This window comes from Serratia montpellierensis, from assembly GCF_020858655.1.
Taxonomy (GTDB): domain Bacteria; phylum Pseudomonadota; class Gammaproteobacteria; order Enterobacterales; family Enterobacteriaceae; genus Serratia; species Serratia montpellierensis.
This window is the reverse complement of the sequence record NZ_VOSN01000022.1, coordinates 115030-172700: the sequence shown is the minus strand read 5'-3', so window position 1 is coordinate 172700 and position 57671 is coordinate 115030. Positions and strand designations below refer to the sequence as shown.

The window sequence follows — 57671 nt, the reverse complement described above, 5'->3', positions numbered from 1 at the left end:
CTGAAATCCGGCGAGGTATCCAGATGGGCGATAAAACCGACCGCCGGCACCGGCCAGGCGACGTTACCCGGCCAGGTGCCCATCACGCAGCCGTGTTCGCTGAGCGACACCCGCTCGAAACCGAGCGCGATCATTTCCTGCTGCAACGCGCGCGCCAGCTTCAACTGCCCGTCGGTGCTCGGCACATGCTTTACGTTCGCTTTGGACTGGGTGTCGAAAGAGACGTAGTTGAAAAAGCGGTCAAGTAATTTGTCCATGGTAGCGGCCCCTCAGAATATCGCGTTTCATTATGCGGAACCGATCAGGATCAAATATTGCGTCAGGTCATTTTTAACCAGAATTCGCCAATATCATTAATCTTTGTGATGATTTCTGAGGGAAATAACACTGTCATCACAGGGTCATTTGTCGCTATCATGATGAAAAACGCGGCATCTGGGCCGGATCGGCTTTCAATTCCGGCATTCAGCGTCTATCATGCGCGCTCGAAAAATTTCCATTGGCGCAACTGGTTTGAGCTTCATTTGATCAGCGGGCATCCCGCAAGCTCCGGCAGTCTTTTCCAGTTGCGGTTCTATCTGCATTAGCCCACGGGATAGAGTAATACGATAAATGACTGAGACATCCTCTCGAGCACCCCTTGTTGAACTGCATGCCCTGAGCAAAGCGTTCGATGGCAAAACCATCATTGCCGATCTTGAACTGACGATTAACCACGGCGAATTCCTCACCATTCTCGGCCCCTCCGGCTGTGGCAAAACCACGGTGCTGCGCCTGATCGCCGGTCTGGAAGACGCCGATCGGGGCCGTATCGTGCTCGACGGCCAGGACGTCACTGCCATTCCGGCCGAACATCGCCACGTCAACACCGTGTTTCAGAGCTATGCCCTGTTTCCGCACATGTCGGTGTTCGACAACGTCGCCTTCGGCCTGCGCATGCAAAAGGTGCCGGCGGCGGAACTGACGCCGCGCGTCGAAGAGGCGCTGCGCATGGTGCAGCTGGATGCGTTCGCCAAACGGCGGCCGGGGCAGCTCTCCGGCGGCCAACAGCAGCGCGTGGCCATCGCCCGCGCGGTGGTCAACAAGCCGAAGGTGCTGCTGCTGGACGAATCGCTGTCGGCGCTGGACTACAAGCTGCGCAAACAGATGCAGAACGAGCTGAAGGCGCTGCAGCGCAAGCTGGGTATCACCTTCGTGTTCGTTACCCACGATCAGGAAGAAGCGCTGACCATGTCGGACCGCATCGTGGTGATGCGCGAAGGCCGCATCGAACAGGACGGCACGCCGCGTGAGATCTACGAAGAGCCGAAGAATCTGTTCGTCGCCAGCTTCATCGGCGAGATTAACATCTTCGACGCGGTGGTTTTGCAACGTCTCGATCCGCAGCGGGTACGCGCCAACGTCGAAGGCCGCGAGTGCGACATCTACGCCGATCTGCCGGTGGAGACAGGCCAAAGGCTGAAGGTGCTGCTGCGCCCGGAAGATCTGCGGGTGGAAGAAGTGAACGACAGCGCGCAGCACGACGGGCTGATCGGTTACGTGCGCGAGCGCAACTACAAAGGCATGACGCTGGAGTCGGTGGTCGAGCTGGAGAATGGCAAAACGGTGATGGTCAGCGAGTTCTTCAACGAAGACGATCCGGACGTCGATCACTCGCTCAATCAGAAAATGGCGGTGACCTGGGTTGAAAGCTGGGAGGTGGTGCTGGCCGATGAAGAAATCGCGTAAAGTCTTCCAGAATGTGGTGATCGTCGGCGTCGTCGCCTGGCTGCTGCTGTTCGTGTTCATGCCGAATCTGATGATCATCGGCACCAGCTTCCTGACCCGCGACGACGCCAATCTGGTGCAGATGGTGTTCACGCTGGATAACTACCGGCGCTTGTTCGATCCGTTGTACGCCCAGGTGCTGCTGCACTCGCTGAACATGGCGCTGATCGCCACCCTGTGCTGCCTGGTGATTGGCTATCCGTTCGCCTTTATCCTGGCGCGGTTGCCGCAGAAGGTGCGGCCGCTGCTGCTGTTTCTGCTGATCGTCCCCTTCTGGACCAACTCGCTGATCCGCATCTACGGCCTGAAGCTGTTTCTCAGCACCCGCGGCTATCTCAACGACGCGCTGCTGTGGATCGGCGTCATCGACAAGCCGCTGCGCATCATGTACACCTCGGAAGCGGTGATCCTCGGCCTGGTGTATATCCTGCTGCCGTTTATGGTGATGCCGCTCTACTCCAGCATCGAAAAGCTCGATAAGTCTTGCCTGGAGGCGGCGCGCGATCTCGGCGCCAGCAAGCTGCAGACCTTTATCCGCATCATCGTGCCGCTGACCATGCCGGGCATTATCGCCGGCTGCCTGCTGGTGGTGCTGCCGGCGATGGGGCTGTTCTTCGTCGCCGATCTGATGGGCGGCGCCAAGAATCTATTGATCGGCAACGTGATTAAAAGCCAGTTCCTCAATATCCGCGACTGGCCATTCGGCGCGGCCACCAGCATCTGTCTGACGCTGGTGATGGGGCTGTTGCTGCTGGTCTATTACCGGGCCGCCCGTCTGCTGAACAAGAAGGAGGATCTGGCATGATCGGACGTCTGCTGCGCGGCGGCTTTATGACGCTGGTATACGCCTATCTGTATATCCCGATCGTCATCCTGATCGTCAACTCCTTCAACGCTTCGCGCTTTGGCATCAACTGGCAAGGTTTCACCACCAAGTGGTACGGCACGCTGCTGAATAACGACAGCCTGCTGCAGGCCGCGGGGCACTCGCTGACCATGGCAGTGCTCTCCGCTACCTTCGCCACCCTGATCGGCTCGCTGACCGCGGTGGCGCTGTACCGCTACCGCTTCCGCGGCAAGCCGTTCGTCGGCGGCATGCTGTTCGTGGTGATGATGTCGCCGGACATCGTGATGGCCATCTCGCTGCTGGTGCTGTTCATGCTGCTCGGCATTTCGCTCGGCTTCTGGTCGCTGCTGTTCTCGCACATCACCTTCTGCCTGCCGTTCGTGGTAGTGACCGTCTACGCGCGCCTGAAAGGCTTCGACGTGAAGATGCTGGAAGCCGCGCGCGATCTCGGCGCAAGCGAGTTCACCATCCTGCGCAAAATCATCCTGCCGCTGGCGATGCCGGCGGTGGCGGCCGGCTGGCTGCTGAGCTTTACCCTGTCGATGGACGACGTGGTCGTCTCCTCCTTCGTCACCGGGCCGAGCTACGAGATTTTGCCACTGAAGATCTATTCGATGGTGAAAGTCGGCGTCTCGCCGGAGGTCAACGCGCTGGCCACCATTTTGCTGCTGCTGTCGCTGGTGCTGGTGATCGCCAGCCAGTGGGTGATGCGCGATCGCTCCGCCAAGGCCGAGTAATCATTACCACCGGGCGAGGCAGCGCCCGCCTCTTTCATTGGCCGCAGTGATATGACTGCGGCCGTTCTTGAACGCCCAGACTCGGTTAACCCGCTGATTTGCCGCTGGGATAACCGCCTTTACCCACCCCGCCCCGGCCCCTATAATGGCCCCTTTCTGGGGTATGGCGCAGCCGCCAAACGGTTTGCCCATACGGGTTCGGCTCACTACTGCTGAAGGATACGCTGCATGAAAAAGTGGTCACATCTGCTCGCAGCCGGGATGATGGCGCTGAGTTTCTGCTCTGCAAACGCCTCTGACGGCAAAACGCTGTATTTCTATAACTGGACTGAATACGTTCCGCCGGGGCTGCTGGAGCAGTTCACCAAGGAAACCGGCATCAAGGTGATCTATTCCACCTATGAATCCAACGAAAGCATGTACGCCAAGCTGAAGACCTATAAAGACGGCGCGTACGATCTGGTGGTGCCTTCCACCTACTTCATCGCCAAGATGAGCAAGGAAGGCATGCTGCAAAAAATCGACAAGAGCAAACTCAGCCACTTCAAGGATCTCGATCCTGCCCTGTTGAACAAACCGTTCGATCCCAACAACGACTACTCCATCCCCTATATCTGGGGCGCCACCGCCATCGGCGTTAACAGCGACGCGCAGGAGCCGTCCACCGTCACGTCCTGGGCCGATCTGTGGCAGCCACAGTATAAAGGCCGCCTGCTGCTGACCGACGATGCGCGTGAAGTGTTCCAGATGGCGCTGCTCAAGCTGGGCTATTCCGGCAACACCACCGACCCGAAAGAGATCGAAGCCGCCTACCACGAACTGCAGAAATTGATGCCGAACGTGCTGGCCTTCAACTCCGACAACCCGGGCAACCCGTTTATGGAAGGGGAAGTCAACGTCGGTATGGTGTGGAACGGTTCGGCCTTCGTGGCGCGCCAGGCCGGCACGCCGCTGGAGATCGTCTGGCCGAAGGAAGGCGGGATCTTCTGGATGGACAGCCTGGCCATTCCGGCCAACGCGCGCAACGTCGAGGGCGCGCTGAAGCTGATCGACTTCCTGCTGCGGCCGGAAATCGCGGTGCAGGTAGCGGAAACCATCGGTTATCCGACGCCGAACCTGGCGGCGAAGAAGCTGCTGTCGCCGGAGATCGCCAACGACAAGTCACTCTACCCGGATAAGGCGGTGATTGAGCACGGCGAGTGGCAAAACGACGTCGGCGACGCCAGCACGCTGTACGAAAGCTACTTCCAAAAGCTGAAAGCCGGGCGCTAATACGCCCCGCCATCCCATCAGGGCGCGCAGTGCGCCCTGATGGCTTTCTCAGGGCTTATCGGCCCTCGCCACCTTGCCCACCAGGAATTTGTGCACAAAACGCGGCACCACTTCGCTGGCCAGACCGTAGTGTTTCTCGTCGAACTGGCTCTCCACCTGGCTCGGCTCCAGGTTCAGCTCCATCGCGTAGGCGCCGCCCAGCCGCGCCTCATGCACGAAGCCGGCCGCCGGATAGACGTGGCCTGAGGTGCCGATGGCGACGAAGAAATCGGCCTTGCTCAACGCCTGATAGATGTCGTCCATGCCCAGCGGCATCTCACCGAACCACACCACGTGCGGCCGCAGCGGCGCCGGGAACTGGCAGCAGTGGCAACGATCGTCGACGCTGAGATCGCCGGGCCATTCGAACACCTGCCCCGACTGGGTGCAGCGCACCTTCAGCAATTCGCCGTGCATGTGCAGCACCCGCTTGCTGCCGGCGCGTTCATGCAGGTTATCGATGTTTTGCGTGACCAGCAGGAAGTTGTCCCCCAGCCACTCTTCCAGATCCGCCAACGCGCGGTGCGCGGCGTTCGGGACGATCTCCTCGGTCTGCAGCTGGCGGCGACGTTCGTTGTAGAACGCCTGCACCAGCGCCGGATCGCGCTGAAAACCTTCCGGCGTGGCGACGTCCTCCACCCGGTGCTCTTCCCACAGCCCATCCGCGGCGCGGAAGGTGCGAATGCCCGACTCGGCCGAAATGCCGGCACCGGTCAACACCACCACAAACGGCTTTTTCAGCTCGGCCGCCGCCATGGTGTCACGGTGAAAAATACGTGAACGAAAGCGCTGATGCAGCACATGCTTACTCTTGCGAAACTGACACAGCCGATGGCGAGTGTGCATTAACTCTCTCCTTACTTTTCCCTGTTTACCCTTCTTACTGGACGTTGCGGCGTTGTTGGCTGCATACATTCACCCCAGTCACTTACTCGAGTAAGCACCTGACGTGAATGCCATTGCCGCCTAGCCTCAACGCCCATTACTTTGGGCGAGCCAAATTGAGGAACGCTGCGCCGCGCACGCCGCCGGCGTCGCCATAGCGCGCCTTCTCGATGCGCGGCAGCCGGGCCACCCGCAGCAGGTGCGCCGGCAGTCGCTGCGGCAACGCCTGGTAAATGGCGTCGAAGTTCGACAGCCCACCGCCGATCACCACCAGATGCGGATCCAGCACCGTCAGCAGGTTGCCCAGGCAGATCGCCAGCACGTCCATAAAACGGTCGACGTGAGCCACCGCCTGCGGCTCACCCGCCTGATAATGCGCAATGATCTCGGTGGCGGGCAAGTGCCGGCCATAAAAATGGGCGTACATCCATTCGAAACCGCGGCCCGATATGTAGTTTTCAATGCAACCCTGATGGCCGCACCCGCAGGCAACGCGAGGCACATCACGCCCCAAGACCTCAAGCGCATCCACCGGCAGGCGCAAATGGCCGAACTCGCCGGCGATATAGTTGCGCCCAGGCACCGTCTTGCCGTCGACGATCAGCCCACCGCCTACGCCGGTGCCGAGGATGATGCCCAGCACCGTCGGGTAGCGGCGAAACTCGTCGTCCCAGGCCTCCGACAGCGCAAAGCAGTTGGCGTCGTTATCGACCCGCACCTCGCGCCCGATCAGCGCCGCCAGATCGCGCGGCAGCGGTCGCCCCATCGCCGCCGGCACGTTGGCGGTAAACAGCGTGCCGTCATCGTCGTTGGGCAGGCCCGGGATGCCGATGCCGACGCTGCCGCGCCGGCCGCAAAACGCATCCGCCTCAAGGGTCAGATCGCACAGCGTGGCCAGCAGCTGCCGGTAATCTTCACGCGGCGTCGGCACCCGCTTTTGCCAAATGCGCTGCAGGTGGTCGTCGAACACCCCCAGCTCAATCTTGGTGCCGCCCATATCGAAACCGTAGTACATAACCCATCCCCAGGCTAAAAAAACGGGGCGGCATCGCTGCCTCCCCGTGGGTTTTATTGTCCGCTCAGCACCCGCGCTGGGTCGATGCGGCTGGCGCGCCTGGCCGGATACCAACTGGCCAACAGGCTCAGCACGATGGCGGTTGCCAGCACGATCAGCACGTCCAGCCAGTGCAGCTCGGAAGGCAGGAAGTCGATGAAGTAGATATCGCCCGACAGGAAGGAGTGGCCGACCAGTTTCTCGATGCCCCGGATGATGTTGGTCAGCTGCAGCGAGGCGATCACCCCGATCACCACGCCGCTCAGGCTGCCCAGCAGCCCGGCCAGCAGCCCATACCAGATGAAGATGGCGCGAATAAAGCCGTCTTTGGCACCCAGGGTGCGCAGCACCGCGATGTCGGCGCTTTTGTCTTTCACCGCCATCACCAGCGTGGAGACGATGTTGAAGCAGGCCACGCCGATCACCAGCACCATCGCCAGGTACATAATGGCGCGGATCATCTGGATATCGCGGTACATGTAGCCGTATTTGCCGATCCAGCTTTTGATTTTGATATAAGAATTGGTCACTTCGCCGGCGTCGCGCACCAGTTTATTGGCGGCGAACACGTCGTTCATCTTGAGGGCGATGCCCGTGACGCTGTCACCCATATCGAGATACTGCTGCGCATCGGCCAGCGGCACCAGCGCCAGGCTGTGATCGAGCTGGCCGCTGAGCTGCAAAATGCCGGTCACGTGCAGACGGATGCGCTTCGGCTGGAGCAGCTTCATTTCCGGGTCGCTGTTGGGGATCATCACCGTCACATAGGCGCCCTGCTTGACGCCCAGCGCGTCGGCCACGCCCTTGCCGAGGATCACCTGCTGCTCGCCGGGCTTGAAGTTAGCCCAGGCGTCGCCCTGCACATACTGCGGCAGCGCGCTCAGCCGGCTCTCCTGCTGCGGATCAACGCCTTTGACTTCCACCGCGCGCAGCTGCGCGCCGTTCTCCATCAGGCCGGTAAAGTTGATGTACGGCGCGGCGGCCACAATGCCCGGCACCTTTTCCACCCGCTGGAGAATCGACGGCCAGCCGCTGAACGGCTGATTGACCGGCTCGAGTTCGCCGTGCGGCACCACCGCCAGAATGCGGTTCTTCAGCTCGCGCTCAAAGCCGTTCATCGCGCTCAGGCCGACGATCAGCACCGCCACCCCCAGCGCAATGCCGATGGTGGAGATGACCGAGATCAGCGACACCATGCCGCCGCGTTTACGGCCGCGGCTGAAACGCAGGGCCGTCAGGAAGGACAGTGAGGCTCCCGCCATTACTCGGCCCCCATCAGGGTCAGCTGCGCCTGCAGGTGGCCGTCGGCCATTTCCAGCTGGCGGCTCAGACGCTTGGCCAGCTGCAGATCGTGCGTCACCACCAGGAACGCGGTGCCCTGACGCACGTTCAGCTCGCCCAGCAGATCGAAGATGCTGTCCGCGGTGCGTTTATCCAGGTTACCCGTCGGTTCGTCCGCCAGCACCAGCGCCGGGTTGTTGACCAGCGCGCGCGCGATCGCCACGCGCTGACGCTCGCCGCCGGAAAGCTCGGACGGGCGGTGTTTGCTGCGTTTTTCCAACCCGACCGCCGCCAGCATCTCCCGCGCTTTCTCCTGCGCCTGCGCCGGTTTGGTGCCGCCGATCAACAGCGGCATGGCGGCGTTTTCCAGCGCGGTGAAATCCGGCAGCAGATGGTGGAACTGATAGATGAAGCCCAGCTGACGGTTGCGCAGCTCGGCCTTGGCCGCTGAAGACATGGCGTTCAGCGATTCGCCCTTGAAAATCACCTCGCCGGAGGTCGGTGAGTCCAACCCGCCCAGCAGGTGCAACAGGGTGCTCTTGCCGGAACCCGAGCTGCCGACGATCGCCATCATCTCGCCCTGCTGCATGGCAAAGCTGACGTTGCGCAGCACGTCGGTGTGCAGATTGCCTTCCTGATAGGTCTTGCACAGGTTGTCACACTGCAGCAAAAGATGGTTACTCATAACGTAAAGCCTCAGCGGGTTGTACGGCGGCAGCGCGCCATGAAGGATAAAGCGTGGACAACAGGGAAACCGCCATCGCCACCACGGCGATGATCGTCACCTGCAGCGGATCGACCGCCACCGGCAGCGAAGCGCCGTCGATCAAGGCGCCGAGGATCGGCATCAGGTTATTCAGGTTGGTGGCCAGCAGCACGCCGAGCAGCGTGCCGAGCAGCGAACCGATGATGCCGGCACTGGCGCCCTGCACCATGAACACCGACATGATCTGGCGGCGAGTCAGCCCCTGGGTCTGCAGAATGGCGACCTCGCCCTGCTTTTCCATCACCAGCAGGCCGAGCGACGTAATGATATTAAACGCTGCCACCGCCACGATCAGGCTGAGCAGCAGCCCCATCATGTTTTTCTCCATACGCACCGCCTGGAACAGCTCGCCCTTGCGGTCGCGCCAGTCTTTCCATACCGTGCCCGCCGGCAGCGCCTGTTGGCTGAGGGTATCGACCGTCAGCGGCTGTTGCAGGAACAGGCGCCAGCCGGTGATGTTACCGGCCGGGTAGCGCATCAGGCGCGAGGCGTCCTGTTGGTTGACCAGCAGCTGATAGCCGTCCACCTCACTGTTGGCGTGGAAGGTGCCGATGATAGTGAACAATCGCTGGCTGGGAATGCGGCCCATCGGCGTGAACTGGCTGGCGCTCGGCACCATCACGCGCAGCGAATCGCCGCGCTTGACGCCCAGTTGCCCCGCCAGCTGTTCGCCGATGATGATGTTGTATTGGCCCGGTTGCAGCTGTTGCTGCTTGACGTTGACCAGATACGGGGTCAGCGGATCGGCCTCGTCGGGATTGACGCCGAGCATCACCCCGACCGCCACGCTGCGGGCGCTTTGCAGCACCACGTCACCGGTGGTCAGCGGCGCAACGCGCGTGACGCCCTGCAGCTTCTGCACCTCAGAGGCCGGCAGCTGCTGCGGGTTGACCGATCCTTGCGGACTGGTGACCAACGCCTGCGGCATCAGGCCGAGGATGTTGTTCTCCAGATCCTTTTCGAAACCGTTCATCACCGACAGCACGGTGACCAACGCCATCACCCCCAGCGTAATGCCGATGGTGGAAAGCCAGGAAACAAACCGCCCGAAGCGGTCTGAGGCTCGCCCGCGCATGTAGCGCAGGCCAATGAATAACGCGACAGGTTGATACATGAAATCCGTTTGATAGCCGTGGCTTAAGCAAAGTGATCATGGATAATAAAGGCTCTCCCTCGTTTAGGGAACACCCGGCGGCCTTTTATTGCGCCGGGCTGCCCCTCATCCCGCGTCTCGCTTGAGCAGGTTATAGACCGACACCCGCGAGATGCCGAGCGCTTCGGCCACCATGGTGGCCGCGCCGCGCAGCTGCAGATACCCTTGCTGTTTCAGCTGTTGCACCACCTGAAAGCGCTGTTCCGATGACAGCGCGCGTGGCTGGGTGGCGTGCGACGCGGCGAATGCATTGATCGCCGCAGCGATGTCCGACAGCGAACGCGCGCTCTCTGCCGCCTGGGGCGCGGCGCTTTGCACCACCGCCGTCAACTGCTGCAGGATAGCGGTGACGCTGTTAAAGATAGACACATCCAGATTGAGACAAATCGCCGCCACAAAGCGGCCCTGGCTATTGCGCAGGCCGATCGAGGTGCTTTTGGCCGGCCGCCCGTCCGGAAACATGCTGGCATAGTTCTGCACCACGTCTGGAAACTCCGGCGACGCGATGCGCTCCAGCCCCATTTCCGTCGCGGCGTCGCCGATACGGCGGTTGGACAGGTTGTTGGCGATAGCAACGATAGCGCGATCGGGCTGGGTCAGATCGTGCAGCACCACTTCGCAACCGGGCGCGAACATCACGCCCAATGCCTGAACAATTTTTTCAGCTTCGCGCAGCAACAGCGCATTTTCCTGCCTGATATCGCTCATTGAGTTAACCATTTGACAATAACTTTACAAAGAGTAAATTAAAAATCCCTATCAAGCAATTTATCGTCCATCCCTTAGCCGCGCGAGGTCGTCATGAGTTCAGTCCCACACTGCATCACCGCCGCCGATATTGCCACCGCCGCCGACGTTATCGCCGGGCATGCCCTGCGCACGCCGGTCATGACTTCGCGTCAGGCCGATCAGATCGCCGGCGCGCAGCTGTTCTTCAAGTGCGAAAATTTTCAGCGCATCGGCGCCTTCAAATTTCGCGGCGCCTATAACGCCATCGCGCAACTCAGTGCAGAGCAACGCCGGGCCGGAGTGATCGCCTTTTCATCCGGCAACCACGCGCAGGCGATAGCGCTGGCGGCACACGAGCTGGGCGTCAACGCCACCATCGTGATGCCCCATGACGCCCCTGCGGCCAAGCAGGCGGCCACGCGCGGCTATGGCGCCAACGTGGTCATCTATCAGCGCCACAGCGAAGATCGTGAAAAAATCACCCGACGCCTGGCCGCAGAGCGGGGCCTGACGCTGGTGCCACCGTACGATTACCCGCAGGTGATCGCCGGCCAGGGCACCGCCGCCAAGGAGCTGTTTGAAGAGACCGGGCCATTGGATCTGCTGTTGGTGTGCACCGGCGGCGGCGGCCTGCTGGCCGGCAGCGCGGTAGCGGCGCATCACTGGTCACCGGGCTGCCGCGTGTTCGGCGTCGAGCCCGAAGCCGGCAACGACGTTCAGCAAGCCTTTCTGCGTGGCGAACCGGTGCACATCCCGGTGCCGAAAACTATTGCCGACGGCGCGCAGACCCAACAGGTCGGGCGGCTGACCTTCCCGATCATTCAAGAATATGTCGAAGGCATTCTGACGGTCAGCGACGCTCAGCTGTGTCGGCAAATGCGCTTCTTTATGGAACGGATGAAAATGGTGGTCGAACCGACCGGCTGCCTGGCGGCCGCGGCGGCGATGAACAGCCTGCTCGATCTGCGCGGTAAAAAGGTCGGCGTTATCGTCAGCGGCGGCAATCTCGACGTCGACAAGATTGCGCACTATCTCGCCCTGGCCGGCGAAAATTAACGCGGCGCATCGGTTAAATAGCAGACGGAACATCAGGGTATAGCGCTTTTTGCTGTGTCAGTTTGGCGGCCGCTGGGCTACTATAAACAGCATAAAGGCGCTGGGTTATCCGTGCCGGGACGCCATCCAACACATTGATTAAAGATACCTGAATGAGCACTTCCGATAGCCGTAACCGTTCTTCATCCCCTCGTTATTCTCTGCCCGATCGCGCGGGCGATCTGCGCCAGCTGGGGCAACTGACCGGCGCAGCCTGCGCCGTGGAGTGCGCCGAGATCGTCGAACGCCACCCTGGCCCGGTGATGCTGATCGCGCCGGACATGCAAAACGCCCTGCGGCTGCGCGACGAGCTCCAGCAGTTCACCGACCAGATGGTGACCACGCTGTCCGACTGGGAAACCCTGCCGTACGACAGCTTCTCGCCGCATCAGGAAATCATCTCAGATCGTTTGTCGAGCCTGTATCACCTGCCGACCATGGCGCGCGGCGTGATCATTCTGCCGGTCAACACCCTGATGCAGCGCGTCTGCCCGCACGAGTTCCTGCACGGCCACGCCCTGGTAATGAAAAAAGGCCAGCGCCTGTCGCGCGACAAGCTGCGCGCGCAGTTGGAACAGGCGGGCTACCGCAGCGTCGATCAGGTGATGGAGCACGGCGAATTCGCCACCCGCGGCGCGCTGCTCGATCTCTACCCGATGGGCAGCGATGAGCCTTACCGCATCGACTTTTTCGATGACGAAATCGACAGTCTGCGCATCTTCGACGTCGATACCCAGCGCACGCTGAGCGAAGTTGAGGCCATCAATCTGTTGCCGGCCCACGAGTTCCCCACCGACAAGAACGCCATCGAGCTGTTCCGCAGCCAGTGGCGCGAGCAGTTTGAGGTGCGCCGCGACGCCGAGCATATCTATCAGCAGGTCAGCAAAAGCGCCTGGCCGGCCGGCATCGAATACTGGCAGCCGCTGTTCTTCAGCCAACCGCTGCCGTCGCTGTTCAGCTACCTGCCGGCCAACACGCTGATCGTCAACACCGGCGATCTGGAGGGCGCCGCCGAGCGCTTCTGGCAGGACGTCAATCAGCGTTACGAAAGCCGCCGCGTCGATCCGATGCGGCCGCTGTTGGCGCCGGATACGCTGTGGCTGCGCGTTGACGCGCTGTTCGGCGAGCTGAAGGCCTGGCCGCGCATCGCGCTGAAAACCGATGAGCTGCCGGCCAAGGCCGGCAATACCAATCTGGACTACCATGCCCTGCCCGATCTGGCGGTGCAGGCGCAGCATAAATCCCCGCTGGATAATCTGCGGCGCTTTATCGAAGGCTTCGACGGCAGCGTGATTTTCTCCGTCGAGAGCGAGGGGCGGCGTGAAACGCTGCAGGATCTGCTCGGCCGCATCAAGCTGGCGCCGGCGCTGATTCAGCGCCTCGATCAGGCGGAAACGGCGGGCCGTTACATGATGGTCGGCGCCGCCGAACACGGCTTCCTCGACGGCCTGCGCCAGCGGGCGCTGATCTGCGAAAGCGATCTGCTCGGCGAGCGCGTCAGCCGCCGCCGGCAGGATAACCGACGCACCATCAATACCGATACTCTGATCCGCAACCTGGCGGAGCTGCATCCCGGCCAGCCGGTGGTGCATCTGGAGCACGGCGTCGGCCGCTACGTCGGCCTGACCACGCTGGAGGCCGGCGGCATCAAGGCCGAGTACCTGATCCTCTCCTACGCCGGTGAGGACAAGCTGTACGTGCCGGTTTCTTCGCTGCATCTGATCAGCCGTTATGCCGGCGGCGCGGACGAAAACGCCCCGCTGCACAAACTGGGCGGCGACGCCTGGACGCGCGCGCGGCAGAAAGCGGCCGAACGGGTGCGCGACGTGGCGGCGGAGCTGCTGGATATCTACGCCCAGCGTGCCGCCAAGGCCGGTTTCGCCTTCAAACACAACCGCGAACAGTACCAGCTGTTCTGCCAGAGCTTCCCGTTCGAAACCACGCCGGATCAGGAACAGGCGATCAATGCGGTGCTGAGCGATATGTGCCAACCGCTGGCGATGGACCGCCTGGTATGCGGCGACGTCGGCTTCGGCAAAACCGAAGTGGCGATGCGCGCCGCCTTCCTGGCGGTGGAAAACGGCAAGCAGGTGGCGGTGCTGGTGCCGACCACCCTGCTGGCGCAGCAGCACTTCGACAACTTCCGCGATCGCTTCGCCACCTGGCCGATCCGCATCGAGATGATGTCGCGCTTCCGCAGCGCCAAAGAGCAGCAGCAGGTGCTGGACGACGCGGCCGAAGGCAAGGTGGACATCATCATCGGCACCCACAAGCTGTTGCAGAGCGATCTGCGCTGGAAAGACCTGGGGCTGCTGATCGTCGATGAAGAGCACCGCTTTGGCGTGCGCCACAAGGAGCGCATCAAAGCGATGCGCGCCGACGTCGATATCCTGACGCTGACCGCCACGCCGATCCCGCGTACGCTGAACATGGCGATGAGCGGCATGCGCGATCTGTCGATCATCGCCACCCCACCGGCGCGCCGGCTGGCGGTGAAGACCTTCGTGCGCGAATACGACAGCCTGGTGGTGCGCGAGGCGATCCTGCGCGAAGTGCTGCGCGGCGGCCAGGTTTACTACCTCTACAACGACGTGGAAAACATCGAGAAAGCGGCGCAGCGCCTGGCGGAACTGGTGCCGGAAGCGCGCATCGCCATCGGCCACGGCCAGATGCGCGAACGCGATCTGGAACGGGTGATGAACGATTTCCATCACCAGCGCTTCAACGTGCTGGTGTGCACTACCATCATCGAAACCGGCATCGATATCCCCAGCGCCAACACCATCATCATTGAGCGCGCCGATCGCTTCGGCCTGGCGCAGCTGCACCAGCTGCGCGGCCGCGTCGGGCGGTCGCACCATCAGGCTTACGCCTATCTGTTGACGCCAAACCCGAAAGCCATGGGCACCGACGCCCATAAACGGCTCGAAGCCATCGCGTCGCTGGAAGATCTCGGCGCCGGTTTCGCCCTGGCGACCCACGATCTGGAGATCCGCGGCGCCGGTGAGCTGCTGGGCGAAGACCAGAGCGGCCAGATGACCACCGTCGGTTTCTCGCTCTACATGGAGCTGCTGGAAAGCGCCGTCGACGCGTTGAAAAACGGCCGCGAGCCGTCGCTGGAAGATCTCACCAGCAGCCAGACCGAAGTGGAGCTGCGCATGCCGGCGCTGTTGCCGGAAGACTTCATTCCCGACGTCAATACCCGCCTGTCACTGTATAAGCGCATCGCCAGCGCGAAGAACGACGGCGAGCTGGATGAGCTGAAGGTCGAGCTGATCGACCGCTTCGGCCAGCTGCCGGATGCGGCGCGCAACCTGTTGCAGTGCGCGGCGCTGCGCCTGCATGCGCAGAAGCTGGGGATCAAACGCATCGAGAGCAACGAGCGCGGCGGCTTTATCGAGTTCGGCGACAACAACCGCGTCGACCCGGGTTATCTGATCGGCCTGTTGCAGGGCAATCCGCAGGTTTACCGCCTGGACGGCCCGAGCAAGCTGAAGTTCACGCTCGATCTGGCCGATCGCCAGAAACGCCTGACGTTCACCGAAGAGCTGCTGGACGCCTTCCGCGAACACACGCTGGCGGCCTGAACCAACGCCTCCCACCTGCACGGCGGGAGGCGGCTTATTCGCGCGGAAAACCGGCCCCCAGCGGCGCCAGCTGCATCACGCGGCTGGTTACCACCCGGTTTTTGCCGCTGCGCTTCGCCTCATATAACGCTTCGTCGGTCATGGCGATCGCCTTGTCCAGCGTCATGCCGGGCAGATACAGCGACACGCCGATGGACAGCGTGATATGTGCTTCGTCGTGCGCATTCAGCAAGAACGTCGAACTTTCCACCGCGCTGCGAATGCGCTCCGCCACTCCGCCGATGACCTGCGGATCGTAGCTGGCGGTGATCACCATAAACTCCTCGCCGCCGTAGCGTCCGACAAAGTCCTCGTTACGCACGCTGTTTTGCAGCAGCCGGCCGACGCTCGCCAGCAGCACGTCACCGGCCGGGTGACCGTAGGTATCGTTGATGCTTTTGAAGTTATCCAAATCGAGGATCATCAGCCCGCACGGACGACGTTCGGCACGCTGCAGCATCAGCTGGTAATCGACGCTGGCGCGGTTGTTGATGTGGGTCAGGCTGTCGGTCGTGGCGCGCGCGCGCATCGCGAAATAGGCGTAGATATGACGCTCTTTGAAATTCAGCGCATGATAGCAAATCGCCAGGCAGAGCGCGGACACGGCCTGGTACAGCAACACATCCGTCCATAGCCCGCTCAGGTCCACCAGCAGCCACACCACCGCGATGCGATACAGCGCGATGACGCCGATCGTCAGGTAAAACGTCCGATGGGATTTCTTCAACCACACCCGCGACAGCAACAGCGGCGCAATGATTGAAGCGATGAACAGGTTATCGACGGTGACGCCGCCGGTGAGCGCCATGGCGAACAGAAAACTCACCAGCCCGCTGACGCCGCCGCCGAAGAAGGTCACCAGTATCATTGGGATCATCGCAAAGCTGTAATGCACCTTATCGGTCAACGCCAGCCGATCCTGACTCAAATACAGCACCGCCACCCCGGCCAGCAGGCCGAAAACGACGCGTTTCCACAGCGCGGAACGGTAAGAAAATGGGGCACTCTTGCTGAGAATGAAATAGCTTACCGACAGCGTGGCATAGGTAATGCAAGCGTCGCTGTAAAGGGTGGAAATGGACGCAATGTAAGTCATAGATAGTCAGCGCGCTCCTCGGGGTCGCCAGGGGTAATGTACAGACGTTGAATAACGCATCCCTGTCGTCTCCGCTTCAGCGGCGGCCATTTTACACGGTCTATTAATAGAGTAGCAGTTCTATCTTATCGCCAAGCCGTCTATCTCACGACGCTCGCTTCAGGCTACTCTGTCCTTTGTATATCGGGGGAGAAACGCATGAATATCGACGATGAACTGCAGGCGCTCAGCGAACAGGAAGCGACGCTGGCCTTTACCCATTTTGACGCCACCACCGCCTGGGAGCTGGGCGCGGCGCTGAAAACCGCCGCCGAGCGACGCGGCCTGAGCATCGCCATCGAAATCCAACTGGCCGGGCAAACGCTGTTTTATTACGCCCTGCCGGGCGCCACGCCGGACATTGCCGACTGGGTGCGGCGCAAGCGCAATCTGGTGAACCATTTTCACAAAAGTTCGTACGCCATCGGCCTGCGTCTGCAGCAGCGGCAAACGTCGCTGGAGGAGCGCTACGGGCTGAGCGTGCGCGACTATTCGGTGCACGGCGGCGCCTTCCCGCTCACCCTGACCGGCCTCGGCTGCGTCGGCAGCATCAGCATTTCCGGCGCGCCGCAGAAGGAAGATCACCAGCTGTTGGTAAGCACTTTAGCCCACTTTCTCGGCTTATCCCTACCCGCTCTGCACTAACCGTCAAAACCTTGATTATTCCTTTCTTTTTCAGCCGCAGAATCTGCGGCTGACTTACCTGTTAACGGCATTTAGCGCCGGATAAAACGACGACTCTCTGATTTCCTGTGCCAAATTGACACAGGTCTGGTAATCCGCTGAACAAAAGGCGTATGGTATCTGTCACGTGACAAGACGGACCTCATCGGGCCCGCCATTCCTTTCACTTTTGAAGATTTGGTACGCACCGTAGATGAAAACGCATGAAATAAACAAAATTCGCCCCTTCAGCGCGCTGATAGATGCCTGCTGGCGGGAACCTTATAGCCTGGCGCGGTTGCTGAAAGACGCTATCGCCGGGGTGACGGTCGGTATTATCGCCATTCCGCTGGCGATGGCGCTGGCGATCGCCAGCGGCGTGCCGCCGCAGTACGGCCTGTATACCGCCGCCGTCGCCGGCATTGTCATCGCCGTCAGCGGCGGTTCGCGCTACAGCGTCTCCGGCCCCACCGCCGCCTTCGTGGTGATCCTCTATCCGGTCTCGCAGCAGTTCGGCCTGGCCGGCCTGCTGGTCGCCACGCTGATCTCCGGGGTATTTCTGCTGCTGATGGGGCTGGCGCGCCTTGGCCGGCTGATCGAGTACATTCCGCTGCCGGTGACGCTGGGCTTTACCTCCGGCATCGCCATCACCATCGCCACCATGCAGATCAAGGACTTCTTCGGGCTGCAGCTGGCGCACACACCGGAAAATTACGTCGGCAAGCTGTACGCCCTGCTGCAGGCGCTGCCGACGCTGGATTTCGGCGATACCCTGATCGGCGCGGTGACGCTGCTGATCCTGATCTTCTGGCCCAAGCTCGGCCTGCGGGTGCCGGGCCACCTGCCGGCGCTGCTGGCGGGCACCGCGCTGATGGGGCTGCTGGCGCTGTTTGACCACCCGGTGGCAACCATCGGCTCGCGCTTCAGCTACCTGCTGGCCGACGGCAGCAGCGGCCAAGGCATTCCGCCGATCCTGCCGCAGCTGTTGCTGCCCTGGGATCTGCCGGGCGGCGGCGGGCAGCCGTTCACTCTGAGTTGGCAAACCGTCTCCGCCCTGCTGCCGGCGGCGTTTTCGATGGCAATGCTCGGCGCGATCGAGTCACTGCTGTGCGCCGTGGTGCTCGACGGCATGACCGGCAAGAAGCATAACTCGAACAGCGAACTGATCGGCCAGGGCGCGGGCAACATCATCGCGCCGTTCTTCGGCGGCATCACCGCTACCGCCGCGATTGCCCGTTCGGCGGCCAACGTGCGCGCCGGTGCCACCTCACCGGTATCCGCCATCATCCACGCGCTGCTGGTGCTGTTGGCGCTGCTGGTGCTGGCGCCGTGGCTCTCTTATCTGCCGCTGGCGGCCATGGCGGCGCTGCTGTTGATGGTCGCCTGGAACATGAGTGAGGCCCACAAGGTGGTTTACCTGCTGCGCCGGGCGCCGAAGGACGACATTCTGGTGCTGCTGCTGTGCATGTCGCTGACGGTGCTGTTCGACATGGTGATCGCCATTACCGTGGGCATCGTGCTGGCTTCGCTGCTGTTTATGCGCCGCATCGCCCGCATGACGCGGTTGAGCGAGCTGAGTGCCGGCGACGGCCGCCTGGTGCTGCGGGTGAACGGCCCGCTGTTCTTCGCCGCCGCCGAGCGCATCTTTACCGAACTGCTGGCGCGCAGCGAAGGTTACCGCACGATCGTGCTGCAATGGGATGCGGTGCCGGTGCTCGATGCCGGCGGTCTGAGCGCCCTGCGTCGCTTTATCGACGTGCTGCCGGCGGACAAGAAACTGGTGATCACCGACGTGCCGTTCCAGCCGCTGAAAACCCTGGCGCGTGCGCGGGTGCAGCCGATCGAGGGCCGCTTGCAGTTCTACCCGACGCTGCCGGAAGCGCTGGCGGCCACCGGCGCCTAAACGTAAAAAAGCCCGACGAGTCGGGCTTTTTTTATGGCGACGAGCGCTTAGTTGCTGGTATCCAGCTCCGGGAAGCTCTTCACCAGGTCGTCGATGGCTTTCATCTGCGCCAGGAACGGCTCCAGCTTGTCCAACGGCAGCGCGGACGGGCCGTCGCACTTGGCGTTTTTCGGATCCGGGTGCGCTTCGAGGAACAGGCCGGCTAGGCCAACCGCCATACCGGCGCGCGCCAGCTCGGCCACCTGAGCACGACGGCCGCCGGACGCGGCGCCGAACGGATCGCGGGTCTGCAGTGCGTGGGTTACGTCGAAGATCACTGGATGACCACCGGTCACGTTTTTCATCACGTTGATGCCCAGCATGTCGACCACTAGGTTGTCATAGCCAAAGTTGCTGCCGCGATCGCACAGGATCACCTGGTCGTTGCCGCCTTCTTTGAACTTGTCGACGATATTGCCCATCTGCCCCGGGCTGACGAACTGTGGCTTCTTGACGTTGATCACCGCGCCGGTTTTCGCCATCGCTTCCACCAGATCGGTCTGACGCGCCAGGAAGGCCGGCAGCTGGATCACGTCCACCACTTCGGAAACCGGCTGCGCCTGTGCCGCTTCATGCACGTCGGTGATGATTTTCACGCCGAAGGTTTTTTTCAGCTCTTCGAAGATCTTCATCCCTTCTTCCAGGCCCGGACCGCGGTACGAGTGGATGGAAGAACGGTTGGCTTTGTCGAAAGAGGCTTTGAATACGTAAGGAATGCCCAGTTTTTGCGTCACGGTAACGTAGTGCTCGCAGATGCTCATCGCCAGATCGCGCGATTCCAGCACGTTCATACCGCCAAACAGCACAAACGGCAGATCGTTTGCTACGTCGATATCGCCAATGCTAACCACTTTCTGTTTCATGCTTTCGCCTTTGTTAAGGTTGTAACCGTCGCCTTGCAAACTGCACGGAGTCATTGAATTAATGCAGCGTCACCTGTTTCGGCTCAATCGAGTGGATCTGTACTTTGATCACTTCGCTGACCGGGTCTTCAGGACACTGCTCGACAAAATAGTTGAGATCGGAAATCGCGATATGGTTGCACTCCAGCTGGGCGTAAATCAGCCCACGGTCGCGGATCTCGTACGGATCTTCCGGATCGAAGCACAGCACCGTTTCGCTGGTGCGCAGCGCCATTTCCAGCTGTTTTTCTTCCATCAGGGCGGCCTTCAGCGTATCCAGCATCTTGCGCACCACCATGATGTTCTCCGACTCGTCGAGGTCGTCGTCTTCCAGTTCGGCGCCCAGCCCCAGGTTGCCCTTGATCCACACTTCCAGCTGGTGCTCACTCAGGGTTTCACCGTTCAGCGGGTTGATCAGCCACAGCTCTTCGTCCAGCCAATCGGCACGCAGGATCAGCTGAGTGGGGAAAATCACCGGCAACAGCGGCAGATCCAGCGCGTTGGCGATGTGCAGGAAAATGGTGCCCAGCGAAACCGGCGTGCCCTGCCGCCCTTCCAGCACCTTGTCCAGCCAGATGGCGTCCGACAGGCGGTAAACGCCGCTGGCGCCGCCGAACCCCCAGGTCTTGTAGAACAGTTCGATGAGCGCATCCAGTTGCTGCTCCTGAGTGATATCGACCGGCACCGCCGCGCGCGCTTCATCCACCAGCTGTTGCAGCTTGCGCTCCACGTCGGCAGCGGGAAAATCGCGCCGCACCGACTGCGACACCAGGATCACCCCTTCGCTCAGCGGCGAGGTGTTAAATTCAAAATCAGCAATGCTACTCATAGGTATCCCATCAGAAACGGTATTTTCGTCGTGGCAAGTTTAATTATCAGATACAGACAGCCCAACGCCAGCACGAACGCCACGGTTCGCAGCCGCTGACTTTTGGTCTTCTTGCCCAATGCGACGTAGCCAAGCAGGATATAGATAATAACGCCAAACAGCTTCTCGGTCAGCCATGAGTCCATACCCAGCAGCGGATAAAACCCGAACGTCACCACCAGCGCGATGCCGCTGACGAACAGCAGCGTATCGTTCAGGTGCGGCGCTATCTTGACCCAGCGGCGGCCCATGATCGGCGAGCGGCGCCACTGCCAAAAGAAACGCAGCACAAACAAGGTAATACTGATGGCGACCGTCAGCAAATGGAAATGTTTCAACGCGGTGTATGCAGTCATGATGCTCCCTTAAATGGCTCGGGCGTCGTTATTATGAGAGGCGCTTACCCCGGCCATTGGCCGAGCGTCACGCGGTCGTTGTCGCCGTAATCACGGTGGGTGGCGACAGCGGAAAATCCGGCGGCCTGCAGCAGCGCGCGCACGCTCTCACCCTGCTGCCAACCATGTTCCAACAGCAGCCAGCCCTGCGGCTGCAAATAGTGCGGCGCCTGGCGCACGATGGCGGCCAGATCCGCCAGCCCATGATCCGCGGCGACCAGCGCACTGCCGGGCTCGAAGCGCACGTCGCCCTGCGACAAATGCGGATCGGCGGCGTCGATATAGGGTGGATTGCTGGCGATCAGTGCGAAGCGTTGCCCCGCCACCGGCGCAAACCAGCTGCCCTGTAGAAATCGGACGTTGTCGATCTTCAGCTTGCGCGCATTGTGCTGCGCCAGCGCAACCGCCTCTGGCTGCACATCGATGCCGATAGCCGAACAATCCGGGCGCTCACTGGCCAGCGCCAGCGCGATGGCGCCGGTGCCGGTGCCGAGATCGAGGAAATGGCAGGGTTGCGGCGGCAGGCGCGCCAACGCCAGTTCCACCAGGCATTCGGTATCCGGGCGTGGGATCAGCGTCGCGGGTGAAACCGACAGCGGCAGCGACCAAAACTCGCGCTCGCCCACCAGATAGGCCACCGGCTCACCGCGTTCGCGGCGCGCCAGCAGCGTCTCCAGCTGCTGTTGCTGCGGCGGCGTCAGCAGGGTTTCGCCGAACGCCATCAGGAAGGTTCTGGCCTTGCCGGTCACGAAACCCAACAGGATTTCCGCGTCGCGCCGGGCGCTGTCGCTATGGATCAAACGCGCGGCGGCGGTTTTCAGCCAGTGTTGATAGTCCATCACTCTTGCTCGGCGGACAGCGCAGCCAGCTGATCGGCCTGATACTCCTGCACGATCGGCTGGATCAGCATGTCCAGTTTGCCTTCCATCACTTCGTCCAGACGGTAGAGCGTCAGGTTGATGCGGTGGTCGGTTACCCGCCCCTGCGGGAAATTGTAAGTGCGGTTGCGGTCGGAACGGTCGCCGCTGCCCAGCAGGTTGCGGCGAGTGGACGCCTCGGCCTGCTGGCGCTTGGCCATCTCGGCGGCGCGAATGCGCGCGCCCAGCACCGACATCGCCTTGGCTTTGTTTTTGTGCTGTGAACGTTCGTCCTGGCATTCCACCACGATGCCGGTCGGCAGGTGGGTGATACGGATCGCCGAGTCGGTGGTGTTAACGTGCTGGCCGCCGGCGCCGGAGGAGCGGAAGGTGTCGATTTTCAGATCGCCCGGGTTGATGTCCGGTAGCTCGGCTTCCGGCACTTCCGGCATCACCGCCACGGTGCAGGCGGAGGTGTGGATGCGCCCCTGGGATTCGGTTTCCGGCACGCGCTGCACGCGGTGGCCGCCGGATTCAAACTTCAGCTGACCGTACACGCCGTCGCCGGAAACTTTGGCAATCACTTCTTTGAAGCCGCCGTGTTCACCTTCGTTGGCGCTCATCATCTCGACGCGCCAGCGGCGGCTTTCCGCATAGCGGCTGTACATGCGGAACAGATCGCCGGCGAAGATCGCCGCCTCATCGCCGCCGGTGCCGGCGCGCACTTCGAGGAAGCAACTGCGCTCATCGTCCGGATCTTTCGGCAGCAGCAACACCTGCAGCTGCTGTTCCAGCTCTTCGCTGGCCGCCCGCGCCTGTTTTAGCTCTTCCTGCGCCATCTCGCGCATTTCCGGATCGTCCAGCATCATTTCCGCCGTCTCCAGATCCTCCTGCACCTGACGCCATTCCAGGAAGCAGCGGCTGACGTCGGTCAGCTGCGCGTATTCTCGCGACAGCGCGCGGAACCGGTCTTGGTCGGCGATGACGCCGGCATCGCCGAGCAGCGCCTGCACTTCTTCATGGCGCTCTTGTAACGCTTCCAGTTTGGCAACAATAGAAGGCTTCATGCGTGGTAATAAACCCTGTTAATAGAGAAAACTAATGCTGATCCAGCCCGAGGCTGTCGCGTAATAACTGCAACCGCTCCACGTCGCCGTCGCCGGCGGCCTGCTGGAGGGATTTGGTGGGGGCATGAATAAGACGGTTGGTCAGTTTATGGGCCAGCTCGTGAATAACCTGCTCCACGTTGGCACCCTGCGCGATGGCGGCCAGCGCTTTGGCCTCCATCTCTGCGCGAATTTGGTCGGCCTGCGAACGGTAGTCGCGGATGGTTTCCACCGCGCCCTGCGAGCGCAGCCAGGCCATGAAGTTGGTGCTTTCCTGCTGCACGATCGACTCCGCCTGCACCGCCGCCGCTTTGCGCTGCGCCAGGTTGCTTTGAATGATGGCGTGCAGATCGTCCACGCTGTACAGATAGGCGTTGGCCAGTTTGCCGACTTCCGGCTCGATATCACGCGGTACGGCGATATCCACCAGCAGCATCGGCTGGTTGCGGCGCGCCTTCAGCGCGCGTTCCACCATCCCCTTGCCGATGATCGGCAGCGGGCTGGCGGTGGAACTGATGATGATGTCGGCGTCCGCCAGGCGTTCGTCGATCTCCGGCAGGGTGATCACTTCCGCGCCCACCTCGTCCGCCAGCAGCTGCGCGCGCTCGCGGGTGCGGTTGGCGATGATCATGTGCCGCACTTTGTGCTCGCGCAGGTGGCGCGCCACCAGCTCGATGGTTTCACCGGCGCCCACCAGCAAGACGTTGAGATCGGCCAGCGATTCGAAGATCTGCCGCGCCAGGGTGCAGGCGGCAAACGCCACGGAGACCGCGCTGGCGCCGATGTCGGTTTCGGTGCGCACGCGCTTGGCGACGGAGAAGGATTTCTGGAACAGGCGCTCCAGCTCGCCGGACAGCGATTGGCCGCGTTGCGACTCGGCGAAGGCCTTTTTCACCTGGCCGAGGATCTGCGGTTCGCCCAGTACCAGTGAGTCCAACCCGCTGGCCACCCGCATCAGATGGCTGACTGCGTCGTTGCCCTGATGCCAGTACAGGCTTTTCTTCACCTCTTCCGGGCGCAGGTTGTGGTACGCGCACAGCCAGGCGACCAGCTGCTCGTGCATGTGTTCCTGCTGCTCCACGCTGAGATACAGCTCGGTGCGGTTGCAGGTGGACAACACGACGCCGCCCTGCACCAACGGTTGTTGGAGCAAGCTGGTCAGCGCCTCATCGATGGACTCTGGCGAGAAGGTCACCCTTTCACGCAGAGAAACCGGAGCGGTTTTGTGATTTATACCTAACGCCAGCAGGGTCATTGCTTCGAGTAATACTTCTGTTGGTACGGGTTCTCGTTGAACGGCATTCTACTTGATGCGCAGGATCAATAAAAGTAACAACCGCATCTTCCGTTCAATCGTTGCCATAGACGGCATCAATCGATGAATAACCAATAAATACAGTGGGATGATTTATAATTTGACGACATAACATACTGAATTTTAGCGCAAGATGTGATATCCCGCGCAGGATTCGGTAAAATCTGCAGGTTATCCGCTTATAATCCGCGCGTTTACCCACCCAGCGTGCCGCAACGGTAGGAGGGATCCAGGATAAAAGAGACCTGCTGGCAAAAAACCTGCTTGGCCTGAAAATAAAAAAATACCGCGCCGGCAAAGCACAGAAGCGAAATGATTATCCGCACCGCTATCTTCATTCGATTATTTCCCGCAACAAAAACCCCCGGCAGCATACCGAGACAAACATCAACCAAACGCTAACGGCGGCCCCCTGCCGTAACGAAAATTGTTGCGCCCGGGCAGCGCTACGAAACGATTGTGTTAATCTTAATGCCGACCCCGACGCGCGCGCCGGTTGGCATTGCGCCGGTAAAAGCGGCAAGATTCAACGCGATGCAGCAAAAAATTGACGCGTCGCCGCCGCCCCGTTAGCGTGAGCGCTGAATCCGGGTTTCGTCGCGCATGCCCGCAAGGACAAAAGGACAAGAGAAAGTTATGCCAATACGCAAAGTTAGTTTGCTCCGTCTGATCCCGCTGGCCAGCCTGGTGCTGGCCGCCTGTACCACTACCAAGCCGACCGGCCCGGCCACCAGCCCGACCTCACCGCAGTGGCGCGCCCATGAGCAGGCGGTGCAGCAGCTCAGCACCTATCAGACCCGCGGCTCCTTCGCCTACTTGTCTGATCAGAAAAAAGTCTACGCCCGCTTCTTCTGGCAGCAGTTCTCGCCGGAGCGCTACCGCCTGCTGTTGACCAACCCACTGGGCAGCACGGAAATGGATCTCAACGTGCAGAAAAACGTGGTGCAGCTGACCGACAACCAGGGCAAACGCTACGTCAGCGACAACCCGGAAGAGATGATCCGCAAGCTGACCGGCATGGCGATCCCGCTGAACAACCTGCGCCAGTGGATGCTCGGCCTGCCGGGCGAAGCCAACGATTTTGCGCTGGACGATCAATATCGCCTGAACAAGCTGACCTATCAGCAAGGCGGCCAGACCTGGAAGGTGGATTACCAGGGCTACAGCAACGACGTGCAGCCGACGCTGCCGAACCGTCTGGAGCTGCAGCAGGGTGACCAGCGCATCAAGCTGAAGATGGATAACTGGACGCTCAAATGATCCGCCAGTGGCCCTCCCCCGCGAAACTCAACCTGTTTTTGTACATCACCGACCGTCGTGAAGACGGCTATCACCTGTTGCAGACGCTGTTCCAGTTTTTGGACTACGGCGACACCCTGACCATCGACCCGCGCCAGGACGACCGCATTCATCTGCTGACGCCGGTCGACGGCGTGCCGGACGAGCAGAACCTGATCGTGCGCGCCGCCCGCCTGCTGCAGCGCTATTGCGATGAGCGCGGCCTGCAGACCGCGCCGCGCGGCGCCGATATCAGCATCGACAAGCGCCTGCCGATGGGCGGCGGTTTGGGCGGCGGCTCCTCCAACGCCGCCACCGTGCTGGTGGCGCTGAACGAACTGTGGCGCTGCGGTCTTGGCGACGACCAACTGGCAGCGCTGGGGCTCAGACTCGGCGCCGACGTGCCGGTGTTCGTGCGCGGCCACGCCGCCTTCGCCGAAGGCATCGGCGAGCGCCTGCAGCCGGCCGAGCCGCAGGAAAAATGGTATCTGGTGGCGCATCCTGGCGTCGGCATCCCGACGCCGGTTATCTTCGGCGACCCCGAATTAAAAAGAAACACCCCGGTTCGCTCCTTAAGTGAGCTGTTGCAGGCGCCGTACGCAAATGATTGCGAACCGATCGCAAGAAAACGTTTTCGCGAGGTTGAACAGCTTCTTTCATGGCTGTTAGAATACGCCCCGTCACGCCTGACTGGCACAGGTGCTTGTGTGTTTGCTGAATTCGACACAGAAATCGCCGCCCGTCAGGTGTTAAATCAAGCCCCGGAGTGGTTGTGTGGTTTTGTAGCGCGCGGCGTTAACGTCTCCCCACTACATCGCATTCGTTCCGGGCGGTTTGAGTCGTAGCTCAACGTTTCGCTGCGCAGGGTCATGCACACCTGGCCCTGTTATCCCTGCGCTGCCTGCGGTCTCAATTTTAGTTTTACATACCCATATGTATATTGCGCCGGCGTCGCCGACTGCCCCTTGGCGATGTCGTATGACAATATCTTCTCTGGACGCAAGCCTGAGGTTCTTCTCGTGCCTGATATGAAGCTTTTTGCTGGTAACGCCACCCCGGAACTAGCACAACGTATTGCCAACCGTTTGTACACCAGCCTTGGTGACGCCGCTGTAGGTCGTTTTAGCGACGGCGAAGTGAGCGTGCAAATCAACGAAAATGTACGCGGCGGTGATATTTTCATCATCCAGTCCACCTGTGCCCCGACCAACGACAACCTGATGGAACTGGTTGTGATGGTCGACGCCCTGCGTCGCGCCTCCGCAGGTCGTATTACCGCCGTTATCCCTTACTTCGGCTATGCACGCCAGGATCGCCGCGTGCGTTCCGCGCGCGTGCCAATCACTGCCAAGGTGGTTGCCGATTTCCTCTCCAGCGTGGGGGTTGACCGCGTTCTGACGGTGGATCTGCATGCTGAACAGATTCAAGGCTTCTTCGACGTACCGGTAGACAACGTGTTCGGCAGCCCGATCCTGCTGGAAGACATGCTGCAGCAGAACCTGGAAAACCCAATCGTGGTTTCCCCGGACATCGGCGGCGTCGTGCGTGCCCGCGCCATCGCTAAACTGCTGAATGATAGCGATATGGCCATCATCGACAAACGCCGCCCGCGTGCGAACGTGTCTCAGGTGATGCATATCATCGGTGACGTGGCAGGCCGCGACTGCGTGCTGGTCGACGACATGATCGACACCGGCGGTACCTTGTGTAAAGCGGCTGAAGCGTTGAAGGAACGCGGTGCCAAGCGCGTATTCGCCTACGCGACGCACCCGATCTTCTCTGGCAACGCCGTGGACAACATCAAGAACTCGGTGATTGATGAAGTGATCGTCTGCGACACCATTCCGCTGTCGCCGGAAATCAAGGCACTGAAAAACGTTCGCACTCTGACCCTGTCCGGCATGCTGGCTGAAGCCATCCGCCGCATCAGCAACGAAGAGTCGATCTCTGCGATGTTCGAGCATTGATTCGTCGTCTTTCCGGTGCGGCGCCCACCGTGCCGGAAAGATAGCGAGCCCGACAGCAGAAAAAGAAAAACCCGTTGGTGCGTGAGCAACAACGGGTTTTCTACTCGTAGTCCAACATGACCTCAGACCTTAATGCATGGCAGATATTCCCTTGCCCTGCTCTCGCTTCCCTTCTGATTTTTTAATCAATGCGACGAACGATGTTGGTCGTTACGGCACCGTTTATCAAAGTGTTTTACCCACCAGTAGCGATCCGCTACCTGCTCGCGACCGCCGATACGCGCGCCTACCAGCCACAACAGCGCGCCGACGAAGATACTCATGATGGCGCCGTGGGCGAAAAATTGCGGTAAATCGAACTGGGATACTTCAGCAATAATGGAGTATCCGACGCCACCGATCATCACGACCAGGCCCAGCCCCATAAAAAAGTTGCCCATTCTGTCCGCGTTTCTACGTTTCATATGCCACCTCCATGATTGCCATGTGCCAACCGGGATAACGCTGCAACTTGTTAACCCACTTTGATAAGTTAAGTATAGTCCTTGTGGCGGCAAGGGGATTGCGGAGGCGATCACAAATGGTAAAGAATTATTGACACTTCTTAACACGCCGCTGAAAATTAGCGGACAAATTGAATTATTCAGCTAATGAATCACTCGTCTTTCTTACCTAAAGCGACGGCGGAGATCGGATTTTGTCATTCGCCGTCCCGGCAGGTAGACTAAGGCCCTTTCCATTATCCTGATCATAGCGAATCTTCCAGTGAGCAGTATTAAATTGATAGTCGGCCTGGCCAACCCGGGCGCGGAATACGCCCAGACGCGCCACAACGCCGGCGCCTGGTACGTCGATCTGCTGGCCCAGCGCCACAACCAGCAGTTGAAAGAAGAGAGCAAGTTCTTCGGTTACACCGCCCGCTTGAACCTGGCGGGAAACGACGTGCGCCTGCTGGTGCCGACCACCTTCATGAACCTGAGCGGCAAAGCGGTGCTGGCGATGGCCAACTTCTACCGCATCGAACCGAACGAGATCCTGGTGGCGCACGACGAGCTGGATCTGCCGCCCGGCGTGGCCAAAATCAAGCTCGGCGGCGGCAACGGCGGCCACAACGGCCTGAAAGACATCCAGAACAAGTTCGGCAATAACCCGAACTTCTACCGCCTGCGCATCGGCATCGGCCATCCGGGCGACAAGAACAAGGTGGTGGGCTTCGTGCTCGGCAAACCGCCGGCCGGCGAGCAGAAGATGATTGACGAAGCGATCGACGAATCGCTGCGCTGCACCGAGATGCTGATGAAGGACGGGCTGGAAAAAACCGTTCAGCGCCTGCACAGTTTCAAGGCGCAGGCCTGAACTTTGCCGCAGCGGGCGCCCTGCCCGCTGCCGGCTTCTAGCCGCGTGGGTTGAAGGTCTCCTCGCTCACGCGGCGGTCATCGGCGGCGAACCCCTCTTCCGCCACGTAATACTGCGGATCGTCCAGCTCATGGCTGCAGAACGGCCCGGCGCGCTTGAGCAGGCGCACGCAGTCACCGCTCAGGTGGCGCAGACGAATGCTTTTCCCCGCCGCCAGATAACGCGCCGTCAGCTTATCTATCGCTTCTACGCCGCTGGAATCCATCACCCGGGTGCCGGCAAAATCCAGCACCACGTTCTGCGGATCGCTTTGCGGCTCGAACAGCTCGGCGAAAGCCGCGGCAGAGCCGAAGAACAGCGGGCCATCCAGTTGATACACCGCCACGTCGCCCGTCACCTGCCGCTGGCGCACGCGAATGCGCGCCTGCTGCCAGGCGAACACCAGCGCCGAGATAATCACCCCGCTGATCACCGCCACCGCCAGATCGGTAAAGATGGTGATCAACGTGACGGCGACCATCACCAGCGCGTCTGCCTTCGGCATACGGCGTAAACGGCGCAGCGAACTCCATTCGAAGGTGTTGTAACACACCACGAGCATGACCCCGGCCAACGCCGCCACCGGCAGCAGGCCGATATAGCGCGACAGGCTGACCACGAACAAAATCAGCAGGATGGCGCCCACCGTGCCGGAGATGCGCCCGCGCCCGCCCGAGGTAAAGTTGATGATCGACTGACCGATCATCGCACAGCCGGCGAAGCAGCCGAACAGGCCGCACACCGCGTTACCGGCGCCCTGCGCGATGCTTTCGCGGTTGCCGTTGCCCTTCTTGCCGCCCATTTCATCCAGCACCGTCATGGTCAGCAGCGATTCAATCAAACCGACCAGGGCGATCACCACCGCATAGGGCAGCACCACCCGCACCATCTCCAGGGTAAACGGCGCCGTCGGCAGACTGAAGTGCGGCAGCGCGCCGGAAATGTCCGCCAGATCGCCCACCCGCAACGTATGCAGATTGAGGCCGATCGCCAACGCCGAAACCACCAGCAGCGCCGCCAGCGAAGACGGAATGGCTTTGGTCAGGCGCGGGAACAGCACCACCACCGCAATCGCCAGCGCCACCAGGCCGTACATCAGCGGCCCCTGCCCGGCGATCATCTTCAGCTGCGCCAGCATGATGACGATCGCCAGGCCATTGACGAAGCCGTGGATCGCCGGCAGCGGCACCAGGCGAATGAACTTGCCCAGCCGGAAGGCGCCGATCAGGATTTGAATCCCCCCGGCAAACAGCGTGGCCCACAGCACGTAACCCATGCCGTACTGCGCCGCCAGACTCATCAGCACCACCACAATGGAACCTGCGGCGCCGGAAACCATGCCCGGCTTACCGCCGAACAGCGCCGTGACCAGGCCGATAATAAACGCGGTATGTAAACCGACGATCGGCGAAAGACCGGCGACCAGCGAAAAGCCGACCGCCTCGGGGATCATCGAAACCGCCACCACAAAGCCCGCCAGGACTTCATTTTTAACGTCCGCGATCCTGACGTTACTCAGGTTAAACATGCATTATTCACTTATGACAGATGACATCATCTCCCCGCGTAGCGGGTATGGGGTACCGCAAGGAGCGGCAGACTGCAGGCGGGCACAGCTCAGGGTGGCGTAGGCAAGAAATACATCCGGCGCGTTTCCTGTCGGTTAATCGGAACGGCCAGTATGGTTAAATGTGATCCAAATCTCAATCAAAAACCGGTCGCCCGCGTTGCGCTCGCCCCGGCCAAGCAAGTCTGATCGAGATAAACGCCCATTACGTGTATAATGGCGGCATTATTTTGCCCTTTATGCAGCTGGTTAAATCTAACCGACTGATAGTTAAGATATTTAAGGTGATTACAACATGGGATTCAAATGCGGTATCGTCGGTCTGCCTAACGTAGGCAAATCCACCCTGTTCAACGCGTTGACCAAAGCGGGCATTGAAGCAGCCAACTTCCCGTTCTGCACCATTGAACCGAACACCGGTGTGGTGCCGATGCCCGATCCGCGTCTGGATAAGCTGGCCGAGATCGTCAAGCCGCAGCGCATTCTGCCGACCACCATGGAATTCGTCGACATCGCCGGCCTGGTGAAAGGCGCGTCCAAGGGTGAAGGCTTGGGCAACCAGTTCCTGACCAACATCCGCGAAACCGAAGCCATCGGCCACGTGGTGCGCTGCTTCGAGAACGACAACATCATCCACGTCAACAACAAGGTCGATCCGGCCGAAGACATCGACGTGATCAACACCGAACTGGCGCTGTCTGACCTGGACACCTGCGAGCGCGCCATCCACCGCGTGCAGAAGAAAGCCAAAGGCGGCGACAAAGACGCCAAAGCCGAGCTGGCGGCGCTGGAGAAATGCCTGCCGCACCTGGAAAACGCCGGTATGCTGCGCGCGCTGGATCTGAGCGACGAAGACAAAGCGGCGATCAAATACCTGAGCTTCCTGACCCTGAAGCCAACCATGTACATCGCCAACGTCAACGAAGATGGCTTCGAGAACAACCCGTACCTGGACACCGTACGTAAAATCGCCGACGCCGAAGGCTCCGTGGTGGTTGCCGTGTGCGCCGCCGTGGAATCCGACATCGCCGAGCTGGAAGACGAAGATCGCGACGAGTTCATGGCAGAACTGGGCCTGGAAGAGCCGGGCCTGAACCGCGTGATCCGCGCCGGTTACGAGCTGCTGAACCTGCAGACCTACTTCACCGCCGGCGTGAAAGAAGTGCGCGCCTGGACCATCCCGGTCGGCGCCACCGCCCCGCAGGCGGCCGGCAAGATCCACACCGACTTCGAGAAAGGCTTTATCCGCGCGCAAACCATCGCCTTTGACGACTTCATCACCTACAAGGGTGAGCAAGGCGCCAAAGAAGCCGGCAAAATGCGCTCAGAAGGTAAAGACTACATCGTCAAAGACGGCGACGTGATGAACTTCCTGTTCAACGTCTAAGCCCTTCCCCGCAGCGTTTTTCTCCGCTGCCGGAAACGGAAAAATCCACGCTTCGGCGTGGATTTTTTTTGTCCTGAGTATCCCCAGTCTCACCCTATTTCCCCCTCCCACGCCGAAGGCCGGTTCTCGCTACGCCACTTCTCGCCCGGCACCGTTCCCGGCGCCGGCGGTTTTAATCCGTCAATCGTCCACAGCGAGAACGGCGTTTCGTCGACGTGCAGTTCCCAGCGCAACCCGCGGGCGGCGATGTAGGGTTGCAGGATGCGGGTGCAGGCCGCCAGGAATTGCTGCTGCTCTGCGTCGTTGTCCATGGCGCGCGCGATGTGGTCGATGGTCACCCGCACGAAATCATCGGCCGGTTCGCCGCCGAGATAGGCCGAACCTGGCGGCAGCGCGTGGAAGAACACGTTGACGTAAAAGCGCGGCAAAAAATCCTGGTACAGGGCGGTGACCTTCTGCGCAATCGCGCGTTTATCGGCGGCGCTGAAGGCCGGCTCAGGGTGGTAAATCTGCCACAGTGGCATAACGTTTTCTCCTCGGTGAAGGCGTGGGTTTCCGGCCGGCGTTCAGGCCATCAGCCGCTGTTAAATATATACTCCAATAATAAGAGTAATAACTCCAATTATTGAAGTTATCAAGCCGAGGCGATAAAATTATCCGCATTCGGGCGTCAAACAGAGGTAAGGCAACGTGAAAGCAAAAGGGTTTGAAGGCATGACGTGCTCGGTGGCGCACGTGCTGTCGGCATTGGGCGATCGCTGGGGTGCGATCCTCATGCGCGATCTGCTGCTGGGGCTCTCGCGCTATGACGATTTGCGCCAGTCGACCGGTATCACCAACAATACGCTGACCGATCGGCTCAAGGCCCTGGAAAACCATGGCCTTATCGAAAAGCGGCAATACCAGACGCGCCCCGATCGTTACGAGTACCTACCGACGGAGAAGGGAAAAGATCTCGGGCTGCTGGTGATGGCGATGATTCAGATTGGCGATAAATGGAATCTGTCCGAGCTGGCCGGGCCGCCGCTGCGCGTGGTTGACCGCGTGACCGGCCACCCGGCCACCCTGCGCGTAGTGGATGGCGTGACCGGCGAATCGTTGCCGCCGCAAAACCTGGCGCTGGCCGCCGGGCCCGGCGCCGATGAGATCACGCGATGGCGGCTGGCCGTCGGCAAAACCCGCTAACGGTGCGCTACAACAGCGCTATCATCTTCAGTAGTTCGACCCGATTGCGGATGCCGAACTTTTTGCCGGCGTTATTGAGGTGCGAATAAACGGTTTTCGGGTGCAGGTTAAGCCGCCGAGCGGTCAGGCGGATATCTTCGGTGCGGGCGGTTTCACACAGCACCGCCGCTTCGCCAGGCGTGATCGCCGCCGCCCGCTGCCGGTTCACCACGTGCCGTTCGCTCGTCTCCTGGCGGGCCAGCGTTGCGCAGGTCTCTCGCACCACCTGTAGCGCTTCCCGTTTGTGCAAAATCGCATCCGGCTGCGCCGCCGCGATAAATGCCAGGATCAGCGGCGAAGTCTTATCGACGAAGAACAGTATCCGGACATTTTTATATTCAGCGCGGCAAAGGTGAATAAACGTCAAATAGGCTTCGAATCGATAAATTTCATGGGGAAAATCCATGATAATTAAATCAGGCGCCGGGCTTATATTTTTAACGATGTTAATATTGGGCGAAGATAAGGTTATCACCCCACCGCCTAATAATGTTTTCATGCCCAACCGGCACAGCGGTGAACCGTCGATATAAATCACTCTCACTTTAATTCTCCTTATCAGCATGGACGCATGCTTCCACACCTCAGGCGGCTTGTCGCTGCTCTTTTTTGGGGTAATTCGCCTGCAAAGCACACCGATATAAAACATCTTGATAACATGTTTTTCAAATAATCAGGCAACCGTCAGCACGTTGATTAATACGCAAAAAAGGCATGAATGTTTCAAATTATTTCAATCACAAAAACTGCCAATCCAATAAAATCGCAACGCAATGATATAGATCTATTTTCTATTTTGTATGATATAAGCGCAAATGAAAAAAAATGTAACAGCAGGCTTTCTCGTCTTATTGCCTTATTCAAAACACCTATAGGGAAAATTCTTAGTTTGTTAGGATGAAAATCCATGCTTGCCGAGGCGTTTAAAAAACAATTGCGCAACATGATTAACCCACAACCGCACGTCAGTAATTTATTACTGTCAGGAAAGCTTTTCTCTAAAGTAAATTAAAGGGCATTTCACATGAATGTTAAATTAGTCGCATTATCCATGCTGGCTCTCTCCGGCGCCTGTGCGGCCGCTTCGTCCAATACGGTGCAATTTAAAGGCGAAGTCAGCACGCAAACCTGCTCGGTAAATATTAACGGCAACCAATCCAACCCGGTCGTTCTGCTGCCGACCGTCGCCGCCAGCAAGCTCGCCGCCAAAGGCGCCACCGCCGGCGACACCACGTTTACCGTCAACGTGACCGGCTGTGCGGCCGCAACCAGCGATACGGCGATCAAAACCGTGCTGGCGGGCAATAATCCGACCACAAACGGCAACCTGGGCAACGCGGGCGATGCGGCCAAAGTGTCCATTCAACTGCTGGACAGCGACGCCACCACGCCGCTGTCGTTCGCCAGCGGTTCGACCGTCACTACCTCTGCGATGACGCTGGCGAAAGACGCCACCTCCACCTCGCAGAACCTGGTGGCCCGCTACTACGCGGAAGACACCGGCGTGGCGGCCGGTTCGGTGATCGCCACCGCACAGTTCGCCATTAGCTACAAATAAGCCGGCGTCAGGCGCCATACCTGTTGATGCCAGCGCCGTTCCTTAGCGAACGGCGCTGTATGACTCGCTCCCTTTATCGGTTCACGTTTATGCCGCAGATAACCCGCTCCGCCCGCCGATGGGCCGCCCTGTCGCTTTGCCTGATAAGTTTTGCCGCTACCCACGCGTCGGCCAGCGTGACGCTGCTCGGCAACCGCGTGATCTACCCCGCCGAGGCACGGGAAAAAACGCTGCAGTTCACCAACGACGACGGCACCCCGGCGCTGATGCAAATCTGGCTCGACATCAATAACCCCAAATCCACGCCGGAAAACGCCGATGCGCCCTTTGTCGCCTCGCCGCAAATCTTCCGCATGAATCCGCACAGCGGGCAGATGGTGCGGCTGTCGTTCGTCGGCCAACCGCTGCCGCGCGATCGCGAATCGCTGTTCTACCTCAACTTCCTGCAGGTGCCCGCGGTGCGCCAAACGGACAGCGACAAGAACAAACTGCTGCTGGTGGTCACCAATCGGCTGAAGGTGTTCTATCGCCCCGCCGGGCTGGCCGGTGACGCCAACCACGTTATCGATCGGCTCAGCCTGCGCCAGGCCGGCAACGCGCTGCACGTCGACAACCCGACCGGCTACTACGCCAACGTCAGCCAGGCCGCGATCCTCAGCGGCGCGAAACGCACCGTGATCCCGCAGGCGGATCTGATCCCGCCGTTTTCGCAGGCCAGCTGGCCGGTGAACGGGGAGGTGCGGCAGGTCGCACTGCGCGTCATCAATGACTATGGGGTGGAAATCACACGCACCCTGAGCGTCGCGCGCTGACACCAGACAGGGAGGTTTTCATGTTCGATGCTCGCAAAGCGACGCCGCTGCCCGCACGCTGGTGTTGCGCGCTGCTGGCGCTGCCGCTGGGCTGCGCCGCCGCCGACGGCTATACCTTCGATCCCACGCTGCTGCGCGGCAGCGTGCTGAGCAACAGCGCCCTGAGCCAGTTCAACCAACAGGACGCCGTCGCCCCCGGCAGCTATCAGATCGATCTGTACCTCAACGGCCAGTTTCTCGAGCGCGATCAAATTCGCTTCGTGCGCGAAGGCAAGCAGGTGCTGCCCTGTTTCGATCGGCCGCAGCTGACGCGCTTCGGGCTGAAAAATCCGCCGGCGGCCGCCGAAGCAGAATGCCTGCTGCCTGGGCGGGATCTGAAGGACATCACGGTGAGCGCGGACATTTCGCGGCTGCGGCTGGATCTGAGCATTCCGCAGGCGCTGTTGAACGGCCAGCCGCGCGGCAGCGTCAATCCCGCCAGCCTGGACAGCGGCGAATCGATGGCCTTCGTCAATTACAACCTCAACCAGTACCACGTCAGCTACCGACAGGGGCAAACCCGCGATCTCGACTCGACCTACGCCAACCTGAACGGTGGGTTCAACCTCGGACTATGGCGCTACCGCCAGCAGTCCAGCTACCGCTACGATCGGGAGTTCGGCGGCCACCTGGACACCAGCCGCCGCTACGTGCAGCGCGCGATCTTGCCCTGGCGCAGCGAAATGCTGTTGGGCGAAGGGTTTACCGACGGGCACTTCTTCTCCGGCCTGGGCTTTCGCGGCATTCAGCTCAGTTCGGACGACCGCATGCTGCCGGATTCACAACGCGGCTATGCGCCGGTGGTGCGCGGCGTGGCGAAAAGCAACGCGCGCGTGACGGTGCTGCAGGGCAAAAGCACGCTGTATGAAACCACCGTCGCGCCGGGGCCGTTCGCCATCAACGATCTGTACGCCACCAACTACGCCGGCGATCTCACCGTGGTGGTGACCGAAGCCGACGGCAGCGTCAGCACCTTCACCGTGCCGTTCGCCGCGGTGCCGGAATCCATCCGCCCCGGCCAGTCGCGCTACTCCGCGATCGTCGGCCGTTCCCGCTACGTTGGCGACAACGATCTGTTCAGCGAAGTGACCTGGCAGCACGGCCTGACCAACGCCCTGACCTTCAACCTCGGCAACCAGCTGGCGGACGGCTACCAGGCGATGATGCTGGGCGGCGTGTACAGCAGCTGGCTGGGCGCCTTCGGCATGGATACCACCTATTCCCACGCCAGCCTGCCGGACGGCGGCGCCTCCGGCTGGATGCTGCACCTCTCTTACAGCCGAACCTTCAGCCCGACGGACACCACCTTATCCATCGCCGGCTACCGCTACTCTACCGAAGGCTTTCGCGATCTCAGCGACGTGCTCGGCGTACGGCGCGCCGCCACTACCGGCCAAAACTGGCAGTCCGACTCCTACCGCCAGCGTTCGCGTTTCGAGGTCGCCGTCAATCAAGGGATGGGGGCACTCGGCAGCCTGACGATGTCCGGCTCGACTCAGGACTACCGCGATCAGCGCGGCCGCGATAATCAGCTCCAGTTGGGTTGGGGGAAAACCTTCGGCAACGGCGTGGCGCTTAACCTCTCCGTCACCCGCACCCGCAGCCTGGGCTACAGCAACGGCGACTACCGCGGCTACGGGCCGCTGGACAACGTCTACAGTGCGCCGCTGGCGCAGAACACGCAAACCGTCACCGCCCTGTCGCTGAGCTTCCCGCTCGGACGTTCATCATCCGCCCCCAGCGTCTCGCTGTTGGCCAACCACAGCCAGGGTCAGGGCGGCAACTATCAGGCTGCGCTGTCGGGCAGCGTCGGCGACGAGCAGCCGGTCAGCTACGGCCTGAACTTCACCACCGACGACGATCGCCAACAAAGCATCTGGGGCGGCAACCTGCAAACCCGCCTGCCTTACGCCAACGTCACCGGCTCGTTCTCCACCGCGCGCCAGTACCGACAAGGCTCCCTGTCGCTGCAGGGCGCCGTGGTGGCGCACCGCGGCGGCGTGACATTAGGGCCGTATGTCGGCGATACCTTCGCCCTGATCGATGCGCCCGGCGCCAGCGGCGCACGGGTGATGGACGGCCAGGGCGCGCGCGTCGATCGCTTCGGCTACGCCCTGGCGCCGTCGCTGGTGCCCTATCACTACAACACCGTCGCGCTGAACCCCGAGGGCATGAACGACAAAGCGGAACTGGAAGACGGCCAGCGCCGCGTCGCCCCGTACGCCGGCGCCACGGTGCGCCTGCACTTCAACACCGTGCGCGGCCAGGCGCTGCTGATCACCGCGCAGCGGCCCGATAACGCACCGATCCCGATGGGCGCCAACGTCCTTGACACGGCAGGCAACAGCGTGGGCATGGTCGGCCAGGCCAATCAGGTATATCTGCGCAGCGATAAGCGCGCCGGGGAACTGACGCTGAACTGGGGCGACGCGCCCAGCCAGCAGTGCACGCTGCATTACCGCTTGCCCGCCGGGGAAGACGGCCCGATTCAGCGGCTCAGCGCCCCATGTCGCTAGCCCATTAAACGTATTCTCAGGAGAGACGATGAAACGTATTGCTTACCCGATCGCCGCCCTGGCGCTGCTTGCTCTGTCGCTGTTCGGCGCGCCCGCCGCGCTGGCCCAATGCACCCGAGTCGCCCCCTGGATCGATTCCGGTTGCGATCCCTGCGGGGTGGGCACGGCGCTGGGCCGGGTCAATCTGACCAGCACTTACCTGCAGCCCGTCGGTACGCCGCTCGGCACCAGCGTGTTCGATCTTACGTCCGGCACGCGCTATCCGGATCCCAACAAGGTGCTGTATGAGTGCGACGCCAGCGATGCGGGGCAGATCTATGAAGTCTTCGCCACCAACGGCGACGATCGCGTCGGCGGCTATTACGATCTGGGCGCCCAAGACGGCAACCCCAACTACTACGCCACCTATTTCCCCTATGTCGGCATCCGCCTGACCCACCTGGATTCCGGCAAGGTTTTTACCCGCTACTGGCAGTCGGCGCCGATTACCCGCTACGCCACCGTCGGCAGCAAAATTCAGATCCGGGTGAAAGACTTCAGCGCCATCCGTGCCGACCTGATCCGCATCAGTTCGCTGCCGGGCGCGGGTGCCAGCAACTACTGTGGCTACAGCGCCGGCAACCCGCTGGTGGGCATGGCCTCGACCACCGGCAATTCGAACTATACCTGCACGCAGCCGAACGGCTATGTTACCTTTCAGGGGCCCGGCATCGCCTCGGATCCTATCGGCAGCGACTCCGCCACCAACTACGCCACCTGGGGCACCGGGCGCTGGAACGCGATGGGCATGGGCACCGCACCGATCTCCTCCTTGACCTATACCGCCACCTGCGTGGCGCGCAACGTCACGCCGCTGGTGATCCTGCCGACCATTTCCGTCAGCCAGTTGACCGCCGGGCAAACCTCACAGGCGCAGTTCACCATCAATATCGAATGTGACAACGCCGCCGTCTCCGGCGTCAGCAGCAACAATACCGCCCTCGGCCTGCAAGTGCCGTATGAAAGCTATGTCGCGGCGCAGCAACTCGGGCTGGTCAGTGCCAACGGCGGCGTGAGCTACCTGCTCTCCAGCGGCTACGGCACCGACAGCAGCGTCGCCACCGGCGTGGGTATCGCGCTCGCCAACGCCGGCAACGGCGCGCCGATGAACTTCGTCGGCTGGGCGCGCTGCAGCGCCGGGCAATGCCCGCAGGGCAACGGCGCCGGCTGGTACCCGGTGCTCAACGGCGCCAGCGGCGGCGGCAGCACCGCGGCGGGATTCACCCACTACACCACTCAACTGACCGCCACGCTCGCCCGGCTGCCCGGGCAAACTGTCACCGCCGGCAAAGTGGACGCCAGGGCCTACGTCTGGGTTAAGGTGCAATAATGATGAGAAAGAAATATCTGACGATGGGATGCGCTCTGCTGCTGGCGCTGACGGCCATGGGCGCGCAGGCGGGCATCATCGCCTCGGCCACCCGGGTGATTTTCCGCGAGGGAGACACGGAAAAAACCCTGATGTTGCTCAACACCAACGGCTATCCGATCGTAGCGCAAACCTGGGTCGATAACGGCGATGTCAACGCCGCACCCGAACTGTCCCGCGCGCCGTTTGTCACCCTGCCCAGCGTATTCGCCCTGCAGCCTTCGGCGCTGAAAGGGCTGCGGATCCTGTTTGCCGGCGCGGCCCTGCCCACCGACAGAGAATCGGTGTTCTGGCTTAACCTGTATGAGATCCCGCCCAGCCGACCGACCACGCCGCCGCTGGCGTCGCACGTGACGCTGGCGATGAACACGCAGATGAAAATCTTCTACCGCCCCAAAGCGCTGAAGGGTAACGCCGACAACGCGGCCGAGGCCGTCTCGTTCTCGCTGCAAAAATCGCCGGGCGGCTATCTGCTGCGCTGCCACAACCGGTCGGCGTTTTATCTCTCCTTCGCCCGCATCGCCGTGCAAACCGACAGGCGCGATTACCCGGTGCGGCAAGAAAGCGACATGATGACCGCGCCGTTCAGCGTGCGAGATTACCCCCTCGATGGCGTTGCGGCGCTGACACTCCCTTCACAGGTCGCCGTTCAGGCCACCCTCATCAACGACCAGGGCCAACAGATCGTCAAATCATACACAGCAAACCCATAACGATAAAAAGCAGCACATTTTTTTTAAGTACAGGAAATAGGGAAAATGAGTCTAAGCAGATTCCAGCTACAGTTTCACCTGGAGAAACAGGCCAACATCATCAGGCAGTCACCGGCGTTTCACGCCGCCATCGTCAAACACGGGGAGTTATTGAAAGAGACCTACAAGAAACATCCGCTGTTTTACAAAATCATCTTCAGGAACAGCCGGTTCATCATTTGTTCCACCATCCTGTCCATTTATTACCACCAGCCCGACGCCGGGCTGAAAGACGTCAAAGCCTTTTTTAAAGGAAAGAATGTGATCAGCGAGAACTCCCTGGACTCCTTTCTGTTCTTTTTGCGGGTCGGCCGGCGACTGGAGGTCAAACCCTGCGAACATGACAAACGCCAGCTGCGCTATAAGCCTACGCCACACGCGCTGGCGGAAACCCAGGCGCTGATCGCCTCAATGGCGTTGCCCTATCAGGCGCTGGCGCCACAGATGCCCATCGCGGCGCTGCTGGCGGCGCCCGACTTTCTCCCCGCCTTTTTCGCCGCCTACGGGCAGCTGATGCTCAAGGAGATCTACCTGATCGATCTGGTGCCGCAATCCGGACTGTTTATCAGCAAGGACGCCGGCCACATGGTGCTGCTGATGCTGCATATCGAAAGCATCCGGCAGGACTCCCCCTTTCTGCTGCTCTCCTCGGCGAAAATTGCCAAGTCGTGCTCCGTCTCACGCGCGCACGTAAACCGCATCCTACAGGCGGCGGAAAAATCCGGCCTGCTGACCACCACCAATAACGTGGTGATCGAACTCAACAGCTCGTTCTTTATCATGGCGGAGCGCTATTTCAGCCTCTATTTCGCGATGGTCGAATGCGGGCTTGAACGGGTTTGGCACACGCCGCAGGCCGCCGAGCCCCGCTGAGCCGTTTTACCGCTCCCGCAGCACCTTATCGATCAGCCCCCAGGCCGCCGCTTCGTCGGCGGTCATGAAGCGATCGCGATCCAGCGCCTGCTCCACCGCTTCATCACTCAGGCCGCAATGTTGGGCGTACAACCGGATCACCCGGTCTTTGGTGCGCTTCATTTCTTCGGCGTGGATCAAGATGTCGGACGCCTGCCCCTGAAAGCCGCCCAGCGGCTGGTGCACGTGCAGGCTGGCGTTGGGCAGCGCCATGCGGTGTCCCGGCTCGCCGGCCATCAGCAGGAACGAGCCCATAGAACGCGCAGTGCCCATGCACAGCGTATGCACCGGCGCACGGATGTACTGCATGGTGTCGTAAATCGCCAGCCCGCTGGTGATCGCCCCGCCCGGTGAGTTGATGTACAGGTGGATCGGTTTTTCCGGGTTTTCCGCCTCCAGAAACAGCAGCTGGGCACACAGCATTTCGGCCACGTCGTCGTTGACTTCGCCATTGAGGAACATGATCCGGTCGCGCAGCAGGCGCGAATAAATATCAAAGGAGCGTTCTCCCCGGCTGGTCTGCTCCACCACCATCGGGACGAGCATCATCTTCTCACGCATCGGTAAACTCCTGGGTTGGCAAAAAGGAAGTGATCGGAATGCGTCAGGCGGCGCGCATCACCATCGTCGGGCCGTCGTTGGCGGCGTCAAGCTGGTGGATCACCCGCAGCAGGCTGCCGCCGCCGACGCCCGGCACAATCTGCAGGGTGACGACGCTTTCGAGAAACGGCGGTTGGTCGTCGCGCAGACGATAGCTCACCGCCTCGCCCGGCGTGGTGGCCAACGGCTCGGCCTGTGCCAGGTCGCCCGTTGGCAGCCACTGCTCGCGCAGCGCAGGAATACTGAGCGCCCGCCACACCTTTTCCGGTGGCGCCTCGAGCGCATACTCCAACACCAGCCGATCGTGCGGCGGCGGCTCAGCCCGTTTGTTCATTGGTCCATGTCCTTCAGCAAGGTTTGCAGCGCGTCGATGCGCGCCGGCCACCAGGCGCGGTACTTCGCCAGCCACTGGGCGATCTGCGCCAGCCCGTCCGGGTCGACCTGATAATTGACGCAGCGCCCCTGCTTCGCCTCGCGTACCAGCCCGGCATTGCGCAGCACCGCCAGGTGTTGCGACATCGCCGACTGGCTGATGGGCAACCCTTCGCGCAGCGCGCTGGCATTCATGCTGCCGGCGGCGAGTTTGTCGAAGATGGTGCGGCGGGTCGGATCGGCCAACGCCTTGAAGATGTCATTTTCGTTCATATAAATACATTAGTATTCACTTATGTATTATGCAAACGCAGACGTGGACTTTTTACGCGAAACGAGACTCCGCGCCGGAGCGCGGAGCCGATAGAGGAGAGATTACAGCGGCTTATTGCAAGCGGGCGTGGTCAGCGCGGGTTGCCCGGCCGGCGCCCCTTCCTGCGCTTCCAGCGCGAGGCGCGCCAGCGGCATGTCTTCGTGGTAGCGCGCCTCGGCGTTCAGGGTCTTCGAGTAGCGATTGTACTTCCACCAGGCGTAGCCCAGAAACACCACCAACCCGCCGACGTTATAGAACACGATGGTCATGATGCTGGCGCCGGTCGGGAACGTCGAGGCGAAGAAACCGACGGTGAAGATGGCGATCAGCACGCTGACGATGGCGATGCCCTGCAGGCGCGAGCCCATTTTGAAATCGCGCGCTACCCGGTCGTACTTCAGCCGCAGATTCAGGTAGGCCAGCATGATGAACAGCGGCGGCAACATCGAGGCGGCGGCGGTCATGTTGATCAGCGTGTTCATCAAATCCTGCACGCTGCTGGAACCCAACGTCGGGATCAGCATCAGCGGGATAACGATGAAGAACTGGATCCAGGCCGCGCGCGTCGGCACGCCGTGCCGGTTCAGGCGAATGGTTTTCTCGCCGAAAATGCCCTTCGGGATTTCGGTGAAGAAAATCTTCACCGGCGCCGCCGTCCACATCAACAGCGAGCCGAACATGGCGGTGAAGGAAACAATGCCGACAAAGCGGTTCATCAGCACCGTCGGCAGGCCGAAGTGCGCCGACAGGCCTTCGAACACCTGTACCGTACCGCCGGTAAAGTGCAGGTCGGTGCGATGGACGAATACGTTGATCAGCAGCGAAGACACCGAATACAGCACGCCGATGAACAGCCCGGAAACGATGATCACCTTCACGAAGGCGCGGCTGCCGCCTTTCACATCGTTCACGTACACCGCCACGGACTCCGCCCCACCCGCCGCCTGGAAGATCCAGGCGGTAATGCCGAGGAACGCCCAGTTGAAGTTCGGGGTCATCGCCTGCACGTTGATCGGATCGGCCGGCTCAATGCCGCCCAGCACCGCCGCGCCCGCCAAGATGATGTAGGAAAACGTCAGCAGCAGCATCAGCGACGAGGTCACCGAGGTCATCGGCCCCAGCAGTTTTGCGCCGCTGTTGGAGATGTAGGTCGAGAAGGCGAACAGGAAGATGCTGATGATCGCCGTGGTCAGCGGCGTAAACACGTAGTCATAGCCTAAAAACGCGTAAGAGGCGTAGGCGATGACGCGCGGCAGCAGCGCGGTGAAAAAGAACAGGTTCACGAACCAATAGGTGTAGGCGGTGATAAACGCCCAGCGCCCGCCGAGCGCGCTTTTCACCCAGGCATAGACGCCGGCCTCGGAATTGCGGTTGAGCGAGACGAATTCGGCGATGATCAGGCAAAAGGGAATGAAGTAAATGATCGTCGCCACCAGGAATACCGGCGACGAAGCGACCCCGAGCTGAATATTGTTGTTAATCACGTTGTTGAAACTGAACACTGCCGCAAACGTCATCGACAGCAGGCCAAACTTGCCGATGGTGTTTCTGTTCGACGCAGCCATAGAGATTCTCCGAATGGTGTAGGGGACTTCGGTTTGTTGTTATTGTTCGGCGGGCGCGCTATTTATTGACGAAATAGCTGTCTTCCACCGTCACTTTTAAAATGACTTTTTTTATCTTGCCGCTTTCTGTGAAGCGGTGAGCCTGGTGGTTTTCGAAAATCACCACGTTGCCTTTACCGACCCGGCGCCGCTCGCCTTCGCCGCTGAAAAACTCGCGGTCGGTTTCGTCCTGATAGGGCGCCACCGTCACCAGAGCCCGTTTGTCGGCAATCTCGACGGTCTCTTCCCCGTCGAGGTAATAGTGCACGTCGAAGTAACGGCGGTTGCCCTCCAGCCAGCCGTGCTGCCGGCCGGCGCCGACGCTGAGCCGATACGTCAGCGAGTCGCCGATCGAATGGCATACGTTCGGACTGATGCGATCGACATTGGCGATCGCCTCCATGCAGCGCAGCCACTTCTTGCCGCTGTGATAAATGCGCTGAAATTCCGCCAGGGATTCGAGAATGATCATGCGTTTTCCTCCGCAGACTGCGGGTGGTGATGAGCGGGCGTGAAGTCATAACCGGCGAGCATGGCGCCCTGCGTTTGCCGACCGTCGAACGGCACCAGCGTGAAGCCGTAGCTGAACGGCGCCAGATAAACCCGGTGGGTATCCAGCACTTCGGAGCCCCAGGAGTTGGAGCCAAGGCCGAGGATCTGGTCGTCCAGGTTCAGCGTCAGGCAGTCGCTCGGTTCCAGCTCGTTGATGTGTTGGGCCTGGTGCAGCCTCTCGGCGCTGTAAGGCCACAGGCTGAAATTGATCGGCCGCCGCGGCTGGATGAAGATCCCCTTGCCCGCCGCGTCCAGCAGGCTCAGCCAGCGCACATCCTGCCGGTTGCCGTTGTCCTGCGGGAACGGATAGTGTTCGAACAGCGCGTCGGCGCGCTGCCGGTAGTGGCCGATAAGGTTGGCCCGGCAGCTGTCGCGGTAGTTCTCGCCCGGTCCGCGGCCGTAGTATTCCACCTGCTCGAAGCGGCGGCTGATGCCGAAATCGAGACCGATTTTCGGGATAATCTGCCGGAAATCGCCGTAAGGCTCACCGGACAGATCCAGGCTGACGTGGCCCTGCGGGGAGATGCGCCAGCGGTAGGTGCAGCGCATGCCGAAGTCGAACACCGGCGGCGCAATCAGGCTGTGCACCTCGAGCAGCAGATCTTCGCCCTGCCATTGCCGGCTGAGGCGGCGGAAGTGCTGCTGCATGATGGGGAAATGTTGCGGCAGCCAAATCCCCTCATATTCCTGTTTATGGTTATCGATCACCGGTTTGAAGAAGGTGATGCGCGGCGCGCGCCCCACCATTTCTTCATCGTCTACCCGCCACGACAGCAGTTCGCCGCTCAGCAGCGAGAACGCCAGCTGGAACCGGGCGCCGCTGACGATCAGCTGATGATTCTCCTCGCGGCATTGCAGCGCCGGCGCATCGGCCAGCGGTGGAGCCGGCAGCCGCGTCGCCGTCTGGCGCAGATGCTGATAATGCCCCAGCCGCTGGCCGCTCTCGCTGTAACGGGTGGCGCTGTCCTTATGCACCGCCACGTCGATCAGCGTTTCCCCTTGCCCCAGCGCCAATACCGGCAGGTGCATGTCTTCACTCTCGCCCGGCTGCAGATGCGGCAACTTGAATTCGTAACTTGCCACCTGGTGGCCGTCGGTCTTGACGCTGACCTTCAGCGTGATGTCCGCCAGCGAGCTGAACCAATAGCGGTTTTTCACCCGCAGCACGTCGCCTGCGCCCTCTTCCGCCGTCACCTCCACCGGGCACAGCACCTGCTGGTATTCACGCAGGCCGGGGCCGGGGCGCTGATCCGGGTAGAGCAGGCCGTCCATGCAGAAGTTGTAGTTGTTCGGGTAGTCGCCGTAATCGCCGCCGTACTGGTAGCGCTCGCGCCCCTGCTCGTCGTGGCTCAGCAGGCCATGATCGCACCACTCCCAGATGTAGTGCCCCTGCAAACTGGCGTGGCGGTTGAACACCGACTGGTATTCGAACAACCCGCCGGGGCCATTGCCCATCGCGTGCGCGTATTCGCACAGGATGCGTGGTTTGGGGTGCGGGTATTCGCCGAAGGCGTTCATCATCGCCACGCGGGAATACATGGTGCTGATCACATCGGTCACTTCGGCGTCGCGATCTTCTTCATAGTGGACCAGACGGGTCGGATCGAGCGCCTTGCAGCGCCGGGCCATGGCGCGAATGTTGCAGCCGTAGCCGGACTCGTTGCCCAATGACCAGATGATGATCGACGGGTGGTTTTTCTGCGCCGCCACGTGGCGCTCGATGCGCTCGACGTAGGCATGTTCCCAACGCGGATCATCGGTGATGCGGCTGAGATCGCCGACGTTGGCGAAGCCGTGGCTCTCCAGATCGGTCTCCGCCATCACGAACAGGCCATAGAGATCGCACAGCTCGTAAAAGCGCGGATCGTTGGGGTAATGGGCGGTGCGCACCGAGTTGATGTTGTGCTGCTTCATCAGCACGATATCGCGCTCCACTCGCGCCATATCGACGGCGCGCCCTTTAAGGTGATCGTGATCGTGGCGGTTGACGCCGTGCAGTTTGAAGTAGCGGCCGTTGACGTACATCAGCCCGTCGCGCACCGCGATCTCACGGAAGCCCACCCGCTGCGGCACCACGCCCAGCAGGTTGCCGACGCCGTCATACAGGCTGAGTAGCAGTTGATACAAATAGGGATTCTCCGCATTCCACTGCTGCGGGCGGCTGACCGGCAGCTCGAAACGGCAGTTCAACGCCTGCTCGATGCGCAGATCGTCGCGCCACTGCTCCGCCACGCAGCGATCGCCGTCGAACAGCTGCGCCTGCAGGCGGCAGCCCTCGGCGACCTGCGATCCGAGATGATGCAGTTCGGCGTCGATCGCCAACAGCGCATCGCAGTAGCGTTCATCGAAGGTGGTGACCAGCGTCAGGTCGTGAATGTGGGTGGCGCTCTGGCCAATCAGATAGACGTCGCGGAAGATGCCGGCCATCCACCACATGTCCTGATCTTCGATATAGGTGGAGTCGGCCCATTGCATCACCCGCACCGACAGCAGGTTCTCGCCCTGCCGCACATAGGGGCTGATATCGAACTCGGCGCACAGCCGACTGCCCTTGCTGAAGCCGACATAGTTGCCGTTGACGTACACCTCGAAGTAGGTTTCCACGCCGTCGAATTTGATCAGCACCTGCTGATCTTGCCAGCCGGCGTCGAGCGTAAAGTGGCGCTGATAGGCACCGGTGGGGTTATTGGTCGGCACGTAAGGCACGTCGATCGGGAACGGGAAGCCCTCGTCGGTGTACTGCAGGTGGCCATGCCCTTCCAACTGCCACATGCCCGGCACCGCCATATCGCCCCAGTCGCTCATCGGCTCACGGTAAAACGCCGCCGGCACCTGCGCCGGGTGCTCGAAGAAGCGAAAGCGCCAGCGGCCACTCAGCAGCTGGAAGCGTCTGCTGGTGTTGCGATCGAAGCTCAGCGCCTGCCCGGCGTCCGCATAGCTGAAGAAGCTCGCGCGCGGCGGCAACCGGTGCTCAGACTGTTTTTCAATGTTTTCCCAATTATTCACGTCACGTCTCCCGACACCTGTGCAATGCGGAAACGATAGTAAATATTTAGTAAAAACTACAGTTGATATTTACCAAATGACGACAGGATCACAATAAATCTCAAATGCCTTTTTTTATCATGACGTTAATTTTGAGCGCCAACGCCCCCGCCAAGGCGGGGGCCAATCAGGCGACGGTGGTGTCGCGCAGCTGCAGCGAGCTGGGAACAAAGATCGACAGCGGGACGGTGCGCTCATCGCGCAGTCGCTCCGCCAGCAGGTTGACGGCCTGTGCGCCCATGGTTTCCGAGGGGATGCGCACCGTGGACAAGGCGGGAAAAATAAAGCGGGCGGTGGGAATATCATTGACGCTGATCAGCGCGATCTGCCCCGGCACCTGAATGCCGTGTTCATGCAGCGCGCGCAGCACGCCGATCGCGATCGAATCGGTCGCCACCAGCAGCGCTGGCGGATAGCCAGCCTTGCTCTGCAACATCGCTTTCGCACACTGGTAGCCCGACTGGCTGCTGAAATCGCCGTGGTAAATATCCTGCGCCCGTACCACGTTTTGCTGCCGCCCATACTCGACGAACGCCTGCTCGCGCTGGTCGATACCGGCCGGATCGTCGCGCCCGCCGATAAAGCCGATGCGCTGATAGCCGCGGCCGATGAAGTAGTCGATCACCTTGCGGCTAATCTTGTACAGGTCGACATTGACGCAGTCGAAACGCTCGTCGTCCACCACGCCGTCGATGAATACCACCGGCGTTTCCTGCTGTCTGAGCTGCTCATACAACGCGGGCTGCGGCCGGCCGATCACCAGCAGGCCGTCGGCCGACGGCAGCGCCTTGTCGCCGTTGAAGTCGTAACCGGCGCTCAGCGCCACGCCCAGCTTTTCGCACTGCGTTTCGATGCCGTAACGCATCGCCAGGTAATAGGGATCGTTGATCTCCACGCCCTGCGTATAGGTGAACAGCGCGGCGAATTGCAGGCGTTGCCCGCTTTGCCGTTTGGAAGGCGCAATCTTGTATTCGAGGCGCTCCGCCGCTTCCAGGATCTTCTGGCGGGTTTGCGCCTTCACGCTCAGGGTGGGGTCGTCATTCAACACGCGCGAAACGGTGGCGACGGACACATTAGCGGCTTCAGCAATTTCCTTCAGTGTGGCCATAGAGTCCCAATGCACAGACGAAAAACGGTAGCTTAATCGGATAGCGCCGCGGCGTACAGCGCCGCCCGCGCCCTCTCCTTCCCAAATCGGGCCAGAGCACGCTCATGCCAGCCGTTGCCGGGCGCCTGCAGCGAAAGATACCCATTTCGTCCGCTGTGATCAAGTTAACGCTTTACTGATTAAAGCGTATTTTTTACTAAATATTTTACTAATATACCTGCCGTTTACCGCTCTCTACGGGCGGACGTTTTCTCTTCTCCCAGGGATCCGGGAGCGACCTCGCGTGAGCCGCCGCTCGGCTGACGTTCCGTTCCATCCAACACCAGGCCTATGCCCCATGAAATCACTAAATCATCACGCCCTGTTGCCCTGGTTGCTGCTCGTTAGCGCGCCCGTCTGGGCGGAGCAAGAACCTGTCACCCCGGCGGAGCGCAATCAGCTGCCGCCGCCGCCGTTGTCCGAAACCGCCGCGACCGCCCTGCGCTTTTACGGCGAGCTCGGCATCGGTGGCAGCGTCTATTTGAACGGCGAACATCAGCATCAATACAGCGACGGCACCTATATCGAAGGCGGCCTGGAGATCAAACGGGGCCACTGGTTCGGCCTGATTTACGGTGAAGGCTGGACCGTGCAGGCGGACAGCCAGGGCCATGCCTGGACGCCAGGCCACGGCTGGGGTGGCTTCGAGGGTGGGTTAAACCGCTTTTACGGCGGTTACCGCACCGACGACGGCACCGAGATGATGCTTAGCGTACGCAACGATTCGTCGCTCGACGATCTGCAATGGTGGGGCGACTTCACGCCGGAGTACGGCTACGTGATCCCCAATACCCGCGATCTCAGCTACGCCGCCAAGCTGCAAAACCTGACCGGGCGCTTTCGCTACAGCGTGACGGCGGCGCCGGAAAGCCGCATCGACGAGAGCAAGGCGCTGCTGCACTTCGGCAAATACGACCGCTATTCCGACAAATATACCTACCGGGCGATGGTCAACGGCTACACCCAATACGATCTGCAGGACAATCTGACGCTGCTGAACGGCCTGGAAGTGACCGACGGCCTGGGGCAGCTGTTTTTGCTGGGGCTGCGCGGCAAACACCTGGCTGGCCGCATCTGGCACCACACCGGCAAAGGCGACAGCGGCGGCCACCCCGGCAGCGAGTCGGGCCTGATGCTCAGCGCGATGACGGAAACCGCCAAAGGGCTGTATCTCTCCACCGCCTACAGCTACGCCCGCCACCGGTTTGATAACACGGCGGATACCGCCACCTCCTACGCCCAGTTTGGCGTCTGGTACGAATACGCCGGCGGCAAACTGGCCACCGCACTGGACAGCAAATTCTTTATGCGCAATGACAGCACCGGCGCCAGCAACTCGGTGTTTCTGATGCAATATTTCTATTGGTAACCGTTGAGGCTCCTACGATGAACATGACTCCCCTGACCCCGCTGGCCACTGCCCTCGTGCTGATGCTGGCGGGCTGCGCGCCGAAAACGCCCGACGCCCCGCTCGCCGAGCGCTACCCAAACGTGATCGACCGCCACGGTGCGCCGCATTTTATGCTCGACTACGACTTCGACGATCACCAGCGCTTCAATCCGTTCTTCGATCTCGGCGCCTGGCACGGCCACCTGTTGCCGAGCGGGCCGGAAGGCATGGGCGGCTTCCCCGGCCCGGCGCTGCTGACCGAAGAGTACATCAACTTTATGGCCAACAATTTCGATCGGCTCACCGTCTATCGAAACGGTAAACCGGTGCATTTCACCATGACGGCCTACAGCCTGCCCGGCGCCCTGGTGCAGCGGCTCAGCGCGCCGGGCGTGACCGTCAACCTGACGCTGCGCTTCGCTGCCGCGCGCACCTCGCTGCTGGAAACCCAGATCCTGACCGACGCGCCGCTGGAGCTGGTGTGGGACGGCGAATTGCTGGAGCGCTACGCCGCCAAAGAGCAAAAACCGCTGCCGCCGGCGACCCTCGAGCAGGCATTCCCGAACTACACGCGCCGCATTGTGCCGACGGCGGACGGCCTGCGCGTCACCTTCGGCAAGGTGCGCGCGCAGTCGCAGCTGATGACCTCCGGGCAGTCCGAGTATCAGATCCACAAATCGCTGCCGCAGCGCACCACGGTCGACGGCCACCGCTTCCGCGCCACGGCGCGCATCGCTGGCGCCACCACGCTGTATACCACCTACTCGCACCTGCTCACCGCCGAAGAAACGCAGCGCGAACAGCGCACTATCGCCGACATCCTCGCTCACCCGCAGCGCTATATGGCCGCGTCGGCGCAGCGCTGGGAACGCTATCTCGCCACTGGGCTCAGCAACCCGCACGCCACGGCGGAACAAACCCGCGTGGCGGTCAAAGCGATAGAAACGCTGAACGGCAACTGGCGCGGCGCAGCCGGGGCGATGAAGTTCGACTCGGTCACCCCGTCGGTCACCGGACGCTGGTTCTCCGGCAACCAGACCTGGCCGTGGGACACCTGGAAGCAGGCCTACGCCATGGCGCACTTCAACCCGGACGTGGCCAAGGACAACATTCGCGCGGTGTTCGCCTACCAGATCCGGCCGGGCGACGCCCTGCGCCCGTGGGATACCGGTTTTCTGCCCGACCTTATCGCCTACAACCCCAGCCCGGAGCGCCGCGGCGACGGCGGCAACTGGAACGAACGCAACACCAAACCGAGCCTGGCGGCCTGGGCAGTGATGGAGGTGTATCGCGTCACCGGCGATAAGGGCTGGCTGGCGGAGATGTACCCGAAGCTGGTGGCCTACCATGACTGGTGGCTGCGCAACCGTGACCACAACGGCAACGGCGTGCCGGAGTACGGCGCCACTCGCGACAAAGCGCACAATACCCCCGACGGGCGCATGTTGTTCACCGTCAAGCGTGGGCAGCGCGAGCAAACGCTGGCCGGCCTCGACAATTACGATCGCATCGTGCGCGAGGGGCGGTACGACAGCATCGAGATCCCGGCGCAGACCGCCGCCTCCTGGGAGTCGGGCCGCGACGACGCGGCGGTATTCGGCTTTATCGATCCGGATCAATTGGCGCGCTACGTGGCACAAGGCGGTAAACGCGAAGACTGGCAGGTAAAATTCGCCGAAAACCGCGCGCCGGACGGCACGCTGCTCGGTTACTCACTGCTGCAGGAATCGGTGGATCAGGCCAGCTACATGTACAGCGACAACCGCTACCTGGCGGAGATGGCCGATATTCTGGGCCGCGGTGCCGAGGCCGCTGCCTTCCGCACCAAAGCCGACCGGCTGGCGACCTACATCAACACCTGCATGTTCGACAAGCAGAGCGGTTTCTTCTATGACATCCGCATCGAAAGCCAGCCGTTGGCCAACGGCTGCGCCGGCAAACCGATCGTCGAACGCGGCAAAGGGCCGGAGGGCTGGTCGCCGCTGTTCAACGGCGCCGCCAGCCAGCCGCACGCCGATGCGGTGGTCAAGGTGATGAAGGATCCGCGCGAGTTCAATACCTACGTGCCGCTCGGCACCGCGGCGCTGACCAATCCGGCGTTCGGCGCGGATATCTATTGGCGCGGCCGCGTGTGGGTCGATCAGGTGTATTTCGGTCTCAAGGGCATGGAGCGCTACGGCTATCGCGACGACGCGGTGGCGATGGCGCAGGCCTTCTTCCGCCACGCCGACGGTCTGGTCGCCGACGGGCCGATCCGCGAGAACTACAACCCGCTCACCGGCAAGCAGCAAGGCGCGCCGAACTTCTCCTGGAGCGCGGCGCACCTGTACATGCTGTATAACGACTTCTTCACGCAATAAGCCGCAGCGGCCACCGCCATCGTTTGCCCGGCGGTGGCCCGCGTTTATGAGCGGATCGGGATCACCAGCACGTCGATATTCAGCTGGTTGATGGCATTGCGGGTGGAAGAAAACAGGTTGCTCCACAGATCGTGGTGATGGCCGAACACCAGCAGATCGATGTTCTTATCCACGACTGCCGTGCGCAGTTCGTCAACGAAGCCGCCGCGCCCGATGATCACTTCCGCGATCGGGTAATTGACGTTTTGCGTAGTGGGTTCCAGCTCTTTGCAGATCTTCTCTTCGAACGGCACGCCGTTATCGCTGCGCTCCGAAAAGCCGATCGCCGCATGGTAGGTGTCGTAGTGGACGTCCACATAGATCAGCGAGAGTTTGGCCTGCAGCGCCTCCGCCAGCCGCGCCCCCTTTTCGACCAGCCGTTTGCCGTCATCGCTCAGATCGGTGGCGATGACAATATGGTGGTAACACATAGCGCCTCCTGTCATGGACTCGGTAGAGCCGAGGCTCCGATATCACGTCAGGGTCATATCGTTATGGTTAATTTTAGTTCAGAAATGGCGCGTATGACGGGTGGCGACGCGGTGGGAAAGCCCCGTTGCCGGGGCTGAAGGCAAAAATTACTTCTCGCGCTGCGCCTCAAACCAGACGTTGCACAGCGACAGGATCAGCGTGTTGGCGTCTTTCACCAGCACGTTATCGCCGGGCACCCCATCGGTGCCCTGATCGGTAATGCCTTTGATGGTGGTATCCGCATGCTGAATGGCCACGCGTTCGACCGACGGCGTGCTGATGCCCAGCATCGGGAAATCGATGTAGGAGCTGCTGCCGGAATTGTCTTCGACAAACTCCTGCGCTTCTACGGTGCTAACGGTGGCCCCTTCGCTTTTCAGCGCCGTGCCGTTCCAGCTGAATGCATCCGCTTTGTAGCTGATTTTGCCGCCGATCAGGCTCTGCGCCTGCTGTTGATCCCAGCAGCCGGTGGTCTGGGTCGGCACAATTTTACTGACGCGCCAGTTGCCCAGCAGCTGTTTGGGGATCGGCCCGGTATCGCTCTCCGCCGCCCGAACCTGAGTCGCCGAGACGCAGGCCAACACCACCAGCGGCAACAGCGCCTTGCTCCAAGTGTTCAATCGCATTGTCTTTTCCTTCGTTTCAGTACCCAGTCTGCCCTCGCAGGCCAACGGCTATCATAATAAGCCCGCCGATTCGCCGTCAAAACAATCCGCACCGCGCCAGGCGGCGGCCGCTCATAGCTAATCGCTATGAGTCATAGTGAATCAGTATTTTGTTTTAGCCCAGCGATTACCTACAGTCACTGCCACTATTCTGCCCGCCAAAATTAGCAGGCAATGTTGACAAGGACCCTGGGAAAATGACATTTACGCTGAAAAACCTCACCCTGGCGCTGGCCGCCGCCGGCACGCTGCTGCTGACCGCCTGCGGCCCGACGGCACAGGACGATCACCACATCAAGGTCGGCATCAGCGCCGGCATCGATCAGTCGCTGTGGGCGGTGGTGCAGAAAGTGGCCAAGCAGAAATACGATCTGGACGTGGAGGTGGTGACCTTCAACGACTACGTGTTGCCGAACGAAGCGCTGAATAACGGCGATCTGGACGTCAACGCCTTCCAACACAAGCCGTATCTGGACAAGCAGATGCAGGAGCGCGGCTACAAGCTGGCGGCGGTGGGCAACACCTTCGTCTACCCGATCGCCGGCTATTCGAAGAAGATCACCGCGCTCAGCCAACTGCCGGACGGCGCGCAGGTGGCGGTGCCGAACGATCCGACCAACCTGGGGCGCTCACTGCTGCTGTTGCAAAAACAGGGGCTGATTACCCTGAAAGACGGCGTCGGCCTGCTGCCGACCGCGCTCGACATCGTCGGCAACCCGAAAAAGCTGAAGATCGTCGAAATTGAAGCGCCGCAGCTGCCGCGCGCGCTGGACGATCAGAAAGTGACGCTGGCTGTCATCAACACCAACTACTCCAGCCAGATTGGCCTGTCGCCGGCCAAGGACGGGCTGTTTGTCGAAGACAAAAACTCGCCGTACGTCAACATCTTCGCCAGCCGCATCGACAATAAAGACAGCGAGAAAGTGAAGGATCTGGTCAAGGCCTATCAGACCGACGAAGTGGCGGCCAGCGCCGCCGACATCTACAAGGGTGACGCCGTCAAAGGCTGGTAACGCCTCGCGTAGGGCCCGTGGCACCCGGCCACGGGCCATGCCAACCTCAGCCGCGCTGGATGGATACGCCGCCGTCCACCAACATCGCGGTGCCGGTGACAAATGAAGAAGCGTCAGACGCCAGATACAGCGCCGCCTGCGCGATCTCCTCCGGCATCGCCAGCCGCTTCAGCGCGTGCAGTTCGGCCACCTGCGCCAGCGCCTCCGGGGTATTGCTCATCTGTCGGCCCATCGCCGTATCGGTGCCGCCCGGCAGCAGCGCGTTCACCCGAATGCCGCGCCCGCCGAACTCCACCGCCAGCGCCTGCGTCAGGCCGATCAGCCCCGACTTGCCGGCCGCATAGGCCGCCGTGCCGGGAAACGCCGCGGTGTGGCCAACGAAGGTGGAGGTGAAGATCACCGAGCCTGCGCCGCGCGCCAACATGGCGGGGATTTGATATTTGGCGCCGTAGTAGGCGCTGGACAGGTTGGTTTCCAACACCTCGCGCCACGCTGAGGCGGTGAGCGCCAGCGATGGCCCCAGCGGCCCCAAGGTGCCGGCGTTGTTGAAAGCGATATCCAGCCCGCCGAACTCATCGACCGCCGCCGCCGTCAGCCGTTCGGCGAAGGCTTCGTCACGCACGTCGCCCGCCACCGCGAGCGCCCGGCCGCCCTCGCGCCGAATGTCCTCCACCAGCGCCGCCAACAGCGGCTCACGCCGCGCGCCCAACACCAGCGCAGCTCCCTGCCGGGCGAACAGCAGCGCCGCTGCTCTGCCAATCCCCGAACTGGCGCCACCGATCACCGCCACCTTGCCGTTCAATGCGTTCATCGCTCATCCTCACGCGGTTTAAAGATCCTCAGTGTGAGGCAAGATTCGGCGCCGCGCTGGCCGCAAGCGGACATGCAATTGGCGCATGAAAAAGGCGCTGCAAGCAGCGCCCCGGCAACGCGAACCTGGCGGTTAACTCACGGCCTGGCCGCGTATTTCCCCTGATTGGCCGGCGTCACCAGCTCGAACGGGATCCAGTAATACGGCTCGAGTTTTTCACCGTTAATCATGCGCTGCGCCACATCGACCGAAGCCTTGCCCTGGCCAACCGCGTCCTGGAACACCGTGACCTGCATCTTGCCGGAAGCCAGCGCCTTGAGGCCGTCCGGCGTGGCGTCGATGCCGCCGATCAGCACTTTCTGGTCCACCTTGCCCGCCTGCTGCAGCGCCATGATCGCGCCGATCGCCATCTCGTCGTTGTTGGCGGCGACGATGTCGATCGCTTCGCCGTTGGTCAGCCAGTTCATCATCAGATCCATGCCTTCACTGCGTGAATAGTTGGCGCTCTGCTTCTGCACCACCTTCATTTTCGGGTACCTGGCCACCACCTGCTCCACGTCTTTGGTGCGCTGCAGCGCGCCGGCGTCGGTCAGATTGCCGATCATCACCGCCACGTTGCCCTGATAGTTGGCCAGCCGCGCCAGTTCCTCCATCTGCAGCGTGCCGGACTCCCGCTCGTCGGAGCCGACGAACACCACGCCCTGCGGCAGTTTGGCGTCGCCCGGCGTGCGGTTCACGTACACCAGCGGCACGCCGGCGGCCTGCACCATTTTGGTCATCACCGGGGTGCTGGCCGAGTTGACCGGATCGACGATAATCGCGTCTACCCCGGCGCTGATAAAGCTCTGCACCTGATCGGTCTGGCGGCCGACGTCGCCGCGCGCGTCTTCGAACTGTACGGTAATGCCGCGCGCTTTGGCCTCCTTGTCGATCGCCTGACGGATAATGGTGAGGAAGTTCTGGTCGAAATAGGCCATCGATACGCCGATGGTTTGCGCCCATGCCGGAGTGGACGCACACAGCGCCACCGCCAGCCACAGCCCTTTCAGGTAGTTCATGATGTGTCCCCCGGATAAAAAAATGCCGCCGGCCCACCTTGGCACCGGCGGCAATTCACGGCAATCAGTGTTTTTTGCGGTTGCGCCGCATGTCGATCGACACGGCGGCGACGATAATCACGCCCTTGATGATGTCCTGAATGTAAGAGTCGACGCCGATAAAGGTGAAGCCGCTTTTGATCAGGCCGAGGATCACCGCGCCGATCAGCGTGCCGGTAATGCGCCCGACGCCGCCCATCAAGCTGCTGCCGCCGATCACCGCCGCGGCGATGGCGTCCAGCTCGTACGACATCCCCATGCTCGACTGGCCGCTGCTGACGCGCGCCGCCAGCACCACGCCCGCCAACCCCGCCAGGCCGCCGGCGATGGTGTAAACCGTCACCAGGTACTTATTGACGTTGATGCCGGAGACCCGCGCCGAGGTCATGTTGCCGCCGATGGCGTAGATGTATTTGCCGTAGCGGGTGTGTTTGAGTGCGATATGGAAGATCACCGCAATCACCAGGAAGATGATCACCGGCATTGCGCCCTGGCCGATTGACGTGAAGCCGTCCGACAGGAAACTGACCGGGTTGCCCTTGGTGTAGTACTGCGCCAGACCGCGCGCCGATACCATCATCCCCAGCGTGGCGATGAACGGCGGAATGCCGGTGCGGGTGATCAGGAAGCCGTTGATAAAGCCGCAGACGATGCCCACCCCGATCCCGGCGCCGATCGGGATCGCCGCCGGCAGATCGAGCAGCCCCGGATACATCGGCGAGATGCTGTCCGAGGTCTGCGCCAGGCTGGCCGCCACCACCGCGGTCAGCGCAATCAGCGAGCCGGAGGAGAGATCGATACCGGTGGTGATGATCACCTGGGTGACGCCCACCGCGATGATGCCGATGATCGCCACCTGCAGCACGATCAGCAGCAGGCGGTTCGGGTTCAGCAGGAACGACTGATCGCGCATGTACCAGCCGAGGATTTCGAAGATCAGCGC

Annotated in this window: 54 protein-coding genes (2 of these 54 only partly in view); 24 read left to right on the top strand and 30 right to left on the bottom strand. The window is 61.2% G+C overall.

Translation table 11 applies throughout. The features are described from left to right. A protein-coding gene (gene pepT, locus FUU19_RS23015; protein WP_004941154.1) for a peptidase T crosses the window boundary here: on the bottom strand, window positions 1–257 show its beginning. 973 nt of this gene lie to the left of the window's left edge; 257 of the gene's 1230 nt are visible here — the first part of the coding sequence; it begins with the start codon at window positions 255–257; the stop codon falls past the left edge of the window. Window positions 258–314: 57 nt separating this feature from the next. Here pepT and FUU19_RS23010 point away from each other — a divergent pair, with 57 nt between their 5' ends. The 5 genes from FUU19_RS23010 (at window position 315) to potD (ending at window position 4623) form a co-directional block, all read left to right on the top strand. Further along, complete coding sequence (locus FUU19_RS23010) at window positions 315–587, top strand: hypothetical protein (protein ID WP_101456414.1); 273 nt, start codon at window positions 315–317, stop codon at window positions 585–587. A gap of 25 nt (window positions 588–612) precedes the next feature. Continuing rightward, entirely contained in the window at window positions 613–1728 is a 1116-nt protein-coding gene (gene potA / locus FUU19_RS23005) for a spermidine/putrescine ABC transporter ATP-binding protein PotA (protein ID WP_141969329.1), read from the top strand. Then, on the top strand, window positions 1712–2572 hold the full coding sequence (gene potB / locus FUU19_RS23000) for a spermidine/putrescine ABC transporter permease PotB (RefSeq protein ID WP_025302510.1): 861 nt from the start codon (window positions 1712–1714) through the stop codon (window positions 2570–2572). The genes potA and potB overlap by 17 nt, the downstream gene beginning before the upstream one ends. After that, window positions 2569–3351 (top strand): spermidine/putrescine ABC transporter permease PotC, encoded by a 783-nt coding sequence (potC, locus tag FUU19_RS22995; protein ID WP_230490461.1) that lies wholly within the window; start codon window positions 2569–2571, stop codon window positions 3349–3351. The genes potB and potC overlap by 4 nt, the downstream gene beginning before the upstream one ends. A 228-nt stretch (window positions 3352–3579) precedes the next feature. Continuing rightward, on the top strand, window positions 3580–4623 hold the full coding sequence (gene potD, locus FUU19_RS22990) for a spermidine/putrescine ABC transporter substrate-binding protein PotD (protein WP_060419358.1): 1044 nt from the start codon (window positions 3580–3582) through the stop codon (window positions 4621–4623). A 48-nt stretch (window positions 4624–4671) separates the two neighbouring features. Here the strand turns inward: potD and cobB are convergent, their stop codons facing one another. From cobB to FUU19_RS22960, 6 genes are all read right to left on the bottom strand, one after another. Beyond that, window positions 4672–5508 carry a Sir2 family NAD+-dependent deacetylase gene (gene cobB, locus FUU19_RS22985; RefSeq protein ID WP_197811063.1) on the bottom strand — a complete coding sequence of 279 codons (837 nt, stop codon included), beginning with the start codon at window positions 5506–5508 and terminating at the stop codon, window positions 4672–4674. Between the two features lie 136 nt (window positions 5509–5644). After that, on the bottom strand, window positions 5645–6562 hold the full coding sequence (nagK, locus tag FUU19_RS22980) for an N-acetylglucosamine kinase (protein WP_230490460.1): 918 nt from the start codon (window positions 6560–6562) through the stop codon (window positions 5645–5647). Window positions 6563–6615: 53 nt separating this feature from the next. Beyond that, on the bottom strand, window positions 6616–7863 hold the full coding sequence (gene lolE / locus FUU19_RS22975) for a lipoprotein-releasing ABC transporter permease subunit LolE (RefSeq protein ID WP_202669358.1): 1248 nt from the start codon (window positions 7861–7863) through the stop codon (window positions 6616–6618). After that, window positions 7863–8567 (bottom strand): lipoprotein-releasing ABC transporter ATP-binding protein LolD, encoded by a 705-nt coding sequence (gene lolD / locus FUU19_RS22970; protein ID WP_141969337.1) that lies wholly within the window; start codon window positions 8565–8567, stop codon window positions 7863–7865. The genes lolE and lolD overlap by 1 nt, the downstream gene beginning before the upstream one ends. Further along, entirely contained in the window at window positions 8560–9762 is a 1203-nt protein-coding gene (gene lolC / locus FUU19_RS22965) for a lipoprotein-releasing ABC transporter permease subunit LolC (protein ID WP_141969339.1), read from the bottom strand. The genes lolD and lolC overlap by 8 nt, the downstream gene beginning before the upstream one ends. Before the next feature lie 105 nt (window positions 9763–9867). Beyond that, complete coding sequence (locus FUU19_RS22960; RefSeq protein ID WP_202669357.1) at window positions 9868–10509, bottom strand: helix-turn-helix transcriptional regulator; 642 nt, start codon at window positions 10507–10509, stop codon at window positions 9868–9870. 93 nt (window positions 10510–10602) lie between these two features. Between FUU19_RS22960 and FUU19_RS22955 the strand changes: the two genes are divergently transcribed. Both FUU19_RS22955 and mfd read left to right on the top strand, forming a co-directional pair. After that, window positions 10603–11586: a threo-3-hydroxy-L-aspartate ammonia-lyase gene (locus tag FUU19_RS22955; RefSeq protein ID WP_230490459.1), complete on the top strand. Its 984-nt coding sequence runs from the start codon at window positions 10603–10605 to the stop codon at window positions 11584–11586. Between the two features lie 152 nt (window positions 11587–11738). After that, on the top strand, window positions 11739–15212 hold the full coding sequence (gene mfd / locus FUU19_RS22950; protein WP_141969344.1) for a transcription-repair coupling factor: 3474 nt from the start codon (window positions 11739–11741) through the stop codon (window positions 15210–15212). A 34-nt stretch (window positions 15213–15246) separates the two neighbouring features. Here the strand turns inward: mfd and FUU19_RS22945 are convergent, their stop codons facing one another. Continuing rightward, on the bottom strand, window positions 15247–16347 hold the full coding sequence (locus FUU19_RS22945) for a GGDEF domain-containing protein (RefSeq protein ID WP_230490458.1): 1101 nt from the start codon (window positions 16345–16347) through the stop codon (window positions 15247–15249). Window positions 16348–16545: 198 nt separating this feature from the next. Between FUU19_RS22945 and FUU19_RS22940 the strand changes: the two genes are divergently transcribed. After that, on the top strand, window positions 16546–17031 hold the full coding sequence (locus tag FUU19_RS22940) for a heme-degrading domain-containing protein (RefSeq protein ID WP_141969348.1): 486 nt from the start codon (window positions 16546–16548) through the stop codon (window positions 17029–17031). A 232-nt stretch (window positions 17032–17263) separates the two neighbouring features. Continuing rightward, a complete protein-coding gene (dauA, locus tag FUU19_RS22935) occupies window positions 17264–18952 on the top strand; it encodes a C4-dicarboxylic acid transporter DauA (protein WP_230490457.1) in 1689 nt (562 codons plus the stop codon). 47 nt (window positions 18953–18999) lie between these two features. Here the strand turns inward: dauA and kdsA are convergent, their stop codons facing one another. From kdsA to hemA, 6 genes are read right to left on the bottom strand one after another with little or no spacing between them, the layout of a single operon-like run. Then, window positions 19000–19854: a 3-deoxy-8-phosphooctulonate synthase gene (gene kdsA / locus FUU19_RS22930; protein WP_038872048.1), complete on the bottom strand. Its 855-nt coding sequence runs from the start codon at window positions 19852–19854 to the stop codon at window positions 19000–19002. Between the two features lie 58 nt (window positions 19855–19912). After that, window positions 19913–20722 (bottom strand): invasion regulator SirB1, encoded by an 810-nt coding sequence (sirB1, locus tag FUU19_RS22925; protein WP_016928096.1) that lies wholly within the window; start codon window positions 20720–20722, stop codon window positions 19913–19915. Beyond that, the gene (locus tag FUU19_RS22920) at window positions 20719–21120 is read right to left on the bottom strand and encodes a SirB2 family protein (RefSeq protein WP_171455054.1); all 402 of its coding nucleotides are present in this window, start codon (window positions 21118–21120) and stop codon (window positions 20719–20721) included. The genes sirB1 and FUU19_RS22920 overlap by 4 nt, the downstream gene beginning before the upstream one ends. A gap of 41 nt (window positions 21121–21161) precedes the next feature. Continuing rightward, entirely contained in the window at window positions 21162–21995 is an 834-nt protein-coding gene (gene prmC / locus FUU19_RS22915) for a peptide chain release factor N(5)-glutamine methyltransferase (protein WP_202669354.1), read from the bottom strand. Next, entirely contained in the window at window positions 21995–23080 is a 1086-nt protein-coding gene (gene prfA, locus FUU19_RS22910) for a peptide chain release factor 1 (protein WP_089180799.1), read from the bottom strand. Before prfA ends, prmC begins: the two co-directional genes overlap by 1 nt. A 31-nt stretch (window positions 23081–23111) precedes the next feature. Beyond that, on the bottom strand, window positions 23112–24374 hold the full coding sequence (gene hemA, locus FUU19_RS22905; protein ID WP_033638164.1) for a glutamyl-tRNA reductase: 1263 nt from the start codon (window positions 24372–24374) through the stop codon (window positions 23112–23114). Window positions 24375–25070: 696 nt separating this feature from the next. On the opposite strand from hemA, the gene lolB reads away from it, so the two are divergent. From lolB to prs, 3 genes are all read left to right on the top strand, one after another. Further along, on the top strand, window positions 25071–25694 hold the full coding sequence (gene lolB, locus FUU19_RS22900; RefSeq protein ID WP_043141534.1) for a lipoprotein insertase outer membrane protein LolB: 624 nt from the start codon (window positions 25071–25073) through the stop codon (window positions 25692–25694). Further along, window positions 25691–26557, top strand: a complete 867-nt coding sequence (ispE, locus tag FUU19_RS22895) for a 4-(cytidine 5'-diphospho)-2-C-methyl-D-erythritol kinase (RefSeq protein WP_230490456.1) — start codon at window positions 25691–25693, stop codon at window positions 26555–26557. The genes lolB and ispE overlap by 4 nt, the downstream gene beginning before the upstream one ends. Window positions 26558–26731: 174 nt before the next feature. Further along, a complete protein-coding gene (gene prs / locus FUU19_RS22890) occupies window positions 26732–27679 on the top strand; it encodes a ribose-phosphate diphosphokinase (RefSeq protein WP_230490455.1) in 948 nt (315 codons plus the stop codon). A gap of 185 nt (window positions 27680–27864) precedes the next feature. Here prs and ychH read toward each other — a convergent pair whose 3' ends face one another. Further along, window positions 27865–28143: a stress-induced protein YchH gene (ychH, locus tag FUU19_RS22885; RefSeq protein ID WP_025160276.1), complete on the bottom strand. Its 279-nt coding sequence runs from the start codon at window positions 28141–28143 to the stop codon at window positions 27865–27867. Window positions 28144–28444: 301 nt separating this feature from the next. Here ychH and pth point away from each other — a divergent pair, with 301 nt between their 5' ends. Then, window positions 28445–29035, top strand: a complete 591-nt coding sequence (gene pth, locus FUU19_RS22880) for an aminoacyl-tRNA hydrolase (RefSeq protein WP_028128042.1) — start codon at window positions 28445–28447, stop codon at window positions 29033–29035. 37 nt (window positions 29036–29072) lie between these two features. Here pth and FUU19_RS22875 read toward each other — a convergent pair whose 3' ends face one another. After that, window positions 29073–30602, bottom strand: coding sequence for a SulP family inorganic anion transporter (locus FUU19_RS22875; RefSeq protein WP_141969357.1), 1530 nt, complete (start codon window positions 30600–30602; stop codon window positions 29073–29075). Window positions 30603–30936: 334 nt separating this feature from the next. Here FUU19_RS22875 and ychF point away from each other — a divergent pair, with 334 nt between their 5' ends. After that, window positions 30937–32028 carry a redox-regulated ATPase YchF gene (gene ychF, locus FUU19_RS22870; protein ID WP_049211448.1) on the top strand — a complete coding sequence of 364 codons (1092 nt, stop codon included), beginning with the start codon at window positions 30937–30939 and terminating at the stop codon, window positions 32026–32028. A gap of 89 nt (window positions 32029–32117) precedes the next feature. On the opposite strand, the gene FUU19_RS22865 is transcribed toward ychF, so the two are convergent. Then, entirely contained in the window at window positions 32118–32552 is a 435-nt protein-coding gene (locus tag FUU19_RS22865) for a tautomerase family protein (protein ID WP_230490454.1), read from the bottom strand. A 166-nt stretch (window positions 32553–32718) separates the two neighbouring features. Here FUU19_RS22865 and FUU19_RS22860 point away from each other — a divergent pair, with 166 nt between their 5' ends. Next, window positions 32719–33213, top strand: coding sequence for a winged helix-turn-helix transcriptional regulator (locus tag FUU19_RS22860; RefSeq protein WP_230490453.1), 495 nt, complete (start codon window positions 32719–32721; stop codon window positions 33211–33213). 7 nt (window positions 33214–33220) lie between these two features. Here the strand turns inward: FUU19_RS22860 and FUU19_RS22855 are convergent, their stop codons facing one another. Beyond that, window positions 33221–33658: a LuxR C-terminal-related transcriptional regulator gene (locus FUU19_RS22855; protein ID WP_038630260.1), complete on the bottom strand. Its 438-nt coding sequence runs from the start codon at window positions 33656–33658 to the stop codon at window positions 33221–33223. Between the two features lie 618 nt (window positions 33659–34276). Between FUU19_RS22855 and FUU19_RS22850 the strand changes: the two genes are divergently transcribed. Genes FUU19_RS22850 through FUU19_RS22825 form a run of 6 tightly spaced genes read left to right on the top strand, consistent with a single transcriptional unit; the run spans window position 34277 to window position 41210 of the window. Continuing rightward, the gene (locus tag FUU19_RS22850) at window positions 34277–34810 is read left to right on the top strand and encodes a fimbrial protein (RefSeq protein WP_033640638.1); all 534 of its coding nucleotides are present in this window, start codon (window positions 34277–34279) and stop codon (window positions 34808–34810) included. Between the two features lie 59 nt (window positions 34811–34869). Continuing rightward, the gene (locus FUU19_RS22845; protein ID WP_230490452.1) at window positions 34870–35622 is read left to right on the top strand and encodes a fimbrial biogenesis chaperone; all 753 of its coding nucleotides are present in this window, start codon (window positions 34870–34872) and stop codon (window positions 35620–35622) included. A gap of 20 nt (window positions 35623–35642) precedes the next feature. Then, on the top strand, window positions 35643–38177 hold the full coding sequence (locus FUU19_RS22840; RefSeq protein WP_230490451.1) for a fimbria/pilus outer membrane usher protein: 2535 nt from the start codon (window positions 35643–35645) through the stop codon (window positions 38175–38177). A gap of 28 nt (window positions 38178–38205) precedes the next feature. Further along, entirely contained in the window at window positions 38206–39546 is a 1341-nt protein-coding gene (locus FUU19_RS22835) for a fimbrial protein (protein WP_230490450.1), read from the top strand. Beyond that, entirely contained in the window at window positions 39546–40298 is a 753-nt protein-coding gene (locus FUU19_RS22830; protein ID WP_230490449.1) for a fimbrial biogenesis chaperone, read from the top strand. The genes FUU19_RS22835 and FUU19_RS22830 overlap by 1 nt, the downstream gene beginning before the upstream one ends. A 45-nt stretch (window positions 40299–40343) precedes the next feature. Beyond that, window positions 40344–41210, top strand: coding sequence for a hypothetical protein (locus tag FUU19_RS22825; protein ID WP_141969371.1), 867 nt, complete (start codon window positions 40344–40346; stop codon window positions 41208–41210). 6 nt (window positions 41211–41216) lie between these two features. Here FUU19_RS22825 and FUU19_RS22820 read toward each other — a convergent pair whose 3' ends face one another. The 7 genes from FUU19_RS22820 to ebgR all read right to left on the bottom strand — a co-directional run bounded on the left by FUU19_RS22820 (window position 41217) and on the right by ebgR (window position 48843). Next, window positions 41217–41810: an ATP-dependent Clp protease proteolytic subunit gene (locus tag FUU19_RS22820; protein ID WP_141969373.1), complete on the bottom strand. Its 594-nt coding sequence runs from the start codon at window positions 41808–41810 to the stop codon at window positions 41217–41219. A gap of 43 nt (window positions 41811–41853) precedes the next feature. After that, complete coding sequence (locus FUU19_RS22815; protein ID WP_141969375.1) at window positions 41854–42183, bottom strand: SRPBCC family protein; 330 nt, start codon at window positions 42181–42183, stop codon at window positions 41854–41856. Further along, window positions 42180–42494 (bottom strand): ArsR/SmtB family transcription factor, encoded by a 315-nt coding sequence (locus FUU19_RS22810; RefSeq protein WP_047727753.1) that lies wholly within the window; start codon window positions 42492–42494, stop codon window positions 42180–42182. The genes FUU19_RS22815 and FUU19_RS22810 overlap by 4 nt, the downstream gene beginning before the upstream one ends. A 102-nt stretch (window positions 42495–42596) precedes the next feature. After that, entirely contained in the window at window positions 42597–44099 is a 1503-nt protein-coding gene (locus FUU19_RS22805) for an amino acid permease (RefSeq protein ID WP_141969377.1), read from the bottom strand. Between the two features lie 58 nt (window positions 44100–44157). Next, the gene (locus FUU19_RS22800; RefSeq protein ID WP_230490448.1) at window positions 44158–44610 is read right to left on the bottom strand and encodes a beta-galactosidase subunit beta; all 453 of its coding nucleotides are present in this window, start codon (window positions 44608–44610) and stop codon (window positions 44158–44160) included. Further along, window positions 44607–47696: a beta-galactosidase subunit alpha gene (gene ebgA / locus FUU19_RS22795; RefSeq protein WP_230490447.1), complete on the bottom strand. Its 3090-nt coding sequence runs from the start codon at window positions 47694–47696 to the stop codon at window positions 44607–44609. The genes FUU19_RS22800 and ebgA overlap by 4 nt, the downstream gene beginning before the upstream one ends. Before the next feature lie 166 nt (window positions 47697–47862). Further along, a complete protein-coding gene (gene ebgR, locus FUU19_RS22790) occupies window positions 47863–48843 on the bottom strand; it encodes a transcriptional regulator EbgR (protein WP_141969382.1) in 981 nt (326 codons plus the stop codon). A gap of 337 nt (window positions 48844–49180) precedes the next feature. Here ebgR and ygjJ point away from each other — a divergent pair, with 337 nt between their 5' ends. Continuing rightward, the gene (gene ygjJ, locus FUU19_RS22785) at window positions 49181–50251 is read left to right on the top strand and encodes a protein YgjJ (RefSeq protein ID WP_193402507.1); all 1071 of its coding nucleotides are present in this window, start codon (window positions 49181–49183) and stop codon (window positions 50249–50251) included. A 17-nt stretch (window positions 50252–50268) separates the two neighbouring features. Further along, the gene (gene ygjK / locus FUU19_RS22780) at window positions 50269–52632 is read left to right on the top strand and encodes an alpha-glucosidase (protein ID WP_230490446.1); all 2364 of its coding nucleotides are present in this window, start codon (window positions 50269–50271) and stop codon (window positions 52630–52632) included. 44 nt (window positions 52633–52676) lie between these two features. On the opposite strand, the gene FUU19_RS22775 is transcribed toward ygjK, so the two are convergent. Both FUU19_RS22775 and FUU19_RS22770 read right to left on the bottom strand, forming a co-directional pair. Then, on the bottom strand, window positions 52677–53102 hold the full coding sequence (locus FUU19_RS22775; protein ID WP_230490445.1) for a universal stress protein: 426 nt from the start codon (window positions 53100–53102) through the stop codon (window positions 52677–52679). Between the two features lie 147 nt (window positions 53103–53249). Then, window positions 53250–53768: a hypothetical protein gene (locus FUU19_RS22770; RefSeq protein ID WP_089180784.1), complete on the bottom strand. Its 519-nt coding sequence runs from the start codon at window positions 53766–53768 to the stop codon at window positions 53250–53252. Window positions 53769–54004: 236 nt separating this feature from the next. On the opposite strand from FUU19_RS22770, the gene metQ reads away from it, so the two are divergent. Next, window positions 54005–54820, top strand: a complete 816-nt coding sequence (metQ, locus tag FUU19_RS22765) for a methionine ABC transporter substrate-binding lipoprotein MetQ (protein WP_141969388.1) — start codon at window positions 54005–54007, stop codon at window positions 54818–54820. 46 nt (window positions 54821–54866) lie between these two features. On the opposite strand, the gene FUU19_RS22760 is transcribed toward metQ, so the two are convergent. From FUU19_RS22760 to FUU19_RS22750, 3 genes are all read right to left on the bottom strand, one after another. Beyond that, the gene (locus FUU19_RS22760; protein ID WP_141969390.1) at window positions 54867–55631 is read right to left on the bottom strand and encodes an SDR family oxidoreductase; all 765 of its coding nucleotides are present in this window, start codon (window positions 55629–55631) and stop codon (window positions 54867–54869) included. Window positions 55632–55768: 137 nt separating this feature from the next. Then, complete coding sequence (locus FUU19_RS22755; protein ID WP_230490444.1) at window positions 55769–56689, bottom strand: sugar ABC transporter substrate-binding protein; 921 nt, start codon at window positions 56687–56689, stop codon at window positions 55769–55771. A gap of 64 nt (window positions 56690–56753) precedes the next feature. Further along, window positions 56754–57671, bottom strand: partial view of an ABC transporter permease gene (locus FUU19_RS22750; protein ID WP_049204184.1) — the 3' portion only. 123 nt of this gene lie beyond the right edge of the window; only the last 918 of its 1041 coding nucleotides appear in the window; its start codon lies off the right edge, out of view; its stop codon occupies window positions 56754–56756.

Coding starts and splice junctions, on each gene's coding strand:
- potA (WP_141969329.1), top strand. CDS start 613: ATGACTGAGACATCCTCTCGAGCACCCCTTGTTGAACTGCATGCCCTG.
- potB (WP_025302510.1), top strand. CDS start 1,712: ATGAAGAAATCGCGTAAAGTCTTCCAGAATGTGGTGATCGTCGGCGTC.
- potC (WP_230490461.1), top strand. CDS start 2,569: ATGATCGGACGTCTGCTGCGCGGCGGCTTTATGACGCTGGTATACGCC.
- potD (WP_060419358.1), top strand. CDS start 3,580: ATGAAAAAGTGGTCACATCTGCTCGCAGCCGGGATGATGGCGCTGAGT.
- cobB (WP_197811063.1), bottom strand. CDS start 5,508: ATGCACACTCGCCATCGGCTGTGTCAGTTTCGCAAGAGTAAGCATGTG.
- nagK (WP_230490460.1), bottom strand. CDS start 6,562: ATGTACTACGGTTTCGATATGGGCGGCACCAAGATTGAGCTGGGGGTG.
- lolE (WP_202669358.1), bottom strand. CDS start 7,863: ATGGCGGGAGCCTCACTGTCCTTCCTGACGGCCCTGCGTTTCAGCCGC.
- lolD (WP_141969337.1), bottom strand. CDS start 8,567: ATGAGTAACCATCTTTTGCTGCAGTGTGACAACCTGTGCAAGACCTAT.
- lolC (WP_141969339.1), bottom strand. CDS start 9,762: ATGTATCAACCTGTCGCGTTATTCATTGGCCTGCGCTACATGCGCGGG.
- FUU19_RS22960 (WP_202669357.1), bottom strand. CDS start 10,509: ATGAGCGATATCAGGCAGGAAAATGCGCTGTTGCTGCGCGAAGCTGAA.
- FUU19_RS22955 (WP_230490459.1), top strand. CDS start 10,603: ATGAGTTCAGTCCCACACTGCATCACCGCCGCCGATATTGCCACCGCC.
- mfd (WP_141969344.1), top strand. CDS start 11,739: ATGAGCACTTCCGATAGCCGTAACCGTTCTTCATCCCCTCGTTATTCT.
- FUU19_RS22945 (WP_230490458.1), bottom strand. CDS start 16,347: ATGACTTACATTGCGTCCATTTCCACCCTTTACAGCGACGCTTGCATT.
- FUU19_RS22940 (WP_141969348.1), top strand. CDS start 16,546: ATGAATATCGACGATGAACTGCAGGCGCTCAGCGAACAGGAAGCGACG.
- dauA (WP_230490457.1), top strand. CDS start 17,264: ATGAAAACGCATGAAATAAACAAAATTCGCCCCTTCAGCGCGCTGATA.
- kdsA (WP_038872048.1), bottom strand. CDS start 19,854: ATGAAACAGAAAGTGGTTAGCATTGGCGATATCGACGTAGCAAACGAT.
- sirB1 (WP_016928096.1), bottom strand. CDS start 20,722: ATGAGTAGCATTGCTGATTTTGAATTTAACACCTCGCCGCTGAGCGAA.
- prmC (WP_202669354.1), bottom strand. CDS start 21,995: ATGGACTATCAACACTGGCTGAAAACCGCCGCCGCGCGTTTGATCCAT.
- prfA (WP_089180799.1), bottom strand. CDS start 23,080: ATGAAGCCTTCTATTGTTGCCAAACTGGAAGCGTTACAAGAGCGCCAT.
- hemA (WP_033638164.1), bottom strand. CDS start 24,374: ATGACCCTGCTGGCGTTAGGTATAAATCACAAAACCGCTCCGGTTTCT.
- lolB (WP_043141534.1), top strand. CDS start 25,071: ATGCCAATACGCAAAGTTAGTTTGCTCCGTCTGATCCCGCTGGCCAGC.
- ispE (WP_230490456.1), top strand. CDS start 25,691: ATGATCCGCCAGTGGCCCTCCCCCGCGAAACTCAACCTGTTTTTGTAC.
- ychH (WP_025160276.1), bottom strand. CDS start 28,143: ATGAAACGTAGAAACGCGGACAGAATGGGCAACTTTTTTATGGGGCTG.
- FUU19_RS22875 (WP_141969357.1), bottom strand. CDS start 30,602: ATGTTTAACCTGAGTAACGTCAGGATCGCGGACGTTAAAAATGAAGTC.
- ychF (WP_049211448.1), top strand. CDS start 30,937: ATGGGATTCAAATGCGGTATCGTCGGTCTGCCTAACGTAGGCAAATCC.
- FUU19_RS22865 (WP_230490454.1), bottom strand. CDS start 32,552: ATGCCACTGTGGCAGATTTACCACCCTGAGCCGGCCTTCAGCGCCGCC.
- FUU19_RS22855 (WP_038630260.1), bottom strand. CDS start 33,658: ATGGATTTTCCCCATGAAATTTATCGATTCGAAGCCTATTTGACGTTT.
- FUU19_RS22850 (WP_033640638.1), top strand. CDS start 34,277: ATGAATGTTAAATTAGTCGCATTATCCATGCTGGCTCTCTCCGGCGCC.
- FUU19_RS22845 (WP_230490452.1), top strand. CDS start 34,870: ATGACTCGCTCCCTTTATCGGTTCACGTTTATGCCGCAGATAACCCGC.
- FUU19_RS22840 (WP_230490451.1), top strand. CDS start 35,643: ATGTTCGATGCTCGCAAAGCGACGCCGCTGCCCGCACGCTGGTGTTGC.
- FUU19_RS22835 (WP_230490450.1), top strand. CDS start 38,206: ATGAAACGTATTGCTTACCCGATCGCCGCCCTGGCGCTGCTTGCTCTG.
- FUU19_RS22830 (WP_230490449.1), top strand. CDS start 39,546: ATGATGAGAAAGAAATATCTGACGATGGGATGCGCTCTGCTGCTGGCG.
- FUU19_RS22825 (WP_141969371.1), top strand. CDS start 40,344: ATGAGTCTAAGCAGATTCCAGCTACAGTTTCACCTGGAGAAACAGGCC.
- FUU19_RS22820 (WP_141969373.1), bottom strand. CDS start 41,810: ATGCGTGAGAAGATGATGCTCGTCCCGATGGTGGTGGAGCAGACCAGC.
- FUU19_RS22815 (WP_141969375.1), bottom strand. CDS start 42,183: ATGAACAAACGGGCTGAGCCGCCGCCGCACGATCGGCTGGTGTTGGAG.
- FUU19_RS22810 (WP_047727753.1), bottom strand. CDS start 42,494: ATGAACGAAAATGACATCTTCAAGGCGTTGGCCGATCCGACCCGCCGC.
- FUU19_RS22805 (WP_141969377.1), bottom strand. CDS start 44,099: ATGGCTGCGTCGAACAGAAACACCATCGGCAAGTTTGGCCTGCTGTCG.
- FUU19_RS22800 (WP_230490448.1), bottom strand. CDS start 44,610: ATGATCATTCTCGAATCCCTGGCGGAATTTCAGCGCATTTATCACAGC.
- ebgR (WP_141969382.1), bottom strand. CDS start 48,843: ATGGCCACACTGAAGGAAATTGCTGAAGCCGCTAATGTGTCCGTCGCC.
- ygjJ (WP_193402507.1), top strand. CDS start 49,181: ATGAAATCACTAAATCATCACGCCCTGTTGCCCTGGTTGCTGCTCGTT.
- ygjK (WP_230490446.1), top strand. CDS start 50,269: ATGAACATGACTCCCCTGACCCCGCTGGCCACTGCCCTCGTGCTGATG.
- FUU19_RS22775 (WP_230490445.1), bottom strand. CDS start 53,102: ATGTGTTACCACCATATTGTCATCGCCACCGATCTGAGCGATGACGGC.
- FUU19_RS22770 (WP_089180784.1), bottom strand. CDS start 53,768: ATGCGATTGAACACTTGGAGCAAGGCGCTGTTGCCGCTGGTGGTGTTG.
- metQ (WP_141969388.1), top strand. CDS start 54,005: ATGACATTTACGCTGAAAAACCTCACCCTGGCGCTGGCCGCCGCCGGC.
- FUU19_RS22760 (WP_141969390.1), bottom strand. CDS start 55,631: ATGAACGCATTGAACGGCAAGGTGGCGGTGATCGGTGGCGCCAGTTCG.
- FUU19_RS22755 (WP_230490444.1), bottom strand. CDS start 56,689: ATGAACTACCTGAAAGGGCTGTGGCTGGCGGTGGCGCTGTGTGCGTCC.